At 73.4% G+C, this 55608-nt stretch carries 57 protein-coding genes (2 of these 57 running past the window's edge); 33 read left to right on the plus strand and 24 right to left on the minus strand.

What is annotated here, in order from left to right:
- Window positions 1-431, plus strand: partial view of a uroporphyrinogen decarboxylase gene (gene hemE / locus IE124_RS04100; protein WP_189504928.1) — the final stretch only. 646 nt of this gene lie to the left of the window's left edge; only the last 431 of its 1077 coding nucleotides appear in the window; its start codon lies beyond the left edge, outside the window; its stop codon occupies window positions 429-431.
- Window positions 432-511: 80 nt separating this feature from the next.
- Here the strand turns inward: hemE and IE124_RS04105 are convergent, their stop codons facing one another.
- From IE124_RS04105 to IE124_RS04115, 3 genes are all read right to left on the minus strand, one after another.
- A complete protein-coding gene (locus tag IE124_RS04105) occupies window positions 512-1000 on the minus strand; it encodes a hypothetical protein (protein ID WP_189504930.1) in 489 nt (162 codons plus the stop codon).
- A 66-nt stretch (window positions 1001-1066) separates the two neighbouring features.
- On the minus strand, window positions 1067-2440 hold the full coding sequence (locus IE124_RS04110; RefSeq protein WP_189504932.1) for an FAD-dependent oxidoreductase: 1374 nt from the start codon (window positions 2438-2440) through the stop codon (window positions 1067-1069).
- 9 nt (window positions 2441-2449) lie between these two features.
- Window positions 2450-3484, minus strand: coding sequence for a DUF4349 domain-containing protein (locus IE124_RS04115; protein WP_229832128.1), 1035 nt, complete (start codon window positions 3482-3484; stop codon window positions 2450-2452).
- Between the two features lie 142 nt (window positions 3485-3626).
- Here IE124_RS04115 and hemG point away from each other — a divergent pair, with 142 nt between their 5' ends.
- Together hemG and hemQ are read left to right on the plus strand one after the other, a co-directional pair.
- A complete protein-coding gene (gene hemG / locus IE124_RS04120; RefSeq protein WP_189504934.1) occupies window positions 3627-5090 on the plus strand; it encodes a protoporphyrinogen oxidase in 1464 nt (487 codons plus the stop codon).
- A gap of 17 nt (window positions 5091-5107) precedes the next feature.
- Window positions 5108-5821, plus strand: coding sequence for a hydrogen peroxide-dependent heme synthase (hemQ, locus tag IE124_RS04125; protein WP_189504936.1), 714 nt, complete (start codon window positions 5108-5110; stop codon window positions 5819-5821).
- A gap of 218 nt (window positions 5822-6039) precedes the next feature.
- Here hemQ and IE124_RS04130 read toward each other — a convergent pair whose 3' ends face one another.
- From IE124_RS04130 to IE124_RS04150, 5 genes are all read right to left on the minus strand, one after another.
- Window positions 6040-6789: a TIGR04222 domain-containing membrane protein gene (locus tag IE124_RS04130; RefSeq protein ID WP_189504938.1), complete on the minus strand. Its 750-nt coding sequence runs from the start codon at window positions 6787-6789 to the stop codon at window positions 6040-6042.
- 48 nt (window positions 6790-6837) lie between these two features.
- Window positions 6838-7869 (minus strand): TIGR04222 domain-containing membrane protein, encoded by a 1032-nt coding sequence (locus IE124_RS04135; RefSeq protein ID WP_189504939.1) that lies wholly within the window; start codon window positions 7867-7869, stop codon window positions 6838-6840.
- A gap of 2 nt (window positions 7870-7871) precedes the next feature.
- On the minus strand, window positions 7872-9458 hold the full coding sequence (locus IE124_RS04140) for an MbnB/TglH/ChrH family RiPP precursor modification enzyme (protein WP_189504940.1): 1587 nt from the start codon (window positions 9456-9458) through the stop codon (window positions 7872-7874).
- A 127-nt stretch (window positions 9459-9585) separates the two neighbouring features.
- The gene (locus IE124_RS04145) at window positions 9586-9783 is read right to left on the minus strand and encodes a hypothetical protein (protein ID WP_189504941.1); all 198 of its coding nucleotides are present in this window, start codon (window positions 9781-9783) and stop codon (window positions 9586-9588) included.
- Window positions 9784-9795: 12 nt separating this feature from the next.
- A complete protein-coding gene (locus IE124_RS04150; RefSeq protein WP_189504942.1) occupies window positions 9796-10509 on the minus strand; it encodes a peptidyl-tRNA hydrolase in 714 nt (237 codons plus the stop codon).
- 91 nt (window positions 10510-10600) lie between these two features.
- Between IE124_RS04150 and IE124_RS04155 the strand changes: the two genes are divergently transcribed.
- The 3 genes from IE124_RS04155 to IE124_RS04165 are packed head-to-tail and all read left to right on the plus strand — an operon-like array spanning window position 10601 to window position 12323.
- Window positions 10601-11455, plus strand: a complete 855-nt coding sequence (locus IE124_RS04155; protein ID WP_189504943.1) for an ATP-binding cassette domain-containing protein — start codon at window positions 10601-10603, stop codon at window positions 11453-11455.
- On the plus strand, window positions 11452-12102 hold the full coding sequence (locus IE124_RS04160) for an ABC transporter (protein WP_189504944.1): 651 nt from the start codon (window positions 11452-11454) through the stop codon (window positions 12100-12102). The genes IE124_RS04155 and IE124_RS04160 overlap by 4 nt, the downstream gene beginning before the upstream one ends.
- A gap of 29 nt (window positions 12103-12131) precedes the next feature.
- On the plus strand, window positions 12132-12323 hold the full coding sequence (locus IE124_RS04165; RefSeq protein WP_189504945.1) for a hypothetical protein: 192 nt from the start codon (window positions 12132-12134) through the stop codon (window positions 12321-12323).
- A gap of 13 nt (window positions 12324-12336) precedes the next feature.
- Here the strand turns inward: IE124_RS04165 and IE124_RS04170 are convergent, their stop codons facing one another.
- From IE124_RS04170 to zapE, 5 genes are all read right to left on the minus strand, one after another.
- Window positions 12337-13233: a polysaccharide deacetylase family protein gene (locus IE124_RS04170; RefSeq protein WP_189504947.1), complete on the minus strand. Its 897-nt coding sequence runs from the start codon at window positions 13231-13233 to the stop codon at window positions 12337-12339.
- Between the two features lie 163 nt (window positions 13234-13396).
- A complete protein-coding gene (locus tag IE124_RS04175; protein ID WP_189504949.1) occupies window positions 13397-14269 on the minus strand; it encodes a PPK2 family polyphosphate kinase in 873 nt (290 codons plus the stop codon).
- Between the two features lie 98 nt (window positions 14270-14367).
- Entirely contained in the window at window positions 14368-15747 is a 1380-nt protein-coding gene (locus IE124_RS04180; RefSeq protein ID WP_189504951.1) for an alkaline phosphatase PhoX, read from the minus strand.
- 269 nt (window positions 15748-16016) lie between these two features.
- Window positions 16017-16442 (minus strand): OsmC family protein, encoded by a 426-nt coding sequence (locus tag IE124_RS04185; protein WP_189504953.1) that lies wholly within the window; start codon window positions 16440-16442, stop codon window positions 16017-16019.
- Between the two features lie 33 nt (window positions 16443-16475).
- A complete protein-coding gene (gene zapE, locus IE124_RS04190) occupies window positions 16476-17561 on the minus strand; it encodes a cell division protein ZapE (RefSeq protein ID WP_189504955.1) in 1086 nt (361 codons plus the stop codon).
- A gap of 36 nt (window positions 17562-17597) precedes the next feature.
- Here zapE and IE124_RS04195 point away from each other — a divergent pair, with 36 nt between their 5' ends.
- The 9 genes from IE124_RS04195 (at window position 17598) to IE124_RS04235 (ending at window position 25205) form a co-directional block, all read left to right on the plus strand.
- Window positions 17598-18476: a pyrimidine reductase family protein gene (locus IE124_RS04195; RefSeq protein WP_229832130.1), complete on the plus strand. Its 879-nt coding sequence runs from the start codon at window positions 17598-17600 to the stop codon at window positions 18474-18476.
- A gap of 105 nt (window positions 18477-18581) precedes the next feature.
- Window positions 18582-19064: an indole-3-glycerol phosphate synthase gene (locus IE124_RS04200; RefSeq protein ID WP_189504957.1), complete on the plus strand. Its 483-nt coding sequence runs from the start codon at window positions 18582-18584 to the stop codon at window positions 19062-19064.
- Between the two features lie 195 nt (window positions 19065-19259).
- A complete protein-coding gene (gene murC, locus IE124_RS04205; protein ID WP_189504959.1) occupies window positions 19260-20651 on the plus strand; it encodes a UDP-N-acetylmuramate--L-alanine ligase in 1392 nt (463 codons plus the stop codon).
- Window positions 20652-20661: 10 nt separating this feature from the next.
- Window positions 20662-21072 carry a peptide-methionine (R)-S-oxide reductase MsrB gene (gene msrB, locus IE124_RS04210; protein WP_189504961.1) on the plus strand — a complete coding sequence of 137 codons (411 nt, stop codon included), beginning with the start codon at window positions 20662-20664 and terminating at the stop codon, window positions 21070-21072.
- Between the two features lie 80 nt (window positions 21073-21152).
- Window positions 21153-22946, plus strand: coding sequence for a YwqJ-related putative deaminase (locus IE124_RS35990; protein ID WP_465270626.1), 1794 nt, complete (start codon window positions 21153-21155; stop codon window positions 22944-22946).
- A 9-nt stretch (window positions 22947-22955) separates the two neighbouring features.
- Window positions 22956-23429, plus strand: a complete 474-nt coding sequence (locus IE124_RS04220) for an SUKH-3 domain-containing protein (RefSeq protein WP_189504965.1) — start codon at window positions 22956-22958, stop codon at window positions 23427-23429.
- Complete coding sequence (locus tag IE124_RS04225; RefSeq protein ID WP_189504967.1) at window positions 23422-23817, plus strand: YwqJ-related putative deaminase; 396 nt, start codon at window positions 23422-23424, stop codon at window positions 23815-23817. The genes IE124_RS04220 and IE124_RS04225 overlap by 8 nt, the downstream gene beginning before the upstream one ends.
- On the plus strand, window positions 23814-24719 hold the full coding sequence (locus IE124_RS04230) for an SUKH-3 domain-containing protein (RefSeq protein ID WP_189504969.1): 906 nt from the start codon (window positions 23814-23816) through the stop codon (window positions 24717-24719). The genes IE124_RS04225 and IE124_RS04230 overlap by 4 nt, the downstream gene beginning before the upstream one ends.
- A 21-nt stretch (window positions 24720-24740) precedes the next feature.
- Window positions 24741-25205 (plus strand): SUKH-3 domain-containing protein, encoded by a 465-nt coding sequence (locus IE124_RS04235; protein WP_229832183.1) that lies wholly within the window; start codon window positions 24741-24743, stop codon window positions 25203-25205.
- Between the two features lie 56 nt (window positions 25206-25261).
- Here IE124_RS04235 and IE124_RS04240 read toward each other — a convergent pair whose 3' ends face one another.
- Window positions 25262-26047 (minus strand): SDR family NAD(P)-dependent oxidoreductase, encoded by a 786-nt coding sequence (locus tag IE124_RS04240; RefSeq protein WP_189504973.1) that lies wholly within the window; start codon window positions 26045-26047, stop codon window positions 25262-25264.
- A gap of 158 nt (window positions 26048-26205) precedes the next feature.
- On the opposite strand from IE124_RS04240, the gene IE124_RS04245 reads away from it, so the two are divergent.
- A complete protein-coding gene (locus tag IE124_RS04245) occupies window positions 26206-26718 on the plus strand; it encodes a DUF3592 domain-containing protein (RefSeq protein WP_370468730.1) in 513 nt (170 codons plus the stop codon).
- Between the two features lie 48 nt (window positions 26719-26766).
- Here the strand turns inward: IE124_RS04245 and fusA are convergent, their stop codons facing one another.
- On the minus strand, window positions 26767-28785 hold the full coding sequence (fusA, locus tag IE124_RS04250; RefSeq protein WP_189504975.1) for an elongation factor G: 2019 nt from the start codon (window positions 28783-28785) through the stop codon (window positions 26767-26769).
- A gap of 67 nt (window positions 28786-28852) precedes the next feature.
- The gene (locus IE124_RS35285; RefSeq protein ID WP_268246702.1) at window positions 28853-28978 is read right to left on the minus strand and encodes a hypothetical protein; all 126 of its coding nucleotides are present in this window, start codon (window positions 28976-28978) and stop codon (window positions 28853-28855) included.
- A gap of 158 nt (window positions 28979-29136) precedes the next feature.
- Between IE124_RS35285 and IE124_RS04255 the strand changes: the two genes are divergently transcribed.
- Window positions 29137-29985, plus strand: coding sequence for an aldo/keto reductase (locus tag IE124_RS04255; protein ID WP_189504977.1), 849 nt, complete (start codon window positions 29137-29139; stop codon window positions 29983-29985).
- Between the two features lie 18 nt (window positions 29986-30003).
- On the opposite strand, the gene IE124_RS04260 is transcribed toward IE124_RS04255, so the two are convergent.
- Window positions 30004-30426, minus strand: coding sequence for a VOC family protein (locus tag IE124_RS04260; protein ID WP_189504979.1), 423 nt, complete (start codon window positions 30424-30426; stop codon window positions 30004-30006).
- A 160-nt stretch (window positions 30427-30586) separates the two neighbouring features.
- Between IE124_RS04260 and IE124_RS04265 the strand changes: the two genes are divergently transcribed.
- Window positions 30587-31234 carry a nucleoside/nucleotide kinase family protein gene (locus IE124_RS04265; RefSeq protein WP_370468731.1) on the plus strand — a complete coding sequence of 216 codons (648 nt, stop codon included), beginning with the start codon at window positions 30587-30589 and terminating at the stop codon, window positions 31232-31234.
- 22 nt (window positions 31235-31256) lie between these two features.
- Window positions 31257-31790: a YcxB family protein gene (locus IE124_RS04270; RefSeq protein ID WP_189504983.1), complete on the plus strand. Its 534-nt coding sequence runs from the start codon at window positions 31257-31259 to the stop codon at window positions 31788-31790.
- Between the two features lie 18 nt (window positions 31791-31808).
- Here the strand turns inward: IE124_RS04270 and IE124_RS04275 are convergent, their stop codons facing one another.
- Window positions 31809-32546, minus strand: a complete 738-nt coding sequence (locus IE124_RS04275) for a CTP synthase C-terminal region-related (seleno)protein (protein WP_189504985.1) — start codon at window positions 32544-32546, stop codon at window positions 31809-31811.
- 96 nt (window positions 32547-32642) lie between these two features.
- Here IE124_RS04275 and IE124_RS04280 point away from each other — a divergent pair, with 96 nt between their 5' ends.
- From IE124_RS04280 to IE124_RS04295, 4 genes are all read left to right on the plus strand, one after another.
- Window positions 32643-33179, plus strand: a complete 537-nt coding sequence (locus tag IE124_RS04280) for a tetratricopeptide repeat protein (protein WP_189504987.1) — start codon at window positions 32643-32645, stop codon at window positions 33177-33179.
- 8 nt (window positions 33180-33187) lie between these two features.
- Complete coding sequence (locus tag IE124_RS04285; protein WP_189504989.1) at window positions 33188-34087, plus strand: LysR family transcriptional regulator; 900 nt, start codon at window positions 33188-33190, stop codon at window positions 34085-34087.
- A gap of 49 nt (window positions 34088-34136) precedes the next feature.
- Window positions 34137-35096 carry a DUF1444 domain-containing protein gene (locus IE124_RS04290; protein WP_189504990.1) on the plus strand — a complete coding sequence of 320 codons (960 nt, stop codon included), beginning with the start codon at window positions 34137-34139 and terminating at the stop codon, window positions 35094-35096.
- Window positions 35097-35174: 78 nt separating this feature from the next.
- The gene (locus tag IE124_RS04295) at window positions 35175-36323 is read left to right on the plus strand and encodes an aminopeptidase P family protein (RefSeq protein WP_189504992.1); all 1149 of its coding nucleotides are present in this window, start codon (window positions 35175-35177) and stop codon (window positions 36321-36323) included.
- A gap of 39 nt (window positions 36324-36362) precedes the next feature.
- Here IE124_RS04295 and treZ read toward each other — a convergent pair whose 3' ends face one another.
- Window positions 36363-38114, minus strand: a complete 1752-nt coding sequence (gene treZ / locus IE124_RS04300; RefSeq protein WP_189505529.1) for a malto-oligosyltrehalose trehalohydrolase — start codon at window positions 38112-38114, stop codon at window positions 36363-36365.
- Between the two features lie 61 nt (window positions 38115-38175).
- Window positions 38176-39126 carry a GNAT family N-acetyltransferase gene (locus IE124_RS04305; RefSeq protein ID WP_189505531.1) on the minus strand — a complete coding sequence of 317 codons (951 nt, stop codon included), beginning with the start codon at window positions 39124-39126 and terminating at the stop codon, window positions 38176-38178.
- A gap of 229 nt (window positions 39127-39355) precedes the next feature.
- On the opposite strand from IE124_RS04305, the gene IE124_RS04310 reads away from it, so the two are divergent.
- From IE124_RS04310 to IE124_RS04320, 3 genes are all read left to right on the plus strand, one after another.
- Window positions 39356-39904, plus strand: coding sequence for an FHA domain-containing protein (locus tag IE124_RS04310; RefSeq protein WP_189504994.1), 549 nt, complete (start codon window positions 39356-39358; stop codon window positions 39902-39904).
- Between the two features lie 304 nt (window positions 39905-40208).
- Window positions 40209-41384: a cytochrome P450 gene (locus IE124_RS04315; RefSeq protein ID WP_189504996.1), complete on the plus strand. Its 1176-nt coding sequence runs from the start codon at window positions 40209-40211 to the stop codon at window positions 41382-41384.
- A gap of 96 nt (window positions 41385-41480) precedes the next feature.
- The gene (locus tag IE124_RS04320; protein ID WP_189504998.1) at window positions 41481-41972 is read left to right on the plus strand and encodes a hypothetical protein; all 492 of its coding nucleotides are present in this window, start codon (window positions 41481-41483) and stop codon (window positions 41970-41972) included.
- Between the two features lie 46 nt (window positions 41973-42018).
- Here the strand turns inward: IE124_RS04320 and treY are convergent, their stop codons facing one another.
- On the minus strand, window positions 42019-44364 hold the full coding sequence (treY, locus tag IE124_RS04325; protein ID WP_189505000.1) for a malto-oligosyltrehalose synthase: 2346 nt from the start codon (window positions 44362-44364) through the stop codon (window positions 42019-42021).
- A gap of 90 nt (window positions 44365-44454) precedes the next feature.
- Between treY and IE124_RS04330 the strand changes: the two genes are divergently transcribed.
- Window positions 44455-45693, plus strand: coding sequence for an MFS transporter (locus tag IE124_RS04330; protein WP_189505533.1), 1239 nt, complete (start codon window positions 44455-44457; stop codon window positions 45691-45693).
- Here the strand turns inward: IE124_RS04330 and glgX are convergent.
- Window positions 45662-47782 (minus strand): glycogen debranching protein GlgX, encoded by a 2121-nt coding sequence (gene glgX / locus IE124_RS04335; RefSeq protein WP_189505002.1) that lies wholly within the window; start codon window positions 47780-47782, stop codon window positions 45662-45664. The genes IE124_RS04330 and glgX overlap by 32 nt on opposite strands.
- Before the next feature lie 138 nt (window positions 47783-47920).
- Here glgX and IE124_RS04340 point away from each other — a divergent pair, with 138 nt between their 5' ends.
- The 4 genes from IE124_RS04340 (at window position 47921) to IE124_RS04355 (ending at window position 52529) form a co-directional block, all read left to right on the plus strand.
- On the plus strand, window positions 47921-48817 hold the full coding sequence (locus IE124_RS04340) for a Tat pathway signal sequence domain protein (protein WP_306432379.1): 897 nt from the start codon (window positions 47921-47923) through the stop codon (window positions 48815-48817).
- Window positions 48818-48876: 59 nt separating this feature from the next.
- Window positions 48877-50208 (plus strand): copper amine oxidase, encoded by a 1332-nt coding sequence (locus IE124_RS04345; protein ID WP_189505004.1) that lies wholly within the window; start codon window positions 48877-48879, stop codon window positions 50206-50208.
- A gap of 113 nt (window positions 50209-50321) precedes the next feature.
- Complete coding sequence (locus tag IE124_RS04350; RefSeq protein ID WP_189505006.1) at window positions 50322-51626, plus strand: DUF5919 domain-containing protein; 1305 nt, start codon at window positions 50322-50324, stop codon at window positions 51624-51626.
- A 177-nt stretch (window positions 51627-51803) separates the two neighbouring features.
- Window positions 51804-52529: a 3'-5' exonuclease gene (locus IE124_RS04355; protein WP_189505008.1), complete on the plus strand. Its 726-nt coding sequence runs from the start codon at window positions 51804-51806 to the stop codon at window positions 52527-52529.
- Here the strand turns inward: IE124_RS04355 and IE124_RS04360 are convergent.
- Window positions 52526-53356 carry an alpha/beta fold hydrolase gene (locus IE124_RS04360; RefSeq protein ID WP_189505010.1) on the minus strand — a complete coding sequence of 277 codons (831 nt, stop codon included), beginning with the start codon at window positions 53354-53356 and terminating at the stop codon, window positions 52526-52528. The genes IE124_RS04355 and IE124_RS04360 overlap by 4 nt on opposite strands.
- Before the next feature lie 57 nt (window positions 53357-53413).
- Window positions 53414-54271 carry a phosphotransferase enzyme family protein gene (locus IE124_RS04365; RefSeq protein WP_189505012.1) on the minus strand — a complete coding sequence of 286 codons (858 nt, stop codon included), beginning with the start codon at window positions 54269-54271 and terminating at the stop codon, window positions 53414-53416.
- Between the two features lie 170 nt (window positions 54272-54441).
- Here IE124_RS04365 and IE124_RS04370 point away from each other — a divergent pair, with 170 nt between their 5' ends.
- Together IE124_RS04370 and IE124_RS04375 are read left to right on the plus strand one after the other, a co-directional pair.
- Window positions 54442-55386 (plus strand): carbohydrate ABC transporter permease, encoded by a 945-nt coding sequence (locus IE124_RS04370; protein ID WP_189505015.1) that lies wholly within the window; start codon window positions 54442-54444, stop codon window positions 55384-55386.
- Window positions 55383-55608, plus strand: the 5' portion of a protein-coding gene (locus tag IE124_RS04375; protein WP_189505017.1) for a carbohydrate ABC transporter permease. 617 nt of this gene lie beyond the right edge of the window; only the first 226 of its 843 coding nucleotides appear in the window; its start codon is at window positions 55383-55385; its stop codon lies off the right edge, out of view. Before IE124_RS04370 ends, IE124_RS04375 begins: the two co-directional genes overlap by 4 nt.

Raw genomic sequence — 55608 nt, forward strand, 5'->3', positions numbered from 1 at the left:
AGCTCTTCGACTCCTGGGTGGGTGCCCTCGCCCCGGCCGACTACCGCCGCTCGGTGATGCCGGCCTCCGTGAAGGTCTTCGACGCGGTCGCCGAGTACGGCGTCCCGCGTATCCACTTCGGCGTGGGTACGGGTGAGCTGCTCGGCCTCATGGGCGAGGCGGGCGCGGACGTCGTCGGCGTCGACTGGCGCGTCCCGCTCGACGAGGCCGCGCGCCGCGTCGGCCCCGGAAAGGCGCTCCAGGGCAACCTGGACCCGGCCGTGCTCTTCGCCTCGACCGAGGTCGTCGAGGCGAAGGCGGACGAGGTCCTCGCCGCCGCGAAGGGCCTGGAGGGGCACGTCTTCAACCTGGGCCACGGCGTCATGCCGTCGATGGACCCGGACGCGCTGACGCGTCTCGTCGAGCACGTCCACACGCGGACCGCCGTCTGACACGCCTTGGGGCATACGTACGCGCGGGCGGCCGTCCGGGACGGCCGCCCGCGGTGCGGGACCGGTGTGGAGGCGCGGGCTCAGCCCTCGCAGTTGATCGGCGCGTTGCCGACGCCCACCCGGCAGAAGTCCACGCCCAGGCTGCCGTCGACGACGCCCGCGTTGGCGGAGACCCGGAGGAGGTCGCTCCCGGCCCCGCCCGTCACGGCGCCGGTCGGGGAGACGGTCCCGGCCGTGAGGTAGTCGGACGAGTCGCCTCCGGACACCGTGCCGGAGATCGTGCCGGGCGTGCTGACGTAGTCGGCGCCGGGACCGCCGGACACCAGACCGGCGACCGACCCGGTGACGACGATCGTGTCGTTGCCGCCGAGGCCGTTCACCTGGTCGCCGCCGGCGACGGACGCGCAGCGGATGAAGTCGCTGCCGGCGGTGCCGGACACGACCGTGCCGGTCACGGGGAGTCCGTTGACCGTGCAGGTCGTTATCGCGTGCGCCGGGGCGGCGGCGAGGGCGAGCGGGGCGATGACGAGCGAGGCGGCGCAGAGCGCGCGCAGGGTGTGTCTGATCATGTGACCACTTACCCACGGTGAGGGAATAGCCGCAAACGGTCACATCGCGTCACTCCGCCGCTCGGGTCATCCTGCCGCCCGAACAGCCGCCGTCGCCTTCCGGGCCGCGATCAGCACCGGGTCCCACACCGGCGAGAACGGCGGCGCGTACCCCAGGTCCAGGGCCGTCATCGCCTCCACGGTCATCCCCGCCGTCAGCGCGACCGCCGCGACGTCCACCCGCTTCGCCGCGCCCTCACGCCCCACGATCTGCACCCCGAGCAGCCGGCCAGTACGCCGCTCCGCCAGCATCTTCACCGTCATCGGCGCGGCCCCCGGGTAGTAGCCCGCCCGGCTCGTCGACTCCACCGTCACGGTCACGAACCGCAGCCCCACCTCCCGGGCGTCCTTCTCCCGCAGACCCGTCCGGGCGATCTCCAGGTCGCACACCTTCGACACCGCCGTGCCCACCACACCGGGGAAGACGGCGTAGTCGCCGCCGACGTTCGCCCCGATGACCTGGCCGTGCTTGTTCGCGTGCGTCCCCAGCGGTACGTGCCGTTCCCGGCCCGAGACCAGGTCCAGGACCTCCACGCAGTCACCGCCCGCCCAGATGTTCTCGTGACCGCGCACCCGCATCGCCAGATCGGTGAGGAGCCCGCCGTACGTGCCCAGCGGCAGCCCCGCCGCCCGCGCGAGCGAGGTCTCGGGCACCACACCCGTCCCCAGCACGACCACGTCCGCCGGATACTCGGCGGCGGCCGTCGCCACCGCCCGCACACGGCCGTCCGCGCCCGTCAGGATCTTCGTCGCCTCCGCCGAGACGACCGTCGTGATCCCCAGGCCGTCCATCGCCCGGTGCACCAGCCGGCCCATGTCCGGATCGAGCGTCGCCATCGGCTGCTCGCCCCGGGTCAGCACCGTCACGTCGTACCCCCGGGCGAGCAGCGCCTCCGCCATCTCCACGCCGATGTAGCCCGCGCCGACCACGACCGCCCGCCGGCCCGGCGTCCGCTCCAGCGAGTCCAGCAGCGCCTGGCCGTCGTCGAGGGTCTGCACGCCGTGCACGCCGGGCGCGTCGATCCCCGGCACCGGCGGCCGCAGCGGCCGGGCCCCGGTCGCGATCACCAGCTTGTCGAAGCCCGTCCACGCCTCCGTACCCGCGTCGAGGTCCCGGGAGAGGACCCGCTGCCCGGACACGTCGATCGCGGTCACCTCGGTCCGCATCCGCAGATCGATGTCCCGGGCCCGGTGCTCCTCCGGGGACCGGGCGATCAACTCGCCCCGCGCGGCGACGTCCCCGCCGACCCAGTACGGGATGCCGCAGGCCGAGTACGAGGAGAAGTGACCGCGCTCGAAGGCGACGATCTCCAGCTCCCCGGCGGACCTGAGCCTGCGCGCCTGCGACGCGGCGGACATGCCCGCCGCGTCGCCCCCGATGACCACCAGTCGTTCGCTCATGAGAAGAAACTACTTCTCGGGAGACTCCGGGGTCTCGGGAGCGCCGGAGATCCCGGGGACAGTGCGGGCCGCGGGGACGCCCGCGGCGTTCGCCTCCGGCGCGGCCGGGGTCTCCGGAGCCGGGGCCGCGGCCGGGGCAGGGCGCGCCGACAGACGCGGGCGGACCACCCGGCGCCACACCACGAAGGCGATCAGCGTCACCGCGAGCCACGGCGCCAGCGCGGCCAGCACGACCACGACCCAGGCGGCCGCGCCCACCAGCGCGTTCCACCCGCCGCCCAGCGCGTCACCGACGCCCGGGCGGCCCCCGTCCTCCTCCTTGTCGGCGCCCGGCTTCTCCTTCTCGGTCAGTTCGAGGGTGATCGTCGCCAGCGACGTCCGGTCCTTCAGGGAGGACTGCTGGGCGAGCAGGGACTCCAGGTCCGCCTGGCGGCGGCTCAGCTCGCCCTCCAGGGTGACCACGTCGGCCAGCTTCTCCGCCCGCTGCATCAGCGCCCGGACGCGCGCCACACTCGCCCGCTGGGTGGCGATCCGGCTCTCCACGTCCACCACCTGCTCGGTGACGTCCTTGGCGTCGGCCTTGCGGGCGAGGAGCCTGCCGGTGCCCGCCAGCTCGACGAGGACCGCGTCGTACTGCTCCTGCGGCACGCGCAGCACCACATGCGAGGTGACGTAAGAGTCGTCGAGCCGCTCCGTCGACTCGTTCTCCACCCGTCCGCCCGCGCCCGCAGCCACCCTGCGGGCCGTGACCAGGGCCTTCGTGGCGTCCTCCACCTCCACGGTCAGCGAGGCGGTACGGATGACGTGCTGCTGCCGGACCGCAGGACCGGGCTTCGCCGAAGCCTGCTCACCGCCCGGGGCCGCGTCGGCCGCACCCCCCTTCTCGGCCTGGGCGCCCCTCTCCTCCGCGCTCACGCCGCTCTTGGCGTCGCCGGCCGTCTTCCCCGCGTCGGCGGCGCCGCAGCCGGTCAGGACGAGCGAAGCCGTCAGCAGCGCGGCGGCGGCCGCCGTCCGAGCCCGTGACGACGTGCGTGTTCTGTTCATGAGATCCCCCCAGGGATGGATGCCGAGTCGCGTGCCCCTTGGACGTGGCGGTCCTCGGTACGGGTTTCCCTCCGGCGGTAGCGATGCGGTCACGGTCCGGCCTCGGAACGGAAGCGCGTGGGCGATTTGAGAGAGTGGTCCCATGAACGCGGACACCACGGGACCCCACGTCGTCGTCGCCGGAGGCGGAATCGCCGGACTCGCGGCCGCCCACCGGCTCGCCACCGCCGGCCACCGGGTGACCCTCCTGGAAGCGGACGACCGCCTCGGCGGCAAACTCCTCGCCGGGGAGATCGCCGGCGCGCCCGTGGACCTCGGCGCCGAGTCGCTGCTCGCCCGCCGCCCCGAGGCCGTCGCCCTCACCCGGGCCGTCGGCCTCGGCGACCGGCTCCAGGCACCGGCCACGACCACCGCCTCCGTCTGGTCCCGCGGCATGCTCACCCCCATGCCCAAGGGCCATGTGATGGGCGTCCCCGGCGACGGCCGCGCGGTCGAAGGGCTCCTCTCCGAGGAGGGCGTCCGCCGGATCGGCCTCGACCGCGAGCTGCCCCCGACCGAGATCGGTGACGACATCGCCATCGGCGCGTACGTCTCCGAACGCATGGGCCACGAGGTCGTCGACCGGCTCGTCGAACCCCTCCTCGGTGGCGTCTACGCGGGCGACGCCTACCGGATCTCGATGAAGGCCGCCGTCCCCGCCCTCTTCGAGGCCGCCCGCCGCCACCCCACGCTCAACGCCGCCGTCCAGGCCGTCCAGCAGGCCGGAGCAGCCGTCCCGGCCGACGCGGCGGGCGCCGCCACCGGCCTCGGCGGCTCCGTCTTCCTCGGCGTCGAGGGCGGTGTCGGCACCCTGCCCGGCGCCGTCGCCGACGCGATCCGCGCCGCCGGCGGCGAGATCCTCACCCGCACTCCCGTCACCGCCCTCCGCCGCACCGGACCGGCCGGCTGGGAGGTCGTCGCCGGAGACAGGGTCCTGGCCGCCGACGCCGTCGTCCTCGCCACCCCCGCCGGGCCCGCCGCCGCGCTCCTCGCCGACCACGCGCCCGCGGCCGCCACCGAGCTCGCCGGCATCGAGTACGCCTCCATGGCCCTCGTCACGCTCGCCTTCCGCCGCACCGACCTCCCCGCCCTCCCCGGCTCCGGATTCCTCGTTCCCCCCGTGGACGGCCACACCATCAAGGCCTCCACCTTCTCCAGCCAGAAGTGGGGGTGGGTCGCCGACGGCGCCCCCGACCTCTTCGTGCTGCGCACCTCCGTCGGCCGCCACGGCGAGGAGGAGCAGCTCCACCGCGAGGACACCGACCTCGTCGCCGCCTCGCTCAAGGACCTCGCCGCCGCCACCGGGCTCGCCGCGCGCCCCGTGGCCACCACGGTCACCCGATGGACCGGCGGCCTGCCCCAGTACCCCGTAGGCCATCTCGCCCGGGTCGCCCGCCTCCGCGAGGCCGTCGCGGAACTGCCCGGACTGCGGGTCGCGGGCGCCGCGTACGACGGCGTCGGCATCCCCGCGTGCATCGCCTCGGCCCACCGCGCGGCCGACGAGATCGGGGAGGAGATCATCGCCACGTCGAAAAGGACCCACCCCGGTGCGGGGCACTCCTCGTGACGGGCGAGAATAGGCGTATGAGTGCGCCCGAAAAGATCCCGAACGCCGGTAAGAAGGCGAAGGACCTCAACGAGGTCATCCGCTACACCCTGTGGTCTGTGTTCAAGCTGCGCGACGTTCTGCCCGAGGACCGCGCCGGCTACGCCGACGAGGTCCAGGAGCTGTTCGACCAGCTCGCCGCCAAGGACATCACCGTCCGCGGCACGTACGACCTCTCGGGTCTGCGCGCCGACGCCGACGTGATGATCTGGTGGCACGCCGAGACGAGCGACGAGCTCCAGGAGGCGTACAGCCTCTTCCGCCGCACCAAGCTCGGCCGCGCCCTGGAGCCGGTCTGGTCCAACATGGCGCTGCACCGCCCCGCCGAGTTCAACAAGTCGCACATCCCGGCCTTCCTGGCCGACGAGAACCCGCGCGACTACATCTCGGTCTACCCCTTCGTGCGCTCCTACGACTGGTACCTGCTGCCGGACGAGGACCGTCGCCGCATGCTCGCCGACCACGGCAAGATGGCCCGCGGCTACCCCGACGTCCGCGCGAACACGGTCGCCTCCTTCTCGCTCGGCGACTACGAGTGGCTCCTCGCCTTCGAGGCCGACGAGCTGCACCGCATCGTCGACCTCATGCGCCACCTGCGCGCCTCCGAGGCCCGGATGCACGTCCGCGAGGAGGTCCCGTTCTACACCGGTCGTCGCAAGAGCGTCGCCGACCTGGTGGCGGGCCTGGCCTGACACGGCCGTACGAACCTGGTGGCGGCCCGGCTCCCGGCCGGGCGCGCCATCCCTTGACCCGGAAGATCAGAGCGCGGGCGTCTTCTCTGCCCTCCGCTCCAGCGACACCGGGTCCGGCTCCGGGTGCGGCGCGCACGACGCGCGCCGCACCGGCGTCATTTCCGGGGCCTTTTCCGGGTCTTCTGCGTGCCCGCCACGTCTCCGGGGAAGTGAAGGACCTACCGGAGGCGCACGGGAGCGTGTCCGCGGAGGGCCGCTCGGAGCTCGGGCTCCAGGACGGCGGGGCCGCGCGTGGCGAGCGCGGTGAGCGGATCCGTGGGGGAGAGACCGGAGAGCAGCCGCTGCCCGGCGGGGGACGCCCAGCGGGTGTGCGGGTGCACCTCGACCCTGCCGATCAGCAGGCACAGCCCCGACGCGACCAGCGGCAGCGAGAACGCGGCGACGACCAGGGTCCGCTCGGCGCCGGGTACGAGGAGCGCCGCCGCCGTCCCGAGTGCCAGGGAGAGCAGGAAGGCGGCCCGCACCGCCCGCACCCCCGCCGCGACCTCCCGGCGGCCGACCTCGGAGACGGCGAGTCCCCGGTCGACGAGCGCCTGGCCGAGGGACCGCACCGCGTCGGCGCCGGCCACCGCCGGACGGACCGCGGGGATCGGGCACTGACCGCCGGGCCCGATGGCGCCGAGCACGGCACGCTCCCACTCGTCCCGGGAGCCGGTGGCACCGTCCACGACGGTCGCCCAGCCGGTGTGGGCGAGGAGCAGCCGCCGCTCCCGGTGCATCGTGACGAGGGTGAGGTCGGTGACGCGGAGCGGACCGCCGGCGAGGTAGGCGGCTTCGAGGACGGTGAGCTCGTGCTCCGCGGCGGACGGGGCTGTGGGCCGGTCCGCCGCGAGGGAGGCCCGGCACAGCCGTGCGCAGCCGATGCCGGCCACGACGCACGCCACGAGGAGGAGCGGAACCCAGACCATGTCCGAGTTCTACGACAGGACGGGCGGGCCCGCCACTCGAATGGGTGATCAGCTGCTGGAGCTGGAGCACGAACTGCCGCTGGAACTGGAGCTGGAGCACGAACTGCCGCTGGAGCTCGAACAGGAACTGGCCCCTCCACCACCGCAGCCGGACCCCGACCCGCCGCCCGAGCACGACCCGGAGGAGCAGGAACCGGAGGAGCACGAACCGGAGTTCCCGCCGGAGGAACCGCCGCCGCAGAAGGTGTTCCCGGCGCACCACACGAGGGCCGCACCGGCGGCGGCGTGGTCCGTGGAGTGGTGACGCGGGGCCGCGGGACGGCGTCCGCGCCCGCGCGGCGGCGCGTACACCCTGGCGGCGGCGAGGAGTTGCTCCCGCAGCACCGGGTCGGGAAGCCCCCGCAGCCCGTACAGGGCCACGAGATGGCCGGTGTCCGCGAGGTGACCGTGGGCCCGTCCGTAGGCCGAGACGGCCTGCTGCCCGGCCGAGGTGATCCGCCGCCCGGCGACCGCCCCGCACGCGATGGCTGCCGCCCCCGCGGCCAGCAGGGCCGGCAGCACCTTCACGACGAACGGCACCGACATCTCCGGCGCGGTGGAGAGGTGGACCATCGTGATGCCGACCGAGACGGGGAAGAGGAAGAAGGCCGTGAGACCGACCCCGAGGCACCAGGCGGCGGTGGTGCGCCGCCTCGACGGCTCGACGATCAGTCCGCGTGCCGCGAGCCCGTCGCCGATCTCCTGCACGGCCGGGTGCCGCATCACGGCGAGCCGCAGGTGGTGCAGGGCCCCGTGCGGGGCCGCCGCGTGCTCCTGGAGCACGGCGCGCTCGACCGGATCGTGCGCGACGGACCGGACGACCGCGACGATGCCGGGGCCGCCGATCGCGATGCGTCCGTCGGACTGGAGGGCGGCGACGGCGGTGTCGACGACCCTGGCCGGCCCGCCGTTCAGGAAGGCGGCCTCGTACCGGTCGTGGACCGGCCCGCCCGGGCCGCCGCGCGAGCGGACGACCCGGGTGACGAGCAGCGCGATGCCGACGGCGGCGGCTACGTAGAAGACGACGACCAGAGTGTTCACGGTCACCTCCTGGCGAGGGCGTGGCGGGCGGCCCGGGCGAGCCGGACGGCGCGGCCGGGCGGACGGCTGCCGGAACGGTCCTGCCACCACTCCGTGAGCCGCCGGCGGGCCGCCGGGTCATCGGGGCGGTCGGCGAGCAGGAGGTGCTCGGCGAAGTCGAGGGCGTCACGTCGGTAGCCGCCGGTCATGGGGCGGGTCCTGGCGTACGCGAGGAACGCGGGCCGGAAGCCCTTGCCGAGGATCTCCGGCAGCTCGGGGGCGACCTTCGCGACGACCCCGGCCCGCTTGGCGGCGAGGGCCCGGCTCTGCACCCCGAGCCGCCGGCTGTCGAAGCCCTCGGGCGCGGGCGTCCCGGCGACGAGCGCCGAGAGCAGCGCGGCCTGCGCGAGCCCGACCCGCTGCCGGGCGCCGTCGCGCGCCGCGGACTCCTGCCCGGGTACGGACTCCTGCTCGGGTACGGACTTCTGCCCGGGTGCGGACTCCTGCCCGGGTGCGGGAGCCTGTGCGGATCCGGACTCCTGTGCGGAAGCGGGAGCCTGTGCGGATCCGGACTCCCGTGCGGATCCGGGCGACGCCTGCACGGGTACGGCTGTCGGCTCCTGCGTGAGGTCCTGCACGACGGGAGTGCCCGGCATCGGCCCGCCCGACACGCGGGCACCGGCGCCGATGAGCAGCGGCGTCCGCCGGGACGCGAGCACGGACGAACGGGCGCCGCGCGGGCGGACCGTGCCCCCCGGGGTCGCCGTTCCCCCGGCGGCCACCCTCCTCCCGGCGGCCACCGTCTCCCGGATCACCGTCAGCTCCGACGCCAGCTCCTCCGCCGGCGGGAAGTCGTCGTCCCGCTCCAGGAGGACCCCGGGGGGCGAGACCCGTGAGGCGAGGTCCGAGAGGACGTCGAGCACGGCCCTCGGCACCGGGTGGGCGTGCGTGTCGTGCCAGACCCCGTCCCGCTCGACCCCGCCCGCCACGTGCACGTACGCGATGGCCTCGACCGGCAGCTCGGACAGGGCCTTCGCGGGGTCCTCGCCGCGGTTGACGTGGTTGGTGTGCAGGTTGGCGACGTCGATGAGGAGCCGTACCCCCGTACGCTCCACCAGCTCCGCCAGGAACTGCCCCTCCGTCAGCTCCTCCCCGGGCCAGGCGATCAGCGCCGCGATGTTCTCCAGGGCGAGCGGCACGGGCAGCGCGTCCTGGGCGATGCGCACGTTCTCGCAGAGCACGTCGAGCGCGTCCCGGGTCCGGGGTACTGGCAGCAGGTGACCCGCTTCGAGGAGCGGCGAGGCGGTGAGCGGCCCCCCGGCCCGTACGAACGCGATGTGCTCCGTGACCAGCGGCGCCCCCAGCGCCACCGCCTTCTCGCCGAGCGCCGCGAGCCTGGCCGGGTCGGGCCGGTCCGCGCCGCCGAGTCCCAGCGACACCCCGTGCGGGACGACCGTCACGCCGCGCTCGCGCAGCCGGGTCAGCGAGTCGGGCAGGTGGTCGGCGCAGATGTTCTCCGCGACCACTTCGACCCAGTCGACGCCGGGCAGCGCCTCCACCGCCTCCGCGATCTCGGGACGCCAGCCGATGCCGATGCCGAGTTCCGTCATGTCCCCCTCCTTCGGTCCTCAGTCATCCACGTGATGACCCGGGGAGCGACGTTCGAACCCGGAGAGGGGGACGTTCAGAGCTACATTTGAGGTTCGGCCTCGAAACGGGGTCCCGTCGGAGCAGCCGCTACGTGCGGACGATCTCCTCGGCGCGCGCCCTCGGTTCACGCTCGGTGCGCTCGCGCTTCCGCCGGACCTCGGCCGACCTGGCGATCCTCCTGAGCTTCCGGCTGCGGGGCCGGCCGGCGCGGCCGAGCCCCGCCAGGAGGAAGAAGAGCAGCAGGCCCGCGATCCGGTCCGCTCGACGGACTGAAGGTGGGGTCATGCTGCGAGTCTCCTACGGCTGCCGCAGCCGCAGGTGAGAAGCGAAGAGGTGGCTTCCCTCGGAGACGACCGTCTTTCCGGGCGCGATCTCCGTGAATCCGGCGTCCCGCACGACGGGCAGCCCGCTGCCGCTCGCCGTGAGCGCGGTCCAGTGCTCGGGCGTCGCGGTGCGCACGGCGAGCGGGAAGCCCGCCTCCTTCCAGGCCTTCCGGTCGGCGTCCGCCATCGCCCACCACAGCAGCTGCGCGCCGTGCCCGGCCTGCGCCATCGTCTTGCCCGCCGACATGTCGAGCCCGGGATTGATCCAGAGCACCACGGCCCCGTCCGCCACGGGACCGGGCTCGGCCGGGTCGTCGAGGTCGGTGCCCGACACCTGGAGCTTGACCAGCTCCTTGGGCCAGCCGTCGAGCGGCACCGGCGGAAAGACCCGTACCTCCGCCTCCGCGCCGGTCACGGCGATCCCGGGGAGCGTCCCCGCCCGGCGCCACTCCGCGCCGCGCGCCCGGCGCACGACCTTGCGGATCCGGGCGTCCTGCCAGTCCGCCATGGCCTGCGCCCACTCGCCCTCACCGAGGGATCGGTCGTCGGTGAGGATCTCCAGGACGGCCCGCGCGGCGGTCTCCAGGGCGTCGGTACGGGTCGGGGGCGCGTCGCGCTCGATCCGCACCACCAGGGGGAGGACGAACTGCGGCTTCTCATCGCGGAGGTCGGTCTCTTCACTGCTCACCGGGCAAGTCTGCCACCGCGGCGCGCAGCGAATCTTGTGGGAATCATCGCTTCCGGGTCAGGATGCCCCGCATGACGAGCGATCTTCGCGGATGAGGCTGGAGCGGGTGGGGCGCCGGTACGGGCCGCGCGGACCATGGGTCCTGCGCGGGGCCGACCTCGACCTGCCCGGCTCCTCCCTCGTCCGGGTCGTCGGCACGAACGGCACCGGCAAGTCGACGCTGCTCCGGCTGGTCGCCGGGATCGACGCCCCGAGCGAGGGCCGGATCACCGGCCGCCCGCCCCGCACGGCGTACGTCCCCGAGCGCTTCCCGGCGGCCCTGCCCTTCACGGCCACCGACTACCTGGTCCACCTGGGCCGCGTCCAGGGCCTCGGCAGGGCGACGGCCAGGGCGCGGGCGGGCGAGTGGCTGGAGCGCTTCGGGGCCGGCGAGCACGCCCGGACGGAACTGGCGGAGCTCTCCAAGGGCACCAGCCAGAAGGTCGCCGTCGCCCAGGCGCTGCTCGCCGATCCCGGCCCCGGCCTCCTCGTCCTCGACGAGGCATGGACCGGCCTCGACGCCGCGGCACGCGGCGAGCTCGACCGCGCCGTCCGGGAACGGGTCGCGGCGGGCGCCACGGCCGTCTTCGTCGACCACGACCCGCGCCGCCTCGCGGGGGAGGCGGACGCGGTGTACGGCGTGGAGTCGGGGGCGGTACGGGCCGTGGCGGCCACGCCCCGGGACGTACCTCCGGAGCCCCGGGTCCGGATCAGCGCCTCCGGCGGCAAGCCGCTCCCGGAGGGCCTGCCGGGCGCCCCCACGACCGAGCCGCCGGACCCGGACGACCCCACGCGCCCCCTCGTCCTCACGGTGGACGCGGCGCACTCCGACGCCCTGCTCGGGGCGCTCCTCGCGGCCTCCTGGCACATCCACCACCTGGGCACGGAAGAGGGCGTACGGGTATGACGGCGCTCCTGCGCTACCAGTCGGGTCTGCTGCTCCGCTCGCAGCGCTGGCTCGCGCCCCTCCTCCTGTACGCGGCCGTCCTCGCCGTCGGCGTCCGCGCGGGCGAACCCGTGCTCGGCGCCCTCGGCTTCTCGGCGGCGGCCCTGGTGCCCGTGACGGCCTGGTGCGTACGGATCTGTGTCACCCAGGAACCGCCCGCCGCCCGTGACGTGGTCGCCGCGGCCGCCGGCCGGGGTCGGGCCCATCTCGCGGCGCTCGTCACCGGGGCCGCGCTGCCGGGGTTCCTCGGCGCGGTCGCCGTCCTCGGTCTCACGGCGATCGGCGACCGGCGCGGGGTGGGCGCGCCGGCCGCGACGGGCGCCGGGCTGCTCGCGACGGCGGCCTGCGTCCTGACGGGCGCCTCGGTCGGCGCGCTGGCCGCCCGCCCGTTCCTCAAGGCCACCGGCTGGTCGGTCACGGCGCTCGTCACCGGCGCGCTCCTCGCCCTCGTCACCACGGGCTCCCCGGCGAAGCACGCCCTGACCGCTCTGGTCACCGGCTCCCGTACGACGACCGCGCAGCTGCCCTGGCTCGCCTGCGCGGGTGCCGTGGTCCTCGCGGCGGCGACGGCGGCCCTCGCCTGCCGGGCCACGGCACGCCTGGAATGAGCGGACCAGGGAGGCGTACGCTCGAAGACATGACCGAGTCGACGTCGTACTGCGGCACCCCCGAGCCCGCCGGACCGAAGCCCGAACGGGCGGCGGAGGGCCCCTTCGCCTCGTGCGTGCTGTGCCAGGAGCCGACCGAGTACCCGGAGTCGACCAAGGGGATCACGCTGTGCCCGGTCTGCGAGTGGCAGGAGGCCGAGCGGATGGCCTGCTCGGGCTAGCTCTTCTACGCCATCAGCCCCGGGACATCAGCTCCGAGACCTTCACGAAGCGGTAGCCGCGCGCCCGCAGCTCCGGGACGATCCGGCGGATCGCCTCCTCGGTGACGGGGGCGGCGCTGCGCGTGCAGTGCATGACGACGAGCGAACCGGGCTTCACCCCGTCGATCACCTGCTCGGCGACGGCGTCCGCGTCCTTGGCGAAGGCGTCGCCGCTGACCACGTCCCACTGGACCGCCGTCACCCCGGCGGGGCCGAGCGCGCGCAGGGCGGCGTCGTCGTAGCAGCCGCCGGGGAAGCGGAAGTACGGGACGACGTTGACGGCCCCGGCGTCCCGGAAGGCGTCGAAGGCGCGCTGCACGTCGGCCGTCATGTCGGGTCCCGCGACGGTCGGGAGGCCGTAGCAGGGGGACGCGAAGGCGTAGTGGCTGTAGGAGTGGTTGGCGATCTCGAAGCGGGGGTCGCCGCCGATGGACCTGGCCTGGTCCGGGTACTCCTCCGCCCAGCGGCCCGTCATGAAGACGGTGGCGTCCACCTTGAGGCGGCGCAGGGTCGCGATGAGCTGTGGATTGTCGAAGCGTTCGCCGCTCGCGGCCCGGGGGCCCTGATCGGCCGTCATGTCGGCGTCGAAGGTGAGCGCGACGACCTTCTCGGCGCTCTTCGGGGACTTCGCGACCCGGCGCGAGTACACCGGGGTGAGCCCACCGGGCCCCGGGGCCATGGTCGGCACCGCGCCCTGCCCCGCTCCGCGCTCGGGGGCCGGCTTGGCACCGGCCGCCGCGTCGGCCCGCGGCGACGCGCTGCGGGAGGCGACCGGCCCCTTCGACTCCGTCGGCTCCTTCACCACGGGGGCCGGGGCGCCGCCCCCACCGCAACCGACGAGAGCGGCGCCCAGAAGAACGAACGCCGCCATGTTTCGTACAGGAATGTTCACGATCGGAAGTTATCCGATCAAAGTGTCTAACGCTCGCGACTCGACAGCAGCAGCACCCGAGTCCACGCACTGAGCTGACGCACCATCGCCCGGGCATGCGCGGCCCGCTCGCGACGGGCCGTCGCGGCGTGACCGGCGCCGCTCACGTCGCCAGTAGCCGCCGTCGGCACTCCGCCACGTCGAAGTCCCCCGGCGGGTACTTCGGGTCCAGGGCCTCCAGGTGTTCGAGCAGCAGCTTGCTGACCGCCCAGTTCCGGTACCACTTGCGGTCCGCCGGGACCAGGTACCAGGGCGCCTCGTCCGTCGTGCAGCGCTCCAGGGCGATCTCGTACGCCTCCTGGTACGCGGGCCACACCGACCGCTCCTCGATGTCGCCGGCGTTGAACTTCCAGTGCTTCTCGGGGTTGTCCAGGCGCTCCAGGAGGCGGTTGCGCTGCTCCTCGTACGAGATGTGGAGGAAGACCTTGACGACCGTCACGCCGTCGTCCGCGAGGGACTTCTCGAAGCGGTTGATCTGGCCGTAGCGGCTGGCGAGCTGCGAGCGCGGGGCCAGGTCGCGGACGCGCGCGATGAGGACGTCCTCGTAGTGGGAGCGGTCGAAGATGCCGATCTCGCCCGGCTTGGGGAGCGCCTGCATGATCCGCCAGAGGAACGGATGGTTCTGCTCCTCCGGGGTCGGGGCCTTGAAGGCACGGATGCGGCAGCCGGACGGGTTGAAGAGGCCGATGACGTGCTTGACCGTGCCGCCCTTGCCGCTGGTGTCCATGCCCTGGAGGACCAGGAGCAGCCTGCGCCGGTCGCCCGCCGTGCTCGCCGCGTACAGGCGTTCCTGGAGGTCCGCGAGGCGCGGTCCGAGCGCGGCGGTGGCGGCCAGGCCGGCTGCCTTGCCGGCGGGGCCGGCCGGGGTCGCCGAGGCGTCGTACGCCGCGAGGTCGAGCCGCTCGCCCTCGGGCACCCGCAGCACGTCACGCAGGGGCGTGTCCGGTGGCCTCCGCCAGTGCTTCTTCTTCTCCACCGCGTGACCCTTCCGCCGCGCCCCGTCCCGACCGTCCTCTTCCCCTCCCGATCCTGCGACGGAACCGGCCCGGCCGCGACCCCGGCCCTCCCGTCAGCTCAGCACCACGGGCCCGTCACCGCGAACGTCGTCCCCGGGGTGTAGCAGTTCACGTACATCGTGGAGCCGTCCGGGGAGAAGGTGACGCCGGCGAACTCGCCCCACTCCGGCGCGTCGGGGGTCCCGATGTTCTGCGCGCCCCGGGCGACCGCGTACACCTCGCCCTTCCTGCTCACCCCGTAGACGTGCTGCGCCCCGTCGCCGTCCTCGCTCACCATCAGGCCCCCGCTCGGCGTCAGACAGATGTTGTCCGGGGACTCGCCCGGGAGCTGGATGTCGGTGCTCGGGCCGAAGACGACGACGAGCGTGAGACGGCGCCGGTGCGGCTCGTACTTCCAGACCTGTCCGAAGTGGGTCGCACCGGAGCCGTCCTTCTGCCGGGCGAAGGAGGACACGAAGTACACGGCCCGCCCGCCCCAGTAACAGCCCTCCAGCTTCTGGGCGTGCGTGATGCCCTTCGGGCCGAAGTCCTGGAGCCTGATGGGGGTCTCGGCCGCCCGCGGATCCGGTACGGGGACCCACTCGACGCCCTCGAAGCGTGCGCCGGTCTCCTGGATCACGGAGAGGTCGGGGACGCCGGGCACCCGCATGGCCTCCAGGGCGCCGCCCGCGCGCAGCGAACCGGTGCCGCCGAGCGGCTTGCGGGGGAGGAAGCGGTAGAAGAGGCCGAAGGGCCGCTCGAAGGCGTCCTCCGTCTCGTAGACGATGCCGCTCGACGGGTCGACGGCGATCGCCTCGTGCTGGAAGCGGCCCATCGCGGTGAGGGGGACGGCGCCGGTGCGGTGCGGGTCGGCCCCGTCGACCTCGAAGATGAAGCCGTGGTCCTTGGTGTAGCCGTTCGTCCCGGCCTTGTCCTCGGTCTCCTCGCAGGTCAGCCAGGTGTTCCAAGGCGTGGGCCCGCCCGCGCAGTTGACTGCGGTCCCGGCGATGGCGACGCGCTCGCCGAGGACGTTGTTCCGGCCGTCGAGTTCGAGGGCCGTGCATCCGCCCTTCGCCGCCGGGTCGTACGTCAGGCCGGGGACGGTCGGGACGCCGATCTTCCCGGTGACCCGGTTCTCGTGGTTGCGGACGAGGTGCACGCGTCCGCGCCGGCCGGCGAAGGCGGCCATGCCGTCGTGGTTGCTGGGGACGGGCCCCTCGCCGGAGCGGAGCGGATCGCCCTGCCGGGAGAGGACCTTGTAGCGGAAGCCGGCCGGGAGGTCGAGGAGCCCAGCGGGGTCGGGGAGGAGGGGGCCGTAGCCACCCCGCGACCCGAGCCTCCCGAGGTCCCCGGCGGCGGCCGCGCTGCCCGCGAAGAGTTCGGAGAAGGCGCCGGTGAAGGCGATCCCGGCGACGGACGCGCCGGTGCGGGAGAGGATCTGACGTCGTGTTGCGGACATGAGGCAACCCACTTTTCCTGTTGGCGGACAGGTGTGTGTGATGTGACGTGTGACCCGCATGTGTGTATCACGCACTGTGGTGACACGTGAACCATGCGGGCCACAACTGCCTCGTGTGGCGCGCTTGCTGACGTGAGGTCAGGACACGTAGTAGCCCGGGGTGGTCTGGGTGGTCCCCGGGGTCGTCCCGGGGGCGTCCCCGGGTGGTACCCGGGTGGTCCCTGGGTGGTCCCAGGGTGGTCCCAGGGTGGCCGGGGTGGGCCCCGTCGTCAGGCCAGCTTGGCGGTGAGGGTGATCGTCGTGCCCGTGAGTGCCTGGCTGACCGGGCAGTTCTTCTTCGCGTCCTCCGCGAGCTCCTGGAAGCGGTCCGCCTCCAGGCCGGGGACCTCACCGGTCACGGTCAGGTGGATGCCCGTGATGCCCTCACCCGGCTGGAAGGTGACGTCGGCCTTGGTCTCCAGGCGCGTCGGCGCGTGGCCGGCCTTGGCCAGGCCGTTGGAGAAGGCCATCGAGAAGCAGGAGGAGTGCGCGGCGGCGATGAGCTCCTCGGGGCTCGTCTTGCCGTTCGGCTCCTCGGTGCGGGCGGGCCAGGAGACGTCGTACGAGCCGAGGCCGGACGAGTCGAGGGTGACGACGCCGGAGCCCTTGAGAAGGTCGCCCTGCCAGACGGTGTGGGCGTGACGCACGGTGGCCATGGTGGATCCCTTTCGATCGGGTATGGCCCCAACCTACTGCCCGACAAGCCCCTTTGCGTCGCGCGCGAGCGCGGTGAGCCGGGAGATGGCCCGGAAGTACTTCTTGCGGTATCCGCCGTTCAGCATCTCGTCGCTGAAGAGCTGGTCGAAGGGCAGTCCGGAGGCGAGGACGGGTATCTCGCGGTCGTAGAGGCGGTCGGCGAGGACGACGAGCCGGAGGGCCGTCGACTGGTCGGGGACCGGCCGGACATCGGTGAGGCAGACCGCCGCGAGGTCGTCGGTGAGCGCGCCGTACCGGCTCGGGTGCACCTTGGCCAGGTGGTCGAGCAGGTGCGGGAAGTCGTCGAGGGAGGCGCCCGGCGTCCGGTACGCGGTCTCCGTGACGACCTGGTCGGAGTAGGGGGCGGGGGCCTCGGGCAGGCCGCGGTGGCGGTAGTCCTCGCCGTCGATCCGCAGCGGCATGAAGTGTGCGGAGAGACCCTGGATCTCGCGGAGGAAGTCGGCGGCGGCGAAGCGGCCCTCGCCGAGCTTGCCCGGGAGCGTGTTGGAGGTGGCGGCGAGCGCCACGCCCGCCTCGACGAGCTTGCCGAGGAGGCTGGAGACGAGGACGGTGTCGCCCGGGTCGTCCAGCTCGAATTCGTCGATGCAGAGGAGACGGTGCCCGCTGAGGGTCTTCACCGTCTGCTGGAAGCCGAGCGCGCCGACCAGGTTGGTCAGCTCGACGAAGGTGCCGAAAGCTTTCAGCGCGGGTTCGGCGGGGGTCGCGTGCCAGAGGGAAGCCAGCAGGTGGGTCTTGCCGACGCCGTATCCGCCGTCCAGGTAGACCCCGCGCGGCCCGCTCGGGGCGGCCGGCTTCTTGGCGAACCAGCGGCGCTTCCCGGCGCCGGAGGCGTGCGCCCCGCCGAGACCCTCGGCGAAGCCGCTCAGCGCCTTGACGGCGTCCGTCTGGCTTGGCTGGTTCGGGTCCGGCAGGTACGTGTCGAAGCGCACGGAGTCGAAGCGCGGCGGCGGCACCATCTCCGCGACGAGACGGTCGGCGGGGACGTGGGGCTCTCGGGAGCAGAGCGAGAGCGGGGCCGCTTCGGTGGAAGCCGCTTCGGTGAGGGCGTGGGTCGACACAGTTCCCCACTGTAAGCGCCATGTCAGACTGCGAGGATGCGACGCCTGCTCCCTGTGACGGACATGACAGCCCACGAGACCGGCGCGGGGGAGGTCCACGGGACCGCCGCGGGGAAGGCCACGGCCGCCACGGAAGCCACAGCCACCAGGGCGGGGGAGGCCCAGGTGGCCGCCGTCGGCGAGGCCCCGGCCGCCGGCCGGGAGTGGACCCTGGACGAGCTGGCCGACGCCTACGCGTATCCGGAGGGTGACGCCGTGTGGCTGCGGGCCAACATGGTCTCGTCCCTCGACGGGGCCGGTCAGCACGAGGGCCGCTCCCAGCCGCTCTCGTCCGAGACCGACATGCGGATCTTCGGCACCCTGCGCGGCCTCGCCGACGTGATCGTCGTGGGCGCGGAAACGGTACGTCTGGAGGGGTACCGCCCTGCCCGGGCGCGGGAGGCCTTCGCCGCCCGCCGGGCCGCCGCCGGGCAGGGCCCCGCACCCGTGATCGCCGTGGTGACGGCCTCCCTCGATCTTGACTTCTCGCTGCCGCTCTTCACCGAGCCGCTCGTCCCGACCCTGATCCTGACGGGGGCCGCCGCGCCCGCCGAGCGCGTACGGGCCGCCCGAGAGGCGGGTGCCGAGGTGCTGGTCGCGGGCGACGGGGCCGGGGTGGACCCCGCCCGTGCGGTGGCGGTCCTCGCGGAGCGCGGGCTGCGGCGCCAGCTGACCGAGGGCGGACCCCGGCTGCTCGGCCAGTTCGTGGCGGCGGAGGTCCTCGACGAGCTGTGCCTGACGATCTCGCCGACGATGACCGCGGGGGGCGCCCAGCGGATCGCCGGAGGCCCTTCGGTGGTCGTCCCGACACGCTTCTCGGTGGCTTCCGTGCTGGAGCAGGACGGCTTCCTCTTCACCCGCTACCGTCGGATCTGACAATCAGCGGAATTTGTCGTTCCGCTTTCCGTCCGCTGGGCACACTTATGTCGCAGACCCCGTGCGGGCACGGGGAAGGATGGTTTCCGCAGAAGGGCTCCAGAGGTGTTCACAAGCGTTCTGATGATCGAGAAGCCCCTGACGTCCGTCGACGTGGAGTTCGTCACCACGCTGCACGGCGACGAGGGCGTGTCCTTCATCGTCCTTATGCAGCCGCGTGGTGACCAGGCCGATGTGCTCTTGCGTGCCATCGACGACGTCGCCATGGGCGAACTGAAGGAAGCCGCCCACGAGGGCGGGGAACCGGAGGGCAAGGCCGCCCGGGTCCCCGCCGAGCAGGCCCTGGAGCACTCGCTCCAGGCCCTGAGAGACGCCGGCTGCGAAGCGGTCGGCCAGGTCGTCGAGGACCACCCGCTCACCAGGATGAAGTCGGTGGTCGAGGAGTCGGAGGCGGACGAGGTGATCGTTCTCACCGCCCCGCACTACGTGGAGGAGTTCTTCCACCGGGACTGGGCCTCCCGGGCCCGGCACAAGGTCGGCGTCCCGGTGCTCAAGCTCTTCGCCCACAGCGAGCAGGACGCCTCCTAGGGGTATCCGGCCCCGGGTCGCGCCCCGTGCAGGGGGCGCGACCCTGGGGGGCGGCTTGCCGATCAGGCCACGCACCGCCCGACGTGCCTGGCCCCGGTCACGGAAGCCGGAGCCACTAGGCTGGGGACTTCCACCGCTGCGTGTTGCGTACGCAACACGTAGGAGATACGAGACTCACCCCGGGGAGAGATCCGCATGGCACCCGCCATCCCTGCCGCCATGGAACGGCCGCACTTCATCGGCATCGGCGGTGCCGGAATGTCGGGCATCGCGAAGATCCTCGCCCAGCGGGGCGCCAAGGTCGCCGGCAGCGACGCCAAGGAGTCCCCGACCGCCGAGGCGCTGCGCGCCCTCGGCGCCACCGTGCACATCGGCCACGCCGCCGAGCACCTCGCCGACGACGCCTCCGCCGTCGTCGTCTCCAGTGCCATCCGCGCCGACAACCCCGAGCTGGCCCGCGCCGCCGAGCTCGGCATCCCCGTCGTGCACCGTTCCGACGCGCTCGCCTCCCTCATGGACGACCTGCGCGCCATCGCGGTCGCCGGCACGCACGGCAAGACGACGACCACCTCGATGCTGGCCGTCGCCCTGACCGAGCTGGGTCTCGACCCCTCGTACGCCATCGGCGGCGACCTCGCGGGCCCCGGCACCAACGCCCGCCACGGCTCCGGGGACGTCTTCGTCGCCGAGGCCGACGAGAGCGACCGCAGCTTCCAGAAGTACGACCCCGAGGTCGCGATCGTCCTCAACGTCGAGCTGGACCACCACGCGAACTACGCCTCCATGGACGAGATCTACGAGTCCTTCGAGGCCTTCACCGCCAAGATCCGCCCGGGCGGCACCCTGGTCGTCGGCGAGCACGCCGGCGCCCGTGAGCTGGCCCGCCGGGTCGCGGACCGCGACGGTCTGGACATCGTCACGGTCGGCGAGTCCGAGGACTCCGACGCCCGGATCCTGAAGATCGCCCCGAACGGCATGAAGAGCGAGGTCGTCGTCCTCCTCGACGGCGTCGAGCACGCCTTCACCGTCTCCGTCCCGGGCCGCCACTACGCGCACAACGCCGCCGCGGCCCTCGCCGCCGGCGCCCGCGTCGGCATCGACCCGGCCGAGCTCGCCCAGGCCCTCACCGCCTACACCGGCGTCGGCCGCCGCCTCCAGCTCAAGGGCGAGGCCGCGGGGGTCCAGGTCATCGACTCGTACGCCCACCACCCCACCGAGATGACCGCCGACCTGGAGGCCATGCGCGGCGCCGCCGGAGCCGCCCGCCTGCTCGTCGTCTTCCAGCCGCACCTCTTCTCCCGCACGCAGGAGCTCGGCAAGGAGATGGGAGACGCGCTGGCCCTCGCCGACGCCTCCGTCGTCCTCGACATCTACCCGGCCCGCGAGGACCCGATCCCGGGCATCACCAGCGAGCTGATCATCGCCGCCGCGCAGCGGGCCGGCGCCGACGTCACGGCCGTCCACGACAAGGACACCGTCCCGGACGTCGTCGCGGGAATGGCGAAGCCCGGTGATCTCGTTCTGACGATGGGCGCGGGCGACGTCACGGACCTCGGACCGCGGATCCTGGACCACCTGGCGAACTGAGGAGCAGCTGATGTCGGCGTACGAGGTCGAGAAGCCGGACGAGCAGTGGCGGGCGGAGCTCACCCCGGCGGAGTACCAGGTGCTGCGCCAGGCGGGCACCGAGCCGGCCTTCCGGGGGGAGTACACGGACACGAAGACGAAGGGCGTGTACTCCTGCCGTGCCTGTGGCGCGGAGCTGTTCACGTCGAACGAGAAGTTCGAGTCGCACTGCGGCTGGCCCTCGTTCTTCGACCCCAAGGACTCCGGGGCGGTCGAGCTGATCGAGGACCGCTCGCACGGCATGCTCCGCACCGAGGTCCGCTGCTCGCGCTGCGGTTCGCACCTGGGTCACGTCTTCGAGGGTGAGGGCTACCCCACCCCGACGGACCAGCGGTACTGCATCAACTCGATCTCGCTCCGTCTGGAGCCGGAAGAGGGCTGACGCCCGGACGCCTCGTCACCCGCCCCCTGTGGTAGGACTATTGCGGATTGCAAACAGTCTTCACGGGGGGGCGGGGGAACGTGGCAGTCACGGTTCCGGATTGGGCGGACACTCTTCTCGACTTGATCGGCGTGGCCTGGCCGAACGTCGACGAGGACGCGTACCGCGAGATGGCGGACGCGCTCAGGGAGTTCGCGGAGGACCTGGAGGACGACGGCCAGCTCGCGAACAACCACTTCGAGCGGCTGCTGTCGTCCGGCGAGGGTGAGGCGCTCGACGCGCTCAACGAGCACTGGGCGAAGATCAAGACCAAGCACCTGAAGGACATCTCGGGTGCGGCGCGGACGGTCGCGGGCGGCCTGGACACGGCGGCCGGCGCGATCGAGGGCATGAAGCTCGCCGCACTCGTGCAGCTGGGCTATCTCGCGGCCGAGGCCGGTATCGCGATCTCCCTGATCCCGGTGACGGGCGGTCTTTCGGCGCTGATCGGCGCGGCGTCGATGCGGGCCACGCAGGAGGTCATCAAGCGGCTGATCAAGGAGTGCGTGGAGGAGGCCGTCGGCTACGTCGTGGCCGCGATGACCGAGCCGGCGGTGGCCGCCCTCGAAGGCATGGCCGCCGATCTCGTCGTCCAGCTCGGCGCGGTGGCGATCGGCCTGCAGGACGGGGTCGACCTCGACCAGACCAAGGACGCCGGGCAGCAGGGCTTCAAGGACGGGGTCCAGTCCGGCAAGGAGGCCATGAACCTGGCCTCGGCCGGCGGTGGCGGCGGTGGCTCGAAGGGCGGGGGGCTGAAGAACCTGCACATCGAGCACGCCGAGCACACCCACGCCTCCACCCAGCTCAACACCGTCAGCGCGGGCATCCACGGCAAGACCGCGGGCAAGCTCACGAAGGCGAAGACCGCGCACGGCCGGACGCGGGGCCGCGACTCGATCGCCGACGCGATCGACCCGATCGCCGACAAGGCGCTCGAAGCCCTCACCAAGGCCGCGAAGAACATGGGCGACCACGTCGGCCAGACGCTGCCCAAGGCCGTCAAGCAGATCTCCGTCGACCACAAGAACACCGACGACAACCTCCGCGACCGCTTCGCCCGCCAGCGCAAGGGCGACCACGACAACGACGGCAAGGGCGGGGGTGGAGGCGGCGGTGCGGGTGGCGGCGGCGGGAACGGCAATCCCCCCGGCGGCAACGGCAACAGCGGCTCCGGGAACAACCCCGGCGGCAACCGCATCACCCCGGCCCCGCCCTGGCACGGCAGCTCCGCGGGCGGTATGCGCCACCACCGTACGGACCCCCTCGACGTGCGTCACCTCACCCCCGAGCAGCAGCGTGACGCCCTGGTCCAGGAGGCCCGCGACCTGGCCGACCGGTCGCGGCGGGCCGACCCGGACAACCCGGACGACCCCAAGCACCAGATCGACCTGGCCAAGACCCGGTTCCCGGTCGGTGAGCACCTCCTCAAGGACAACGCGTGCTCCGGCTCCCTGCTCCACGACGGTGTCGTCACCAGCCACTCCAGCACGACCAAGTGGGAGGGCCAGGACAAGCCGAACCTGCATCCCGCCGCGCAGGACATCTACGACCAGGTGAAGGCCAGGGCGGACGCCGCGGGCGAGCGCACGGGCGCCGGCCACGGCAAGTGCGCGGAGGCCAACCTCCTCTCGGACCGGCTGCGCCAGCTCGACCCGGACGGAACGTCGATCCGTACGCTCGACCAGGTGCGCGAGGCGATGAACGGGGCGCAGATGTACTCCGTGCAGATCGGCAAGGACCCGAAGGGCCTCCTCGCGCACAACGACTACAAAGCACCGTGCCCTTCGTGCGCGGTCGCCCTCGACATGGCGGGCATCGCCGCCTACGCAGGTTAGGAGCCACTCATGCCCCATCTCAAAGTTCCGGCTGACGTCGATGCCTGGTTCACCGAGAACGGCTGGTTCCCCGGCAGGAACGCCGCCGAGCAGGCTTCGGCGTTCGTGGCCGAGGTCGTCGAGGAGAGCCGGAAGCGCGGGTTCCCTGTAGAGCCGTTGCCCACCGCGACCGCGTTCCTCGCCGAGCACGCCGGGCTCCGGGTGATGCACAACGTGGAGCGCGACTGGTACATCGCCTTCACGCCCGTTCCCGACTGGGTCAGTCTCTTCGAGGACATGGCCGAGCTGAGCCGCAGGCTGGGCGTGCGGCTCTTCCCGGTCGGCTGGGACTCCACGGACGCGGAGTTGTACGTCGTGGACGAGCGGGGCCGCTTCTTCTGCATGCACCACACGGGCGACTACTACATGGGCACCGGCAAGCACGAGGCGATGATCGGCCTCTACGCCAACCCCATGCAGGACGCGGAGGACTTCTATGTCTGACCTGATTCCCGGTACGGCGGCGTCGTTGCTCATCCACGGCACAATCACCAGCCACACCAACCTCACCGGCGACGGCGAGCCCCGGCTGCACCCCGCCGTCCAGGAGTTCTTCGACGGGCTCCCGCCGGCCCTGCGCGAGCCGTTCATCGGGTACTGCGCCGAGTCCGCGCTCGTCTCCGACGAGCTCTTCGGCTTCGACCGGCAGCGCGGCGACGGACGTGCCGCCAACCTCGACGAGGCCACCCCGCACTTCGCGGGAGCCGCGATCGTCGCCCGGAAGATCCGCCCGCACGGCGACCCCGAGCACGGCACTGAGGCCGAGGTGTGCCGCTCGTGCTCGGCCCTCCTCGACCGTCTGGGGATCACGATCATCCACGACGAAGCATGACCGGCGTGCTGATGCGGGCCGGATGGCGGCCGGACCGCGACACCGGGGACGCCGCCATGCTCGCGATCCTCACCTCGGCGGCCGTCGGCGCCGTGTCGTTCCCCGCCGCCGAACGGGCCCTGCGCGAGTTCCACGGCCTGCACGTCCTCCCCGCCGACACCGGCGGCCGTGAGGTCGCCGCCATCGGCAGCGTCGTCGACCCCCGCGAGGCCCGCTTCGACGTCCCGGCCCTGCACAGGCTCGCCGACTCCCTCGGAGCACGCCTCTTTCCTCTCGGCCGTACGGACACGGACGCGCCGCTCGCGGTCGACGAGCACGGCAGGCTGCTGATGCTCGGCCCCGGCGGGCCCTGGCTCCTGGGCGAGACGGTGTACGACGGCCTCTCGGCGCTCGCGGAGGGGATCGCGCCGGTACGGCTCCGCGCACCACGCCGGCGCTTCCCGCTGCCCGACGGGCCCGCCGATCTCGGCGCCGCCGTACGGGCCGCGCTCGTCGCCGTCTACGTCCTGCACAGCGCGGGCCTGTACAGCGGCCGCGCCCTGCACCTGCGGGCCACCACCCTTCGGGGGATCGGCGTCGTGGCCGTCGACGAGGATTTCCCGCTGGGCCCGGGCTCCCTGGACAGCAGCGCCGAACCGCTGCTCGCGGCGATGACCGGCCGCCTCGACGCCTCGGGCGCCCGCGCGGCCGGCTGCGAGCTGACCCTGACGATCCCCGTACCGCCCGGCACGGAAGGCCCGCCCGCCACCGTGGAGTGCACCGTGACGGTGGGCAACCCGTCCGAAGCCCCCGCACTGACCCTCTCGGCGGGCCTGTCCGCGTCCGCGGGCCCCACGGCGACGGTCCTGGACACCTGCGCCCGGTCCCTCGCCGCCTGGTCGGCGGCTCCGCTCCGCCCCTGAAGGGAGACGGCCGTGCCGCGCATGGAAACCCGGGAGGACGTCGACGCCTGGTTCGGGGAACACGGATGGTTCCCCGGCCGTGACGCGGCCGAGCGGGTCCCCGCGATCGTCGCGGAGATCACCGAGGAGTGCCGGCGTGCGGGGTACCCGCTGGAGCCGTTCGCTGCCGCCACCGACTTCCTCGCCGAACACGCCGGACTCCGGCTGACGCTCGACGCCCGGCGCGAGGAGTACCTCCACTTCACCCCGGCCCTCGTCTGGCACTCGACCCCCGGCGACATCGCCGAGCTGAGCCGCAACCTCGGCATACGGCTCTTCCCGGTCGGCTACGACTCGTCGGAGGGGTCGCCCCTGCTCGTCGACGCGCGGGGCAGGTTCTTCTACCAGCACCACACCGGCGACTACTACATGGGCGCCGACAAGTACGAGGCGATGATCGCCCTCGCTCACGCGCCCATGCCGGACGCCGAGGACCACTTCGTCTGATCGGACGCGTGCCGGCCGGACCTCCGGGAGGAGCTCCGGCCCGACGCCCCGGGGGCTCAGTGGACGGAGAAGCCGCCGTCCACGAAGAGGGACTGGCCGGTGACGTACGCGGAGGAGGCACTCGCCAGGAAGACCGCCGCGCCCGCGAAGTCCTCCGCCAGGCCGTTGCGGCCGACCATCGTGCGGGCGGCCAGGGCGGCCACCTTCTCGGGGTCGGAGGAGAGCCGCCGGTTGAGCGCGGTCATGACGAAGCCGGGGACCAGGGTGTTGGCCGTCACGCCGTACGGCGACCACGCCTCCGCCTGCGAGCGGGCCAGCGACTCCAGGGCGCCCTTGGAGACCCCGTACGCCCCGCTCTGGACAAACGCGCGGTGCGCCTGCTGCGACGTGATGTGGATGATCCGGCCGAAGCCCCGCTCGGCCATGCCGGGGCCGAAGCGCTGACCGAGGAGGAACGGCGCCTCCAGGTTCACGGTCATCGTCGTGTCCCACACCTCCTCGCCCAGCTCGCCGAAGGGCGGACGGAGGTTGATGCCCGCCGAGTTGACCAGGATGTCGGGCTCCCCGAAGACGGCCGCCGCCGCCTCCGCCCCGGCCTTGATCCCCTCGCGGGTGCTCAGGTCGGCGCTCACCCACGCGGCCCGGCAGCCGTCGGCCGTCAGCTCGTCCACCGTCGCGACGAGCTCCTCCTCCTTGCGCGCGAGGACCACGACCCGCGCCCCGGCCCGGGCCAGGGCCCCGGCGACGGCCCGGCCGATGCCCGAACTGCCGCCGGTGACGAGGGCGGTGCGCCCGTCGAGGGAGAAGAGGTCGGAGAGATACCCGCCGGGCGTCGTGCTCATCTGGTCTGCGCTCCTCGCGTCGTGCGTGTGCCGGCCGCCCCGGGTGCGGTGGAGGGCAGGTACACGCATCCTGTCAGACGCCGTCCGGACGCGGTCGGCCGATCGCGTCGTCGACGGACCGTGCGAGTACCTTGATCGGGAAGGAACAACCGAAGGGGGTGGGCGACTTGGACGCCGAGACACACGCGGGCCAGGGAGTCCTGGGGCCACGTACGGCGGTCGTGTTCGCGCTGGCGATGACCCTGCTGCTGGCGGCCCTGTCGGGTCTCGTGATGCTTCCGGCGGCCCAGCACCTGCGCTCCCTCCAGGACGGCCGACAGGCCGACGCGACGCTGGTGGCCGCCGGCTCGGGGTGCTTCCTGGGGGGATGCAGGGTCAGGTTCGAGGCCGAGGGGCGGACCGTGGTGGCGGACCTTCCGGTGGGGAGCGGCCACGGGGAGGACCAGGCCGGTGAACGACTCACCGTCCGGTACCGGGAGGGCGACCCGCAGGTGGCCGCCTCTCAGGACGATGTCGGTGGCGGTGGGGCGGCGGTGGGCACCGTGGCGTTCGGCGCCGGGGCCGTGCTCTTCCTGGCGGCGTCCGTGTGGTCCACGGTCCACCTGAGGCGGCAGCGCCGCGCGACGGACGTTCCCGGAGCCACCCGCCCAGCCGCCGGGACCGCAGGCTGAGCGGGCGTCCGGGCCGCGGGAACCACCGCGGCCCGGACACCCTCTCCCTCAGCCGACCTCACCTCGCGGCGCCGGGGCGTACCCCGCCGGGCGGGTGGTGAAGGTGCCGCGGCCCTGGGTGCGGCTGCGGAGGCGGGAGGCGTAGCCGAAGAGTTCGGCCAGCGGGACCGTCGCCGAGACCACCGCCGTACCGGAGCGGGTCGTCTGGTCCGTCACCCGGCCCCGGCGGGCCGCGAGGTCGCCGAGGACCGCGCCGACGGACTCCGCGGGGACGGTGACCGTCACCTCGGCCACCGGCTCCAGGAGCGTCATCGCGCTCGCGCGGAGCGCCTCGCGCAGCGCGAAGCGGCCGGCCGTGCGGAACGCCATCTCCGAGGAGTCCTTCGCATGCGTCGCGCCGTCCGTGAGCGTGACCCGGACACCCGTCACCGGATGGCCGCCGAGGGGGCCCTCGACGAGGGCGTCCCGGCAGCCGGCCTCGACCGCGCGGACGTACTCCTGCGGTACGCGGCCGCCCGTGACCGAGGAGGTGAAGGCGAAGTCCTGCTCCTCACCGGCCGGTTCGACGTCGATGACGACATGGGCGAACTGGCCCGCGCCACCGTCCTGTTTGACGTGTCGGTACAGCAGGCCGGTGACGCCCTTCGCCACCGTCTCCCGGTACGCGACCTGCGGACGGCCCACGGTCACCTCAAGGCCGCGGTCGCGCCGCAGCTTCTCCACCGCGACCTCCAGGTGCAGCTCGCCGAGACCCGACAGCACGGTCTGGCCCGTCTCCGGGTCGGACCGCACGGCCAGCGACGGGTCCTCCTCGGAGAGCCGGGCCAGGGCCGTCGCCAGCCGGCCCGTGTCCGTGCTCCGGCGGGCCTCCACGGCGACCGAGACCACCGGGTCGGCGGTCGTCGGCGGTTCGAGGAGGACCGGCGCGTCCGGGGCGCAGAGCGTCGCGCCCGGACGGGCCGTCTTCGGGCCGACGACGGCGACGATGTCCCCGGCGCGCGCCGCGTCCAGCTCCGTCGTCCGGTCGGCCTGGACGCGCAGGATGCGGGAGATCCGCTCGGTGCGGCCGGTGGTGCTGTCGAGCACGGTGTCCCCCTTCGTGATCGTGCCCGCGTAGACGCGGACGTAGGTCATGCGGCCGGTGGCCGTCGCGCTCACCTTGAACGCGAGCGCGGTGAACGGCTCCACCGGGTCCGCGGGCGTCTCGCCGCGGACCGGAGGCATGTCGGACGGTGCCGGGAGGTACGCGACGACCGCGTCGAGGAGCGGTTCGACGCCCCGGTTGCGGTACGCCGAGCCGCACAGGACGACCACGGCCTCGCCGGAGAGGGTCAGGTCGCGGAGCGCGCCCGTCAGCGTCCCCTCGGAGAGCGCGGACTCGGCACAGAACTCCTCGAGGGCGCCAGGGTGCAGCTCCGCCACCGTCTCCTCCAGGCGTCGCCTGCGGTGCCGCGCCTCGTCCGCCAGGTCGTCGGGGACCGGCTCGTCGGTGAACGTGTCGGCGCCGTCGGCCCACACGTACGCCCGCATCCTGACCAGGTCCACGACGCCCGTGAAGCCGTCCTCGCGCCCGATGGGCAGCTGGACGGGGAGCGGGACGGTGCCGAGGCGCGTACGGATCGACTCCACGGCGCCGTCGAGCTCCGCGCCCGCCCGGTCCAGCTTGTTGACGAACGCGATGCGCGGGACGCCGTGCCGGTCCGCCTGCCGCCACACGGTCTCGCTCTGCGGCTCGACGCCGGCGACGGCGTCGAAGACGGCGACGGCGCCGTCGAGGACGCGCAGCGAACGCTCGACCTCGTCGGAGAAGTCGACGTGCCCCGGGGTGTCGATCAGGTTGATCCGGTGGCCCGCCCAGTCGCAGCTGACGGCCGCGGCGAAGATCGTGATGCCCCGGTCCCGCTCCTGCGGGTCGAAGTCGGTGACGGTCGTGCCGTCGTGGACCTCACCGCGCTTGTGGGTGGCGCCGGTGAGGAAGAGGATCCGCTCGGTGACGGTGGTCTTGCCCGCGTCGACGTGGGCGAGGATGCCGAGGTTGCGGATGGCGGTGGTGAGGTGGGTACGCACGGTGTCGTGCCTTTCGCTGCTGCGTGAGAACAGGGCAGCGCGATTCCCGGAACGGATCGAGAAGGGATCAGGATCCGGACGTCACGGGTCGGCGATGGCGGGCGCGCAGCCGCCACCGGCCGGGAGGAGAGGCGAGGATCACGTCGTACCGGGCACGGGAGGGCGACACGGCGACGGCACGGTGGCTGCGCACGGTCTTCTCCCCTCGGGCGGACGGTTCCTGGCGCACCGATCGGCGCGCCGAGACGTGAGTGTAGGGAGAGCGACGGGCCGCGCGACAGCGAATTTCTCCCTCAGTCGCGATCAACCGCGTTGTTGGCCTTGCTCTTCGAGCTACGGGGGAGACGAGAGATGACAGCGACCACGTTCCGCATCGGCGGCGACCTGAGCGTGCGGAGGCTCGGATTCGGCGCCATGCGCCTGCCCGCCGGACCCGGCCCCGCCCGCGAGGCGTCCTTCCAGGTGGCCCGGCGAGCCGTCGAGCTCGGCGTCACCCTGATCGACACCGCCCACATGTACGGCTGGGGGGCCAACGAAGAGCTGCTCGCCGAAGCCCTGCATCCCTACCCCGACGGGCTGCTCATCGCCACCAAGGTCGGCATCGTGCGATCGGACTCGGCGGAGGGATGGAAGCACGACGCACGGCCGGAGGCTCTGCGCGAACAGGTCGAGCACGCTCTGCGTCGCCTCCGCGTCGAGCGGATCGAGCTGCTCCAACTGCACCGTATCGACCCGGGGACACCCCTCGCGGACCAGCTCGGGACCCTGCGGGACCTCCGGACGGAGGGCAAGGTCGGACGGATCGGGCTGTCCGAGGTCACCGTCGCCGAACTCGACCGGGCGCGGGAGATCGTCGACATCGCGAGCGTGCAGAACCGCTACAGCGTGGTCGACCGCGAACACGAGCCCGTGCTCGTGGCCTGTGAGGCGGCGGGCATCGCCTTCCTGCCGTGGCGGCCCGTCGGGGGAGGGGCGCCGGGCGCGTCGGCCGAGCTCGCCGCCGTCGCTGCCGAACTCGACGCCACTCCCACGCAGGTCTCCCTCGCGTGGCTCCTCGACCGCTCACCGGTCATCCTCCCGATCCCGGGCACCGGACGCGTGGAGCACCTGGAGGAGAACGTCGCGGCGGCGCGGCTCCGCCTGACGCCGGCCCGGCGCGAGCGGCTCGGCCGGCTCGCCCGGCTGCCCGGGCAGGCGTAGGCGGGGAGCCGCGCGCCGTTACGCGGAGGGGGCGCCGTCCGCCGGCTGGAGGAGGTCCCAGCGGTTGCCGTAGAGGTCCTCGAAGACGGCGACCGAGCCGTACGGCTCGTGGCGCGGCTCCTCCTTGAAGACGACGCCCGCCGCCGTCATCCGGGCGTGGTCGCGGGCGAAGTCCTCGGTGTGGAGGAAGAAGCCGACCCGGCCGCCCGTCTGGTTGCCGACGGAGGCCGCCTCGGTCTCGTTCTTGGCGCGGGCCAGGAGCAGGCCCGCGTTCCCGAGGCCGCCGACGCCCGCCGCGCCGGGCGGGCGGACGACGACCCAGCGACTGCCGTCGCCCCGGTCGGTGTCCTCGACGAGTTCGAAGCCGAGGGCGTCGGTGAAGAAGGCGATGGCTTCGTCGTATTCACGGACGACGAGGGTGACGAGTGCGATGGACGGCATTACCCCAACGTAATACGTGGAAGCGGTAGGAATCTACTCGCGTCAACCCGCGTCGTCGCAGGTACGACCCTCGTCGGAACGAGGGTGCGAACGAGGGGCCGGGGAGGGTCGGAGAGGGGTCGGGCGAGGGTCCGGGGGAGGGGTGGCGAGGGGTGCGACAATGCCCCGCATGGACGAGCGGAGCTTCGAACGGCTCGCGGCCCGGGCGCGGGCCCTCGCCGAGCCGGGTCCCGACCCGCGCCGACGTCGGATACTCGGGCTCGCGGGCGCGCCCGGGGCCGGGAAGTCCACGCTGGCCGCCCGGCTCGTCGCCCGCCTCGACGGACTCGCCGTCCTGGTCCCGATGGACGGCTTCCACCTCGCCCAGGCCGAGCTGGATCGCCTGGGCCGGGCCGGCCGGAAGGGCGCGCCCGACACCTTCGACGCCGCCGGGTACGCGGCGCTCCTCGCCCGGCTGCGCGCCCCCGAACCGGGCACCACCGTCTACGCCCCGGCCTTCGACCGCTCCCTGGAGGAGCCGATCGCCGGCGCCGTGGCCGTCCCGCCCGAGGTCCCGCTCGTCGTCACCGAGGGCAACTACCTCCTCCACGACGAGGGCGCCTGGGCCGCGGTCCTGCCCCTCCTCGACGAGGTCTGGTACCTGGACCTGGACGACCGCCGCCGCGTCACCCGGCTCGTCGAGAGGCACGTCCGCTTCGGCAAGGAGCGGGCCGCGGCCGAGCGCTGGGTCCACGACTCGGACGAAGCCAACGCCCGCCTGGTGGCGCGGAGTCGGGACCGCGCGCACCTGGTCGTACCGATGACGTAGCGGAACAGTACGATCCCGTTCCATGGTCATGAACGCGGGGCGCGACGACAGCCAGGGCGACATACGCGGCACGGTCGAGCTGGAGTACCGGCCGACCCGTGCCGACATCCTCACGGGGATCCTGGCGCGCGAGCGCCTGCGCCGCCTCCATGTCGTGCGGTGGGGCTTCACGGTGCTCCTCGGAGGCGCCGCCCTGCTGACGATCGCCGCCCAGGGGACCGTCACCGTGCTGACCGCGCTCGTCGCCCTCTGCGCCGCGCTGGGCTGGGCGACGCCGCACATCCAGGCCGGCCAGGTGCTGCGTGCGGTCGCGGGGCAGGGCGACCACCGGACCTCCGTGAGCGAGAGCGGGAGCGCGACCGAGACCGCGCACGCCTCGCTCCTGCAGCGCTGGTCGGTCTTCCGCGGCTACCGCGAGACCCGCGACCACGTGGTGCTGTTCGGCCGGGACCGGAGCGTCCGGCTCGTGGAGGTGCTGCCCAAGCGCGGGATGCGCTCCCGCGAGGACGTGGAGCGGCTCCTCGACCTCGTCGGCCGTCACCTGCCCCGCGTCTGAGCCCCTCTCAGGGGGTGCTCAGGGCGTGTCGCTCCCCGCGTGCCGCACCGCCGCCGTCGCCAGCGCGCGGATCAGGGGGTGCGGGCGGGTGCCGTCGCCCGCGAGCTCGGGCTGGAAGAGGGTCGCCAGGAAGAAGGGGTGCCCGGGGAGTTCCGCCACGCGGACCCCGCCCTCCTCGTCGGCGCCCGTGAACCGCAGGCCGCGGGCGCGCAGGGCGTCGAGGTGCCGGCTGTCCGGGCCGTAGTTGCAGTGGTACCGCTCGGTGGTCCGCTCCGCGCCGAGGGCCCGCTCGGCGAGCGAGCCGGGGGTGACCCGGACGACGCCCTCGTGGCCGACGAGCGAGCAGGCGAGCGGCGCGATCAGCAGGTCGCCGGAGTCGGCCGCCGGGTCGTTCTCGGCGTGCGCGGCGCGGGACAGGCCGCAGACGTTCCGCGCGTACTCCAGCAGGGCGTGCTGGAAGCCGCCGCAGGTGCCGAGGAAGGGGATGCCGTCCTCACGGGCCGTACGGATCGCGGCCAGCGCCCCCGCCTCGCTCGCGTACGGGCTGCCCGGCAGCACCCACACCGCGTCGAAGCCCTCGACGGCGCCGGGCGCCTCCGCGTCGCCCGTCGGGATCCAGTACGCGTCGAGCGCGAGCCCGTCCCTTTCGGCGAGGGCGTCGAGGAGGACGGGGATACGGACGTGGGACCTGACGTGCGGGGACCGGTCGCCGACCAGGGCGATGCGGGGGACGGGGCGGGAGGTGTTCGTGTTCATGGCGACCATGCTGGTCGGCGCCCCTCGTTCACGTCCAACGATGATTCGTGCATTCTCCATCGCGAATGCTTATGTCGCCGTCGGTAGGGTGGCTGTATGACCAGTCATCACTCGGTGGAGCAGGAGTGGGAGCGACGGGTCGCCGCGCTCTGGGAGCGCCTCGACGACCACGAGCCCGCCGACTTCCGCGCCGCCGTCGCCGCCCTCGCCGCCGAGCGGGCCGACGACGACCCCGCAGCCCTCTTCGAACTGGGCGCCGCCCACGACTCCACCGGCCTGCCCGCGGAGGCCGTCCGCCTCTACGAGCGCGCCCTCGGCCACGGCCTCGCCGGGCTGCGCCGCCGCCGGGCCGTCGTCCAGCTCGCCAGCAGCCTTCGCAACCTGGGCCGGCCCGACCGCAGCGTCGAACTCCTCACCGCCGAGCGGGACATCCCCGCCGACCGGCTCGACGCCGACGAACTCGCGCTCTCCGGCGCCGTCGACGCCTTCCTGGCCCTCGCCCTCGCCGACACCGGCCGCGACCGCGAGGCCGCCGCCCTCGCCCTCGGCGCCCTCGCACCCCTGCTGCCCCGCTACAACCGTTCCCTCGCCCACTACGCCCGCGCCCTCCTCACCGCCCCCGACGGCTCCTGAGCGGCGCCGTGGACCCGCACCTCCTCCGTACGTACGTCACCGTCGCCCGGCTCGCCTCCTTCTCCGAGGCCGCCCGCGAGCTGGGCTACACCCAGTCGGCCGTCTCCCAGCACATCGCCGCCCTGGAGACCGACCTCGGGCTGCCGCTCCTCAGTCGACGGCCCGTCGCCCCCACCCCCGCCGGGCGGCGGCTCCTCGAACACGCCGGTGCGCTCCTGCTGCGCCTCGACGCGGCCCGTGCCGACCTCGGCCGGTTCGCCGGCGCGCCCCGCGCGACGCTGAGCGTCGCCGCCTCCCCGCTCGCCCTGCACCCCCGTACCCTCGCCGCCCTGCCCGCCACCGGGGTCACCCTGCGCGGCCTGTCCCGCGAGCGGGTGCCCGAGGCCGTCGCCACCGGCGAGGCCGACGCCGGGCTCGTCGACGGGATCGCCGCGCCCAGCGACCCGCTGCGGCTGCCCGACGTCGCGCCGCTCACCGCGACCGGCGTCGCCGAGGAGCCGCTCGCCGTCGTCCTGCCCGCCGGCCATCCGCTCGCCGGGCGCACCGGGCTGCGGCTCGACGACCTCGTGGACGCCCGCTGGCTCGACGCGCCCGCCGCCGGCGTCCCCCTCGGGCAGCTCCGGGCCGTCCACGCCGGACCGGCCGGCCGGGGCTTCCGTACGGCCCTGCGCTACGAGGGCACCGACACCCGCACCCTCGCCGGGCTCGCCGCCGCCGGGCACGGCCTCGCGCTCCTGCCGCTCCCTGTGGCCGCCGGAGTCCCCGGCGCCACCGCCGTCCCGCTGGTCGCGCCCCGTCTCGTCCACCGCGTCGAGCTCCTCCTCCCGGGTTCCGGCGGGGGCGAAGCCGGTGAACGCGGTGAACCCGCCGGACCTGCGGACGAGTTCGCGAGACGGCTCAAGAGCTGACACCCGCACTCGCTACCCTGTGCGCAACGGCGACGGAAGGCGGGCTGACGTGGGCTGGCTGCGGCGAGGACCCAAGCGGGACGGCGAGGACGCGCCGAGGGATCCCGAGTTCGCGTACTTCTCCGAGCGGGAGGCCGCGCTCTTCCGCGGCCGGGTCCGCTCCACCTTCGCCGAGCTCGGCCTGGAGGTCTCCGTCTACGCGGACCACGTCGTCGACGACAGGAAGCGGCGTTTCGGCCTCGGCAACCTCGCCGCCGTCTGTCACCAGGACCGCCGCGGCACACGCGTCTGGCCCGAATTGATTCATCGTCATGTCGACCTGGTGGTAAGGGCGATGGAGGGGCCGTCCGCCCTGGAGACGCTCCCACCCGAGCAGATCCGGGCTCAGCTCTACCCCCGGGTCGTCAGCGGCGACGGCATCGACGCCGGGGCCTTCGGCTACGCCAGGACCGTCGCCCCCGGGCTGTACGAGGTCCTCGCGCTCGACCTGCCGGAGAGCGTCATGATGCTCACCGACGAGGCCCTGGACCGGCTCGGCGACCACGCGCAGCTCCGCGACCGGGCGCTGCGCAATCTGCGCGGGCTGCCCGTGGAGGAGCACGAGACCGTCCGTGACGCCGACGGCATGTGCTTCGAGATCATCCTCGGCGACTCCTTCTACACGGCGAGCCGCGTCCTCGACCTGGACGGCGTGGCCCGGCGGGTCACCGGACTGCCGCTCGGCGAGCACGGCGCGCTCGTCGCCCTGCCCTTCCGCCACCAGCTCGCCTTCCACCCCATCCGGGACACCTCGATCGTCCCCGCGCTCGGCGCGATGGCCTCCTTCGCCGCCTCCGCGTACGAGGACACGCCGGGGGCCATCAGCCCGTACGTCTTCTGGTGGCGCGGCGGCACGCTCACCCAGCTCAGCGAGCACGACGAGGAGCGCGGCGATCTGCGGATCGTCGTCGGCGACGACTTCCAGGAGCTCCTGGAGCGGCTCATCGCGCAGGGCCCGGGCCACCTCTGAGCGGTCGCGGCGGGCCCTGCCCGGGGGCAGGATGCTGTACGTCGACGCCGCCGCTGCCGCCGCGAAGGAGCCCCCCCCATGCCGAGTACTCCCACCGCATCCGCCGAAGAGGTCACACCCTTCACCGCGGACGACTACCGGGCCCGGATGACCCGCGCGGCCGAGTCCGCGGCGGACGCCGGGCTCGCGGGCGTACTCGTCGCGCCCGGCCCCGACCTCGTCTACCTCACCGGCTACCAGCCGACCGCGATCACCGAGCGCCTCACCGTCCTCGTCCTCGCCGTCGGCCAGGAGCCGGTCCTCGTCGTCCCCACCCTGGAGGCACCCGACGCGGAGAAGGCGGCGGGCGCGGCGGCGCTCACGCTGCGCGACTGGACGGACGGCAAGGACCCGTACGCGGTCACCGCGCCCCTCCTGGACGTCGCGGGCAGCTTCGGCGTCAGCGACAACGCCTGGGCCATGCACCTCCTCGGTCTCCAGCAGGCCCTGCCCGGCACCTCGTACGTCTCCCTCACCGAGGCCCTGCCCATGCTCCGCGGCGTCAAGGACGCGCACGAGCTCGCGCGGATCGCGGCGGCCGGGGCCGCGGCCGACCAGGCGTACGGCGAGATCCTCAAGGTCCGTTTCGCCGGCCGCAAGGAGACCGAGGTCGCCGCCGACCTCGCCGCGCTCCTCATGCGCTTCGGCCACTCCCAGGTCGACTTCACCGTCGTCGGCTCGGGACCCAACGGCGCCAACCCGCACCACGAGGCGGGCGACCGGACCATCGAGCGCGGCGACATGGTCGTCCTCGACTTCGGCGGCCTCAAGCACGGCTACGGCTCCGACACCACCCGCACCGTCCACGTCGGCGAACCGACCGACGAGGAGCGGCGCGTCCACGACCTCGTCCGCGAGGCCCAGCAGGCCGGCTTCGAGGCGGTCCGCCCCGGGGCCGCCTGCCAGGAGGTCGACCGCGCGGCCCGCAAGGTCATCACGGACGCCGGCTACGGCGAGTACTTCATCCACCGCACGGGCCACGGCATCGGCGTCACGACGCACGAACCGCCTTACATGATCGAGGGCGAGGAGCTCCCGATCGTCCCCGGCATGTGCTTCTCGATCGAACCGGGCGTCTACCTCCCGGGCCGCTTCGGGGTCCGCATCGAGGACATCGTGACGGCGACGGAGGACGGTGCGGGGCGCCGCTTCAACAACACCCCGCACGAGATGGCGATCGTCGAGTAACCGGGCCGGCTCCCTCCCCGGCTCCCTCCCCGGCTCCCGTCAGCCGTCCGTCAGGACGACCGCCGACTCTCCCGGGAGGCGCAGGACCCCGTCCGCGTCCGGGGCGTCGACCGGGTCCCAGGCCGCGAGGACCCGGTCGCGGCCGTTCGAACCGAGCGGGATGGCCACCGGCTCCTTGCCCAGGTTGACCGCGACCCGCAGGTCGCCCCGGCGGAAGACCAGCCAGCGGGACTCCTCGTCGAAGGCGACCTTCACGCCCCCCAGGTCCGGATCCGTCAGGTCCGGCAGGGTGCGGCGCAGGGCGATGAGCTGACGGTGCCACGCCAGCAGGCGCTTGTGGGGGTCCCGCTCCCGCTCGGTGCGGTCGAGGACCGAGCGGTCACGGGTGGCCGGGTCCTGCGGGTCGGGGACCTCGTTCTCGGACCAGCCGTGCTCCGCGAACTCCCGCCGCCTGCCCCGCCGTACGGCCTCCGCGAGCTCCGGGTCGGTGTGGTCGGTGAAGTACTGCCAGGGCGTCGTCGCCCCCCACTCCTCGCCCATGAAGAGCATCGGCACGGACGGTCCGGTCAGGACGAGCGTCGCCGCGCAGGCGAGCAGGCCGGGGGAGAGGGAGGCCGAAAGACGGTCGCCCAGGGCGCGGTTGCCGATCTGGTCGTGGGTCTGGGCGTACCCCAGGAAGCGGTGGGCGGGGGTACGCTCCCGGTCCACCGGACGGCCGTGCCGACGGCCCCGGAAGGCCGAGTGCGTGCCGTCGTGGAAGAAGACGTGCGTGAGGGTCTTGGCGAGCGCGGCCATCGGGGCGCGCGCGAAGTCGCCGTAATAGCCCTGCGATTCACCGGTCAGGGCCGTGTGCAGCGAGTGATGGAAGTCGTCGTTCCACTGGGCGTGGACGCCGAGGCCGCCGAGCGTGCGGGGGGTCGTCGTGCGCGGGTCGGCGAGGTCCGACTCGGCGATCAGGAAGTGCTGGCGGGCCTGCTCCTTCGCCAACTCGTCCACGGCCGAGGAGAGTTCTTCGAGGAAGGTCAGCGCCCGGGTGTCGGCGAGCGCGTGGACGGCGTCGAGCCGCAGCCCGTCGATCCGGTAGTCCCGCAGCCACGCGAGCGCGCTCCCCAGGAAGTACGCCCGGACCTCGTCCGAGCCGGGCGCGTCCAGGTTCACCGCCGCGCCCCACGGCGTGTGGTGCGTGTCCGTGAAGTACGGTCCGAAGAAGGGAAGATGGTTTCCGGACGGGCCCAGGTGGTTGTGCACCACGTCGAGGACCACGCCCATGCCGAGACCGTGCGCCGCGTCCACGAACCGCTTGAGGGCCTCCGGGCCCCCGTACGGCTCGTGGACCGCCCAGGGCGCCACGCCGTCGTACCCCCAGCCGCGCACCCCGGGGAACGGGCACAGTGGCATCAGCTCCACATGGGTGACGCCGAGGCCCGCGAGCTCCCCGAGGCGCGCCGTCGCCGCGTCGAGCGTCCCCTCGCGGGTGAAGGTGCCGACGTGCAGCTCGTACAGGACCGCGCTGCGCAGCCGCAGCCGCGGGGACTCGTGCCGCCAGGCGTACGAGGAGTGGTCGACGACCGCGCTCAGGCCGTCGGGCCCGTCGGGCAGCCGGCGCGAGCGCGGGTCCGGCAGGACGTGCCCGCCGTCGAGGGTGAAGCCGTAGCGGTCGCCGTCCTCCGCGGGGACGACCCCGGTCCACCAGCCGGCCCGCTCGGCGTCCCTCTCCAGGGCGTGGCCCGTGCCGTTCAGCTCCAGTGCGACCTGGTCCCGGGCGCTCGGCGCCCACACCTCGAAGAGCACGCGCATCCCCTCGTCGACGGTTCCACCACTCAACGACTGACTACCGCGTCCATCCTGGCAGTCAGGACTCCGACGCGCCCGGCGCGTCCCACACGTAGTTGATCGCCCGCTCGAAGGTGACGTAACCCGTCCGGCCGAAGGATGCCGCCATCGGCACGTTCCCCAGGTCCGTCGCCGCCCTGATCCGCGGCACGTCCGTGGCCGCCAGGATCCGGGTGCCCTCCGCCAGGATGTCGTCGATGTAGCCGTGACCGCGGTGGGCGGGCAGCACGCCGATGTAGGCGATGGTGTGGTGGTAGTTGTTCCGGGCGGGAACGACGAAGCCGACCGGCTCGTCCGTCCCCGGCAGCTGTGCGACCTGCCACCATTCGCGGGGCGAGGTGTAGTGCTCGAACTCCTCGTCGTAGTGCAGCTCCGCCGCCTCACGGGCCGAGAGGCCGGACGCCATGTCGGCCTGCCCGTGTGCGTCGAGGGTGCCCTCCATCACGGGCGTCATCAGGGCGACGAGGTCCTCGCGGTCCCGGACGGGGCGGAACTCCAGACGGCCCGTGGGCTCCGGCACGGGAGTGCCGGGGCGCCACTCCAGGCGGAGCCGCTCGACCAGCGGGCGGGCGCCCGAGCGCTCCAGGACGTCGAAGAGCGACTCCAGGACGGACCGGGTCTCCGGGACCTCGCGCCAGTCCGCCGGCATGAACCGGCCGAACTCCGGGCGCCGGCTCCCCGCCGGCACGACCGAGGCGGCCGCGGTCTCCAGGAGCCGCAGACCGATGTCGGCGCGCTCCTCCTCCGTCAGCTCCGGGGCGATGTCGAAGAAGTCGAGCGCCAGCGGCTCGGCGCCCGCCTTGTTCGTCCACCAGGCGATCCGGCCGAGGAGGCGGTCGCCGTCGAGCGCCACCCACATCCACTCGGGCACGCGTCGGCCGGTGGCGAGGTCGTCCGCCAGCTCGTGGTCGAGCGAGTACGTGAGGCGGAGGAACAGGTCGAGTTCCTCGGGGCCGGCGAGCGGACGTATGACGAGGTCCGGAGTGGCGGCGGTCGGCGTGGAGGCAGGAGCGGTACGAGAAGAAGTGGAGGCAGGAGCGGTACGAGAAGAAGACGCGGTCACGTCGTGGTTCCCCCTGGGAATGGTCTCTGGTGTGGAGACCGCAGACCGTAGCAGTGATCTTGTCGGGCGGGTACGGAGTTCCCAGGTCGGGGGCCCTTCTGGACACTTCGGGCCCGACGGGCCGACAATCACGTGTGTGACGACCCCCTTCGAGCTCCCGGCGAACACCCCTCGGCTGACAGACGCCGAGCGGGACCGCGCGCTCGGGCTGCTCCGAGAGGGCGCGGCCCAGGGACGCCTCTCGCACGACACCTTCCTCTACCGGATGGAGCGCGCGCTCCAGGCCCGCCGGCCGGACGAGCTCGACGTGCTCGTCGCCGACCTGCGCACCGAGGGGACCTGGACCAAGCGGGTCGTCGGCGCGGTCGAGCGGATGTCCGCGTTCACGGCGCGGATCGGCCGCGCCTGGCACGCGGAGCGACTGCCGAAGCTACTGCTGCCGCTCCCGGGCCCGCATCCGCTGAGAATCGGCCGCGACCCGGTCAACGGGCTGCGGCTCAGCCACGAGACCGCGTCCCGGCTGCACGCCGAGCTCTCGATCCAGAGCGGGATGTGGGTGCTGCGCGACCTCGGCTCGACGAACGGGACGACGGTCAACGGCCGACGGGTCACCGGGGCGGTGGTCGTACGGCCCGGGGACGTCGTCGGCTTCGGACAGATGTCGTTCCGTCTCTCCCACGGCTGACACCGCACACCGCACCGCACACCGCACCGCACACCGCAGCGCACACAGCACCGCACCCAGCGCACCGCACATCGCGTCGGCACCGCTCCCCACGGCTCCCCACGTCTTTGTAGGGCTCCGCACGTCTTCGCACCGCTTCCCACGTCCTCGTACGGCTCCTCGCGTCTGCGCACGTCACCGGCAGTCGCCCGTCACCCGTTCGGCGGTACGTGACGCGCCGCGCCGGCCGCCCGGTGATGGGGTGAGGAGACGCGCGCCACGCTTCTCCGGCCGCGGCACCCAACGCCGATCGACAGGGGGCGCGATGAGCGACGAGCCGAACCGCGGAGCACCGGACCGAGCCATAGGCAACGCCCGGCCGGAGGAGTCCGGGGACCCCTGGACGCGGCTTCCGTCCATGGTCCCGGGCGCGGCCTCCGCCGCGATCCCGACCCTGACCTCCGGCGCGGCCCCCGCGCGGGGCACCACCGCGGGCCGCGTGCGGACCGTCACCGAGCCGACGGCCGGGGGTCCCGTGGGCCCGGCCGGATCCGCGGGCCCGGCCGACGGGCCCTCCGTGCCCACCGGGCGGACCGTCGCACCGAGCCCCCTCGACCCCGGCGCCACCCTCGACCCGCACGCGATCCACCGGACGCTGCGCGAGAAGTTCCCGCTCACGTACGACCCGTTGCTGCGCGCCTGGGTCCTCAGCCGGTACGCGGACGTCGCCACCGCCCTCACCGACGCTCGCTTCACCCATGGGCACCGGCCGGGCGACCCTCCCTGTTCCCGGGCCCATATCGACGTCGACATGGCCGAGTTGAGATCTGTCACCGAACGCACGGCGTACGTCTTGGCCCGCCGCATCGCCGAGCGCCCGCAGGCCGACCTCGTCGCCGACTTCTGCCACTGGCTGCCCGCCGGGACCGTCGCCGCGGCCGTCGGCGTGCCCTACCGCGACATGATGCGGCTTGTGCGCGGCCGGGCCGCCGGGGCGCTCGCCGGCGAGTGCGGCGGCCAGATCGCCGTACGGGAGAAGGCGCTCGCCTCCTTCCTCGGCAACGTCCTCGCCGACCCCGACCAGGTCGCCGCCCTCCGCGACGCCCCCACCGGGCTCGTCGCCCGCGCCTGGACCGAGTCGCTGCGCCGCGACCCGCCCGTGCAGATCGCCGTGCGCCGCACCCGCTCCGAGGTGCCGGTGAGCGGTGGCATCATCCCGGCGGGCGCGTCCGTCGCCCTGCTCGTCGGCTCCGCCGGCCGGGACCCGGAACGCTTCCACGACCCCGACCGCTTCGACCCGTTCCGTGGCGACCCGGGCCAGCTCACGTACGGCAGCGGCTTCTGCCCCGCCGTCCTGCTCGCCGGCCTGGAGGCCGAGTACGCCCTGCGCGCGCTCTTCTCGGCGATGCCCCGGCTGCGGCTCGCCGACGGCTTCCGGCCCGACTCCACCGGCCTGATCACCCGGGCGCCGCGCAGCCTGATCGTCCGCCCGGGCGGCTGATCCGGGGTGGGACGAGCGGTCCGGCACCGCTGCTAGGGTGACGTGCGCTCGTCAAACGAGCCCTTCTTCTATGCCACTTTCCACGGGGATTGAAACATGAATAAGCGTCATGTCCGCGCCATCGCTGTCGCCGCCGTCGCAGTCGTCGCCCTGACGGGTGCCCGCGGCTCGAACGGCGCCAGCTGCGGCGGCAGCAGCAGCGGCAGCTCCGGCAGCTCCAGCGGCGGCAACCACAGCGACAACGACGGCGGCAGCACCTCCGGTGGCTCCCTGCCCGGCGGCTCCGGCAGCGCGGACAAGGCGATCCGCGACGTGACCATCGACGAGTGCAAGTACGACCAGGCGACCAAGAACCTCGTCGCCCGGATCACCGTGAAGAACGACGGCTCGATGGACTACGACTACAGCGTCAGCATGAAGTTCAAGGGCGTCGCGGGCGGCGACGCCATCCCGCGGACCGCGTTCGAGGCCGGTATCGCGGTTGCGGCCGGCGCCTCCAAGAGCGTCGAGGTGAAGACTCCGTACATCGGCACCGGCGACGGCTCCGAGTACACCGAGTGCGAGGTCTCGCGCGTCTCCCGCTTCTGATCTCCTCCGCTGATCGACCGAGCGCTTCCGGCCCCCCCGGGAGCGCTCAGTCGTCCAACCGGGCGAGAAGCGCCACGGGCCGGTCCGCGAAGAGCTCGGCGAGCTTGAGCTCCGTCGCCGGACCGCCCGTGAACTCCCTTACGCCGTCGAGGACATCGGCCCAGCGGCCCTCCGGCAGGACCAGCTCTGTGTCCTGCCAGCCGCCCGCCTCCGCGAGCCGCAGGGAGAGCCGGGTCACGGCCGTCACCACCGCGCCGGAGCGGGCGAAGGCCAGACAGTGTGCGGCGGCGGGGCCGCTCGCCGCCAGCGGGGCGTAGGCGCCGTCCGGGCCGAAGGCCTCCGGGCGCTCCCGGCGCAGCCCGAGGGCCGCCCGGACCAGGACCGTCCGGTCGTCGTCCGGGCCCGTCGCGAACGGGGCCCGGTTGTCCGGGTCGACGAGCGCCCGGTACTCCCGCTCCGTGTTCTGGTACAGCTCCGGCACCCCCGGCATCGTCAGCTGCACGAGCGCCGCGCCGAGTGCGTGAGCCCGGATGTGCGGCTCCAGGGCGAAGGCCGCCTCCGAGGCCGACCGCAGCGGGATCCGGCCGGGCCCGGCCGCCGTGAACTCGGCCACCGCCCGCTCGTACGCCGCGTCCGGCTCGGTCCAGCTCGTCCGGAGCCCCGCCTCCCGCACGGACTTGAGGACCACGGGACCGAGCCGCTCCGCGTCGGGAGAGCCGAAGCCGAAAGCCGTCTGCCAGGCCGTCCACGCCAGGTGCGGATCGGGCGCAGGCACCCCCGCGACCTGCGTCAGGAGCGCCGCCCACACCTCCGGGCACTGGGCGAGCACCGCGATCGCGGCCCGCACGTCCGCGCTGCGCTTGGTGTCGTGCGTGGACAGCACCGTCCCGGTGGCCGGCCAGTCCCGGGCGATCCGCAGGCAGTACGCGTGGAACTCGTCGGGCGACACCGCCGGACGCCCCGCGTCCCCGCCCACCTCGTTCGCCGAGAGCAGCGGCGTGTACCGGTAGAAGGCCGTGTCCTCCACGGACTTGGCCCGCAGCGCCGAGGACGTCTGCGCGAACCGCGCGCGGAACGCCCGGTGTTCGGGCCCGTCTCCCAGCGAGCCGAGCGCCAGGTCCCGTACGAGGTCGACGGCCGAGGCCTCCTCCGGTACGGCGAACGCGGCCTTCGCGCCCCGCGCCGCCGCCGGGGTCAGCACCTCCTCGCCGCCCGTCCGGTAGCCGCGGTAGACCGGCACCCTGACGAGCAGCTCCCGCACGGCCGTCCGCACGGCCCAGGGCGCGTGGTCCCGCAGTGCCGGGTCGGCGGAGCAGATCCGCTCCGCGAGCCGGGTCAGCGCGGCCGTCTCGGCGGCCAGGTCGTGCGTCACCACCTCATACGCGGCGCGCCGCGCGGTCGCCTCCCACCTGCCGCCCCTGTCCCCGGCCGCGCCCGTGAACTCCCGGTACACATCCGCCAGTTCATCGGCGCCGACCGGATCGGTGAGGACTCCCTCGACCTGCCGCAGCGCGTCGTAACCGGTGGTGCCCGCGACGGGCCAGTCGGCCGGCAGGTGCTCCGTCCCCGTGAGGATCTTCTCCACCACCGTCCAGCAGCGCCCACCGGTCGCCGCCGCCAGGTCCTCCAGGTAGCCCCGCGGGTCCGCGAGCCCGTCAGGGTGGTCGATGCGCAGCCCCTCGACCACCCCGTCCGCCACCAGCTCCACGATCTTCGCGTGGGTCGCCGCGAACACCTCGGGGTCCTCGACCCGCACCCCGATGAGCTCCGAAATGGTGAAGAACCGGCGGTAGTTGAGATCCGTGCGGGCCAGCCGCCACCAGGCCAGGCGGTACCACTGGGCGTCGAGGAGCTCGTCGAGCGGCAGCCCCTCCGTGCCGTCCCGCAGCGGGAAGTCCTGCCCGTCGAGGCGCAGCGCCCCGTCCGCGACCCGCAGTCGGTCCCGCACCTCGGGGAGCCGGGCGGGCAGCACGGGCAACAGCAGCCGGCCGTCGCCCGCCGCCCAGTCGACGTCGAACCAGCGGGCGTACGGCGAGTCCGGGCCCTCGCGGAGCACCGACCGCAGCGCGTGGTTGTGCCGGGGGGAGGCCGCCATGTGGTTGGGGACCAGGTCCACGACCAGGCCGAGGCCGTGGGCCCGCGCGGTCGCCGCCAGAGCCCGCAGCCCCTCCTCGCCGCCCAGCTCGGCCCGTACGGACCGGTGGTCGGTGACGTCGTAGCCGTGGGTCGAGCCGGGCACCGACTCCAGGACGGGGGAGAGGTGGAGGTGCGAGACCCCGAGCCCGGCGAGGTGCGGCACGGCCCGCTCGGCGGCGGCGAAGGGGAACTCCGGCTGGAGCTGGAGCCGGTAGGTGGCGGTGGGGAGCGCGGAACGGGCCGAGGAGGAGGTCATGCGAACGTACGTACCCCGCGAAAGGGCTTCTGTGTCATCGCCCTATGCACTCGTTCGTGTGCATCGCGTTACGGTCGCGTGATGCTTCGGATGTATCGCGACACGCTTTCCCTGCTCGGACCGGCCCTGCCGGTGATCTCCTTCCTCGGCCGGCTGCCCACCGCCATGTGTCAGCTCGGCAGCCTCCTCCTCGTCGCCGAGACCAGCGGCTCGCTCGCCACGGCCGGGCTCGCCGGCGGCGCGCTCGCCGCCGGACAGACCGTCGCCGGACCGGTCATCGGCCGACTCGCCGACCGGCACGGCCAGCGGGGGGTCGTCCTCGCCGCCTCCCTCGCCAACGCGGTCGCCGTCGCCGTCCTGGTCCTCGCCGCGCTCGCCCACGCGGGCACCGGCTGGCTCATGCTGGCCGGCGCTCTCGCCGGCGCCACCGTCCCCCAGATCGGGCCGCTCGCCCGGACCCGCGCGGTGGCCCTCGCCCGCCGCTCCGGGGCCCGCGACGAACGGACCGTCGGCGCGATCCTCTCCTTCGAGGGCACCCTCGACGAGGTGTCCTTCGTCCTCGGCCCGGCCCTCGTCGGACTCGCCGCCGCCCTCGCCCACCCCGCCGCCGCGCTCCTCACGGCCGCGCTCCTGCTCGCCGTCTGCGGCTCCGCCTTCGCCCTGCACCCCACCGCGGAGGTCACCGCGCCGGACCCGGGCCGGGCCACCCGTACGGACGCGGCCGAGCGGGCGCGGCTGCCCCGCTCCGCGTACGCGCTGCGCGGCACGATGGTCCTCCAGGGCGCGATGTTCGGCGCCTCCCAGGCGGGGATCACCGCCCTCACCGAGGAGCTCGGCGCGCCCGCACAGGCGGGGCTCGTCTACGCGGCGATGGGCGTGATGAGCGCGGCCGTCGGCCTCTCCCTCGCCGCGCTGCCCGCCCGCATCGGGCTCACGACCCGCTGGCGCGCGGCCACCGTCGCCCTCGTCGTCCTGTCCGTGCCGCTGCTCTTCGTCGGCTCGCTCGGCGCGCTGTACGCGGTCGTCATCGTCCTCGGCGCGGCCTACGCCCCGCACCTGATCACGGTCTTCGGGCTCACCGAGCAGACCGTGCCGGCCGCCCGGCTCGGCGAGTCCATGGCCTTCCTCACCAGCGGGATCGTCGCGGGCCAGGCCCTCGCCCTCGCCCTCTCCGGCCGGCTCGCCGAGAACCAAGGCGCCCCCGCCGCCTTCGCGGTGGCGGTGGGGGCGGCCGCGGCCTGCGCGGCGCTGTCCTGGTCGGTGCGGGTGACGGCCCCCGTCCATCCGGTACGGGAGCTCAGGCCGGCCGGCGCAGAACGGTCAGGCTGAGCGGCGCCAGCGTCACCCGCTCGCCGCCCGCGAGCTCCGGCCCCTCCTGCGGTGGCATGCCCTCCGGGTCGGAGGTGTCGACCACCATCCGCCAGTAGCGGCCGTGACTGTCCGGCACCACGAACTCCAACTCCTTCGCGGAGGCGTTGAACATCAGCAGGAAGGAGTCGTCGGCGATCCGCTCGCCCTGCGTCCCCGGCTCCGAGATGGCGTTGCCGTTGAGGAAGACCGTCAGCGCCTGGGCGTGGGCCGCCTGCCAGTCCCTCGACGTCATCTCCTCACCCTCGGGCGTGAACCAGGCGATGTCGGTCAGCTCGTCGTGGGTGCCCTCCACCGGCCGCCCGTGGAAGAAGCGGCGCCGCCGGAAGACCGGGTGTTCCCGGCGCAGGCGCACCATCGACCGGGTGAAGCGGAGCAGCGTGGCCTCGGCCTCGCTGTCCGCCTTCGGCCAGCGCACCCAGGACACCTCGTTGTCCTGGCAGTACGCGTTGTTGTTGCCGCCCTGCGTCCGCCCGAACTCGTCGCCGTGGCTCAGCATCGGCACGCCCTGCGAAAGCATCAGCGTGGCGAGGAAGTTGCGCATCTGGCGGGCGCGCAGCTCGGCGATCCCGACGTCCTCGGTCTCGCCCTCCTCGCCGCAGTTCCACGAGCGGTTGTAGCTCTCGCCGTCCCGATTGCCCTCACCGTTCGCCTCGTTGCGCTTCTCGTTGTACGAGACGAGGTCGCGCAGCGTGAAACCGTCGTGGCAGGTCACGAAGTTGACCGAGGCGAGCGGGCGGCGGCCGTCGTCCTGGTAGAGGTCCGACGAGCCCGTGAGCCGGGACGCGAACTCGGCGAGCGTGCGGGGCTCGCCCCGCCACAAGTCCCTGACACAGTCGCGGTACTTGCCGTTCCACTCGGTCCACAGCGGAGGGAAGTTGCCCACCTGGTAGCCGCCCTCGCCCACGTCCCAGGGCTCGGCGATCAGCTTCACCTGGCTCACCACCGGATCCTGCTGCACGAGGTCGAAGAACGAGGACAACCGGTCCACCTCGTGGAACTGCCGGGCCAGGGTGGCCGCCAGGTCGAAGCGGAAACCGTCCACGTGCATCTCGGTCACCCAGTACCGCAGGCTGTCCATGATGAGCTGGAGCACGTGCGGGGAGCGCATGAGCAGCGAGTTCCCCGTGCCCGTCGTGTCCATGTAGTAGCGGGGGTCGTCCGCGAGCCGGTAGTACGAGGGGTTGTCCAGGCCCCGCATGGAGAGCGTCGGGCCCAGGTGGTTGCCCTCGGCGGTGTGGTTGTAGACCACGTCGAGGATGACCTCGATGCCCGCCTTGTGCAGCGCCCGGACCGCCGACTTGAACTCCAGGACCTGCTGGCCCCGGTCGCCCCAGGACGCGTAGGCGTTGTGCGGGGCGAAGAAGCCGATCGTGTTGTAGCCCCAGTAGTTCGACAGCCCCGCGTCCACGAGCCGGTGATCGTTCACGAACTGGTGAACGGGCATCAGTTCCAGTGCCGTGACGCCGAGTTTCTTCAGATGGCCGATGACCGAGGGGTGCGCGAGCCCCGCGTAGGTCCCGCGCAGCTCCTCCGGGAGGTCCGGATGGAGCATCGTCAGGCCCTTCACATGGGCCTCGTAGATCACCGTGTGGTGGTACTCGGTGCGCGGGCGCCGGTCGTCGCCCCAGTCGAAGTACGGATTGACCACGACCGAGGTCATCGTGTCGGGGGCGGAGTCGAGGTCGTTGCGCGCGTCCGGCCGCCCGAAGGGATAGCCGTACACCGCCTCGCCCCAGCGGATCCGCCCCGAGACCGCCCGCGCGTAGGGGTCGATCAGCAGCTTCGCCGCGTTGCAGCGCAGCCCGCGCTCGGGGGCGTACGGGCCGTGGACCCTGAACCCGTACCGCTGACCCGGCATCACACCCGGCAGATAGGCGTGCCGGACGAAGGCGTCCGTCTCGCGCAGCTCCACCGCCGTCTCCGAGCCGTCGTCGTGAAGCAGACACAGCTCGATCCTGTGGGCGGCCTCCGAGAAGACCGCGAAGTTGGTTCCCGCTCCGTCATAGGTGGCGCCCAAGGGGTACGCCTGTCCCGGCCAGACCTGCATGGATACGACTCTTCCTCTTCTGTCCGGGTTTAGTGGGTGTTCTTCGGCCAGATCCTGCCCGAAAGAGGCGCAACCTCCTAGGACTTCGCCCCGTCCTACCGGGTGACCGCACATCAAGAGGGGGATAGAGGGGGAAGTGTGTACGAAATAGCGCGCCGCCACCTGGGGAAGGTGGTGGCCGGAGCGGCCATGGCGGTGACGGGAACCGCCGTCGCGGTCGCGATCAGCCTGCCGGGCAGCGCGGGAGCGAACGGCGCCGCGGGAACCGCCGGTACGGCGGGGGTCGCCGGCACCGCCGGCAGCGCCGGATCCGGCGGTACGTCGGCAGGGGGCGGATCGGCCGGCGCGACCGGCCAGGGCCAGGCCGGGACCGCGGCCGACGGCGCGGCCGAGGCCGGCGCCCAGGCGGCCGGCTCGCCGCCGCCCGCGACCGTGGCACCGGCCGCGGCCGAGGGGGACAAGGGCATCGGGAGCGACCCGCTCACCGACGACGAGCTCACCAGGGCCGAGGAGCTGGCGCTCACCCCGCCGGCCGCCGCAGCCCAGGAGAACGTCGAGGGAGGCCGGGGCCCGCAGCACCTGGGCACCGTCCTCGCCGACCCGCAGTCGGGCGACGACTCGCGCCGCGCCGAGGTCCGGTTCTACGACTACGCGAAGGACGAGCTCGTCACCCGTACCGTCAACCTCGGCACGGGCAAGGTCGAGAGGTCCGCGGCGCAGCGCGGGGTCCAGCCCTCCGCCCACCCCGAGGAGCTCCGCGAGGCCCTGGAGCTGATCCTCGCGAGCCCGCTCGGCAAGGGCGTCAAGGAGGACTACAAGGACGCCACGGGCAAGGAGCTCACCTCCACCGGGCAGCTGTGGTTCAACGGCGACGTCTACCGCCCCTACCGCGAGGCGAAGGTGCCCGCGCAGCTCAAGGAATGCGGCAAGCACCGCTGCGTCCGCCTCGTCACCAAGGTCCTCAACGGGGCCTGGATCGACAGCCGGAACCTGATCGTCGACCTCTCCGCGAGGACCGTCACGCGCGTCGGCTGACCAGCGCCGCCCACGGTCCTCCCGATCCACGACATCTCCGTACGAGGGAGTTCGTTCCCATGTCCACCCAGCGAACCACGCGAACCCGCCGGAAGGGCGCGGTCGTCACCGCGGCCGTCCTGCTCGGCACCGCCACGGCCGCCGCGGGACCCGCGACCGCCGCCCCGCCCCGCCCGTCGGCCCCGCCGCTGCCCACCGCCGCGCCGCGCCCGCCCGCCCAGCCCGCCTGCTCGGCCGCCTACCGCATCACGCAGAAGCTCGAGGGCGGCGCGGTCTGGAACATGTGCTGGCGCTACAACACCGACGCCGGGCTCACCCTCGACCGCGTCACCTACCAGGCCCCCGGTGCGGCGCCCGTCAAGGTCCTCACCAGCGCCCGGCTCGCCCAGATCCACGTGCCGTACGACGACGGCGTCGCCGAGTACGACGACCTCACCGGCGCCGGCTTCGGCTGGGGCCTGCAGAACCTCAAGCCCGCCGAGTGCCCCGGCGGCACCATCTCCACCGTCAAGGTGCCCGAGGTCGGTCAGGTCAAGGGCCTGTGCACCACGACCCGTGCGCGCGGCCACGCCTACCGCATGGCGGCCGACGGCGGCGACAAGGTCTACCAGGTGCAGGGCAAGGACCTGCTCGTCTACACGGTGAACAAGGTCGGCTGGTACGAGTACATCTCCGAGTGGCGCTTCTCCGCCGACGGCACCATCGGCGCCAACGTCGGTGCCACCGGCAGCCTTTCGCCCGTCGACTACAACGCGACCGACGGCCGCGGCTGGCCCATCGGCAAGGGCGCCCGCGCCTACGCCACCAGCCACGCCCACAACGTCTTCTGGAAGCTCGACTTCGGCCTCGACGGCTCCACCAAGGACCGGATCGAGCAGTTCGACTCCACCGTCACCGCGCCGCCCGCGACCGGCGGCGGACCGACCGTGAAGACGAAGCGCACCGTCGTCACCAAGGAACTCGCCGGCGACGCGAAGAACATGCGCTGGTGGCGGGTGGTCAGCGGCACCGGCAAGAACGCCGACGGCCACGCCCGTTCGTACGAGATCGTGCCCGGCCACACCGACACCCACGCCGGCCGCGGCTTCACCAAGCACGACGTGTACTTCACCCAGTCGCGGGCCTGCGAGCAGTTCGCGAGCAACAACATCGGCAACTGCGGGACCAACGCCGGTGACAGCGTGGACAAGTGGGTCAACGGCGAGACGCTGACCAAGCCCTCGGTGTGGGTCAACATCGGGTTCCACCACATCGCCCGGGACGAGGACCAGCAGCCGATGCCGGTCCACTGGCAGGGCTTCCAGCTCGCGCCCAGGGACCTTACCGCTATGAATCCGCTCACTCCGGCCGATCTCGCCTCCGAGAACGGGCAGCCCGATGCGGGTAGTTGAGCAAGGAGCCTGACGATCCTGCTGCACCGCCTCCCGCTCGCGGAGTACCCTTCCTTGATCGTTGTCGGAATGGTCGAAGAAGCGGGCTTCCAGGAGCAGAAGGCGGTGCGCGGGTGAGCTCGGGAGGTCTGGAGCTGCCCCCAGGTGACGCGGGTCACGAGGGGGGTCCGGCCGACCCCGCCGAGGCGCCGCCCGGCGCGGTCGTCCCGCCCGGCGCGGCGATCCCGCCGGGGACGGTCGTGCCGCCCGGGACGGTCTCCGTCGCCCGGCCGGTGGAGATCGGGGCGGAGCTCGACTGGGGCGTCGAGGCCTGGGGCGAGGTGCGCACCCGCGCCCAGCGCGCGGGGCGCGCCTACATCTGGCTCAACCTGGTCGAGCAGCGGCTGCGGGCCGTGGTCGCGGCCGTCCTGCGACCCGTGTACGAACCCGTGCACGGCGAGGAGTGGGTCGTGGCGGCGGCCGGTCCCGCCGGCCAGGAATGGGTGCAGCGGGCGGTCGCCGTCCGCGAGGTCTCCCGGCGCAAGGGCTACCTGCTCGACCCGGCCGACGACAACGTCCTGAGCTTCCTCACGCTGCCGCAGCTGCGCGAGCTGATGGTGCAGCACTGGCCCTGCTTCGAGCCCTACTTCGACGACCGGCGCGAGGTCGAGCTCGCCCTGGACGAGCTGGAGGTCACGCGCAACGTGGTCTCCCGCAACCGGGCGCTGTCGCTGACCGTGCTCGCCCAGTCCGAGCGGGCCTCGGCCCGGCTCCTGGAGATCCTCGGCAGCGGGGCCGGGGTACCGTCCGCCGACCGGCTGCCGGTGGACGCGGTCGAGGACCTCGTCGGCGACCGATACGCGGATGTGGTCTCCGTCCACCCCGACCGGGTGCGGCTCCAGCGGCAGCTGCCGGCCGAGGACCTCTTCGGCGGAGCCCGGCGCCTCGACGCAACCGGCATAGGCCTGAACCTCCTCGTGCAGAACTTCTCCGGCCGCCGCATGGTCCGGCTGGCGGAGTCCGGCTGCCGGACGCGGCTGCTCTTCCTCAACCCGGCGAGCAGCGCGGTCAAGCGGCGCGAGCGGGAACTCGGCCTCAAGAAGGGCGAGCTCAGCCGCTCCGTCGAGATGAACATCCTGCACATGCGGCGGGTGCGCTCGAAGCTGCGCGACCCGGGCGCCTTCCAGATCCACGTCTTCGACGAGACCCCGCGCTTCACCGCGTACCTGGTGGACGGCGACGGCCCGGACGGGGTGGGCGTCGTGCAGTCCTACCTGCGCAAGGCCCGCGGCATGGAGGCCCCGGTCCTCGTCCTGCGGGGCGGCGGGCGGAGCGTGGTGCGGCACGGCCAGCCGGGCGGCGACGGTGAACACGGACTTTTCGCGACATACCGGGAGGAGTTCGAGTCGGTGTGGCTCGACTCCCGGCCGGTCTCCTGAGCGGTCTCCGGACCGGATTCCGACCGCCTCTGACCGGTCGTCCGGCCGGTGTCCGGCCAGTCCGGCCGGTCCGTCCGGCCGGTCTCCGGACCTGTTCTGGACCGCCGCCGGAGGCGTTGTCAGTGGTGCGTGCGAGGGTGGTCACCACCACGGGGGAGATCACGTAAGGAGGACCCGATGGCCTGGCACGGCGACACGCTGGTCGGCTTCGACCTGGAGACGACCGGCACCGATCCGCTGGAGGCCCGTATCGTCACGGCCTCGATCATCGAGGTCGACGGCGGGGGAGACGTCGTCCGACGACGGGACTGGCTCGCCGATCCCGGCATCCGCATCCCGGAGCAGGCCTCCGCGATCCACGGCATCAGCACCGAGCGCGCCGCGGCCGAGGGCCGGCCGGTGCGGGAGGTCGCCGACGAGATCGCGAGGACCCTCGCCGCGTACTGGGAGGACGGCGTGCCGATCGTGGCGTACAACGCCTCCTTCGACCTCACCCTCCTCTCCGCCGAACTGCGCCGCCACGGGCTGCCCTCGCTGAGCGAGCGGCTCGGCGGCGTCGGGATCGGCCCGGTCGTCGACCCGTACACGATCGACCGGGCCGTCGACCGCTACCGGCGCGGCAAGCGGACCCTGGAAGCGGTCTGCGGGGAGTACGGCGTGGTCCTCGAAGCCGCCCACCAGGCCGCGGCCGACGCGCTCGCCGCCGTCCGGGTCGCCGTGGCGATAGCCGAGCGGCACCGCCAGGTGGCGGAGCTGGACCCGGCCGAGCTGCACGAGCGGCAGATCGCCTGGTACCGCGTCTGGGCCGAGGACTTCCAGGCCTTCCTGCGCCGCAAGGGAGACCCGGAAGCGGTCGTCGAATCCACCTGGCCCCTGCGCCCGGCGGTCCTGGCCGTCGGTTAGGAGTTCTCCTTGAAGAAGGAGAGCAGCAGCTCGTTGACCCTCTCCGGCTGGTCCAGCTGGAGCCAGTGGCCCGCCTCCTCGACGCGCTCGTAGCGCCAGGAGCCGGCGACGTACTCGCCCGTGCCCGACATCGAGCGCTCCGTGAGGAAGCGGTCGCCCGTCGACCAGAGGCCCATCACCGGGACCGACTCCGGCACCGGTGACAGCACCGGGTCAGGGCCGAACTGCACCTCCGGCGGGAGGCCGGCGCGGTAGATGTCCAGCGCCGCCGTCAGCGCGCCCGGCGCGCGCAGCGGTTCGAGGACGGACTCCGCGTCCGGGTGCTCGGCCAGCATCTCGCGGAAGTTGGCCCAGTCGTCCCGCAGGAGCCAATCCTCGGCCACCCCGGCCAGCTGGAACAGCACCATGTACCAGGACAGCTGCCGCTGCTTCCAGCCCGCCGCCCGGATCGCACCCAGGTGCCCCACCGACAGCAGGCTCAGGCTCCGCACCCGGTCCGGCGCGAACTGCGCGAGCCCCTGGGTGATGCCCGAGCCCCAGTCGTGGCCGACCAGATGGACCCGGTCGAGCTCCAGCCGGGCCAGCAGTTCGAGAAGGTCACGGACGTGCTTGCCCGGGTGGTACGCCTCCGGCCCGCCCTCGGGCCGGTCCGAGGCACCGAAGCCCCGCAGGGTGGGCGCGACACAGGAGAAGCCGGCCGCGGTCAGCGCCGGGATCTGACGGCGCCAGAGCTCGTGGCTGTCAGGGAAACCGTGCACCAGGAGGACGGCAGGCCCATCGCCGTCGACCCGGACGTCGAGCGTCACTTCGGAAAGCTCCACACGCATCACAACACCCCGTCCGACAGAGGGAATCCGGGCCGGTCGCCCGGCCCGGACATGATGTCAGAACGGGTACCAGCGAACCTCCGGGTCGCCGTCCCGCAGCGAGCGCACCCGCCTCTCGAACTCGGCCAGCGCCTTCGGGTTCGCCGGCGCGTGCTGGGCCACCCACGCACAGCTCGCGGTCTCCCGCGCGCCCCGCAGCACCGCGCACCCCTCCCACTCCCGGACGTCCCAGCCGTACGCCTCCGTGAAGGCGTCGTAGGCGGCCGGGTCGAGGCCGTAGCGGTCCCGGGAGAGCGCGAGCACCACGAGGTCGTGCTCGCGCAGGTCGGAGGAGAAGGTCTCCAGGTCCATCAGGACCGGACCGTCGGGTCCGACGAGCACGTTCCGGGGGAGGGCGTCGCCGTGGACAGGTCCCGGCGTCAGGTGCGGGGTGAGCGCGGCGGCCGCCGGGGCGAAGGCGTCGCGCCGCTCGCGGAGGAAGGCCGCGTCCGCCGGGTCGATCGCGTCGCCCGCGAGCCGCAGCCACCGCTCGACCCCGCCCAGCAGCTCGCGCCGGGGGAGCGTGAACCCCACCGGCTCGGGCAGGGCGTGCACCGCCCGCAGCAGCGGCGCGAGATCGCGGGGCTCCGCCGGGCGGACCGCGTCGGGCAGCCGGTGCCAGAAGGTGACCGGATGTCCGTCGACCAGCCGCGGCTTCTCCTCGGCGGCCCGCGGAGCCGGGACCCCCGCCGCCGCGAGCCAGCCGGCCAGCGCCATCTCCCGCTCGGCCCGCTCGAACACCTCGGCGTCCCTGCCGACCTTCACCACCAGGTCGTCCACGGCGAAGACCGCGTTCTCCCCCAGCGCCAGCAACCGCGCCTCCGAGACCGGCAGCCCCGCCGCCGCCAGGATCTCCCGCGCCCGCGCCTCGTCCATCGACCTCTCCCTACCTGTGCGTTTGAGCCAAAGTCTCGCACCCGCCCAGGTCGCCGCGCCGGTCGCCTTGACGGCCCCCCAACCCGTCAGGACCATGACGGGGTTCCTCACCGGCGGCGTGGTGGTCCCTCCGGACGCAGTCCGGGGGATGGCGGACGGGGGTCGGATCGATGAGCTCGGCGACCGCGACGAAGCGGCCGGGCGGGACGCGGACACCGCGGACCGTCCGCTCGTCACGCCCCCGGGGGCCCGACTTCGGCGCCTGGTTCCTGGTGCTCCCCGCACTCCTGCCGATCCTCGTCCTCAGCGTCGGCCCGCTGCTCTACGGCATCGCGCTCGCCTTCACCGACGCCCAGTCCGGCCGCACCCAGGCCACCCGCTGGATCGGCACCCTCAACTTCCAGGACCTGCTGCACGACACCCTCTTCTGGGACTCCTTCCGCATCGGCCTGCTCTGGGCCGTCGGGGTCACCGTCCCGCAGTTCCTGCTGGCCCTCGGCCTCGCCCTCCTCCTCAACGAGAAGCTCCGCTTCCGCTGGCTGGCGAGGGCCCTCGCGATCGTCCCCTGGGCGATGCCCGAGGTCGTCGTCGGCATCATGTGGCGGCTCGTCTACAACCCCGACGCCGGCATCCTCAACGAGACCCTCCGCGACCTCGGCCTCGGCCAGGGCCACGACTGGCTCTCCGGCCTCGCCACCGCCCTCCCCGCCGTCGTCCTCGTCGGCATCTGGGCCGGCATGCCGCAGACCACCGTCGCCCTGCTCGCCGGACTCCAGAACACCCCGCGCGAACTCCACGAGGCGGCCGCCCTCGACGGCGCCGGCGCCTGGCGCCGCTTCCGCACCGTCACCTGGCCCGCGCTGAGACCCGTGGCCCTCGCGATCACCGCGCTCAACCTCATCTGGAACTTCAACTCCTTCGCCCTGGTCTACGTCCTGACCAGCGGCGGACCGGGTGGCCGGACCCGGCTCCCGATGCTCTTCGCCTACGAAGAGGCCTTCCGGTACGGGCAGTTCGGCTACGCCGCCGCGATGGGCTGCGTGATGGTCGCCGCCGTGTCGGTGCTCATCGCGCTCTCCCTCGTACGCCGGCTGAAAGGGGACCAGGACCGGTGAGCGCCCTCCGGACGAGCAGACCCGCGCGGATCGGCCAGTACCTCGCCCTCCTCGCCTATCTGGTCTTCCTCGCCTTCCCCTTCCTCTGGCTGGTCTCCACCGCCTTCAAGCCCGCCCCCGAGCTGGCCTCGCTCCACCCCACCTGGATCCCCGAGGAACCGACCCTCGCCAACTTCCGACAGGCCTTCGACGAGCAGCCGCTGCTCAGGGCGGCCGGGAACA

This window comes from Streptomyces narbonensis, assembly GCF_014649015.1.
In the GTDB taxonomy this organism is placed as follows: Bacteria; Actinomycetota; Actinomycetes; order Streptomycetales; family Streptomycetaceae; genus Streptomyces; species Streptomyces narbonensis.

Bases quoted from the DNA above. Each gene is read 5' to 3' on its own strand.
- IE124_RS04105 (WP_189504930.1), bottom strand. From the start codon at position 1,000: ATGATCAGACACACCCTGCGCGCGCTCTGCGCCGCCTCGCTCGTCATC.
- IE124_RS04110 (WP_189504932.1), bottom strand. From the start codon at position 2,440: ATGAGCGAACGACTGGTGGTCATCGGGGGCGACGCGGCGGGCATGTCC.
- IE124_RS04115 (WP_229832128.1), bottom strand. From the start codon at position 3,484: ATGAACAGAACACGCACGTCGTCACGGGCTCGGACGGCGGCCGCCGCC.
- hemG (WP_189504934.1), top strand. From the start codon at position 3,627: ATGAACGCGGACACCACGGGACCCCACGTCGTCGTCGCCGGAGGCGGA.
- hemQ (WP_189504936.1), top strand. From the start codon at position 5,108: ATGAGTGCGCCCGAAAAGATCCCGAACGCCGGTAAGAAGGCGAAGGAC.
- IE124_RS04130 (WP_189504938.1), bottom strand. From the start codon at position 6,789: ATGGTCTGGGTTCCGCTCCTCCTCGTGGCGTGCGTCGTGGCCGGCATC.
- IE124_RS04140 (WP_189504940.1), bottom strand. From the start codon at position 9,458: ATGACGGAACTCGGCATCGGCATCGGCTGGCGTCCCGAGATCGCGGAG.
- IE124_RS04145 (WP_189504941.1), bottom strand. From the start codon at position 9,783: ATGACCCCACCTTCAGTCCGTCGAGCGGACCGGATCGCGGGCCTGCTG.
- IE124_RS04155 (WP_189504943.1), top strand. From the start codon at position 10,601: ATGAGGCTGGAGCGGGTGGGGCGCCGGTACGGGCCGCGCGGACCATGG.
- IE124_RS04160 (WP_189504944.1), top strand. From the start codon at position 11,452: ATGACGGCGCTCCTGCGCTACCAGTCGGGTCTGCTGCTCCGCTCGCAG.
- IE124_RS04165 (WP_189504945.1), top strand. From the start codon at position 12,132: ATGACCGAGTCGACGTCGTACTGCGGCACCCCCGAGCCCGCCGGACCG.
- IE124_RS04170 (WP_189504947.1), bottom strand. From the start codon at position 13,233: ATGGCGGCGTTCGTTCTTCTGGGCGCCGCTCTCGTCGGTTGCGGTGGG.
- IE124_RS04180 (WP_189504951.1), bottom strand. From the start codon at position 15,747: ATGTCCGCAACACGACGTCAGATCCTCTCCCGCACCGGCGCGTCCGTC.
- IE124_RS04185 (WP_189504953.1), bottom strand. From the start codon at position 16,442: ATGGCCACCGTGCGTCACGCCCACACCGTCTGGCAGGGCGACCTTCTC.
- IE124_RS04195 (WP_229832130.1), top strand. From the start codon at position 17,598: ATGCGACGCCTGCTCCCTGTGACGGACATGACAGCCCACGAGACCGGC.
- murC (WP_189504959.1), top strand. From the start codon at position 19,260: ATGGCACCCGCCATCCCTGCCGCCATGGAACGGCCGCACTTCATCGGC.
- msrB (WP_189504961.1), top strand. From the start codon at position 20,662: ATGTCGGCGTACGAGGTCGAGAAGCCGGACGAGCAGTGGCGGGCGGAG.
- IE124_RS04220 (WP_189504965.1), top strand. From the start codon at position 22,956: ATGCCCCATCTCAAAGTTCCGGCTGACGTCGATGCCTGGTTCACCGAG.
- IE124_RS04225 (WP_189504967.1), top strand. From the start codon at position 23,422: ATGTCTGACCTGATTCCCGGTACGGCGGCGTCGTTGCTCATCCACGGC.
- IE124_RS04230 (WP_189504969.1), top strand. From the start codon at position 23,814: ATGACCGGCGTGCTGATGCGGGCCGGATGGCGGCCGGACCGCGACACC.
- IE124_RS04235 (WP_229832183.1), top strand. From the start codon at position 24,741: ATGGAAACCCGGGAGGACGTCGACGCCTGGTTCGGGGAACACGGATGG.
- IE124_RS04240 (WP_189504973.1), bottom strand. From the start codon at position 26,047: ATGAGCACGACGCCCGGCGGGTATCTCTCCGACCTCTTCTCCCTCGAC.
- IE124_RS04255 (WP_189504977.1), top strand. From the start codon at position 29,137: ATGACAGCGACCACGTTCCGCATCGGCGGCGACCTGAGCGTGCGGAGG.
- IE124_RS04260 (WP_189504979.1), bottom strand. From the start codon at position 30,426: ATGCCGTCCATCGCACTCGTCACCCTCGTCGTCCGTGAATACGACGAA.
- IE124_RS04265 (WP_370468731.1), top strand. From the start codon at position 30,587: ATGCCCCGCATGGACGAGCGGAGCTTCGAACGGCTCGCGGCCCGGGCG.
- IE124_RS04270 (WP_189504983.1), top strand. From the start codon at position 31,257: ATGGTCATGAACGCGGGGCGCGACGACAGCCAGGGCGACATACGCGGC.
- IE124_RS04275 (WP_189504985.1), bottom strand. From the start codon at position 32,546: ATGAACACGAACACCTCCCGCCCCGTCCCCCGCATCGCCCTGGTCGGC.
- IE124_RS04280 (WP_189504987.1), top strand. From the start codon at position 32,643: ATGACCAGTCATCACTCGGTGGAGCAGGAGTGGGAGCGACGGGTCGCC.
- IE124_RS04295 (WP_189504992.1), top strand. From the start codon at position 35,175: ATGCCGAGTACTCCCACCGCATCCGCCGAAGAGGTCACACCCTTCACC.
- IE124_RS04315 (WP_189504996.1), top strand. From the start codon at position 40,209: ATGAGCGACGAGCCGAACCGCGGAGCACCGGACCGAGCCATAGGCAAC.
- IE124_RS04320 (WP_189504998.1), top strand. From the start codon at position 41,481: ATGAATAAGCGTCATGTCCGCGCCATCGCTGTCGCCGCCGTCGCAGTC.
- treY (WP_189505000.1), bottom strand. From the start codon at position 44,364: ATGACCTCCTCCTCGGCCCGTTCCGCGCTCCCCACCGCCACCTACCGG.
- IE124_RS04330 (WP_189505533.1), top strand. From the start codon at position 44,455: ATGTATCGCGACACGCTTTCCCTGCTCGGACCGGCCCTGCCGGTGATC.
- glgX (WP_189505002.1), bottom strand. From the start codon at position 47,782: ATGCAGGTCTGGCCGGGACAGGCGTACCCCTTGGGCGCCACCTATGAC.
- IE124_RS04345 (WP_189505004.1), top strand. From the start codon at position 48,877: ATGTCCACCCAGCGAACCACGCGAACCCGCCGGAAGGGCGCGGTCGTC.
- IE124_RS04355 (WP_189505008.1), top strand. From the start codon at position 51,804: ATGGCCTGGCACGGCGACACGCTGGTCGGCTTCGACCTGGAGACGACC.
- IE124_RS04360 (WP_189505010.1), bottom strand. From the start codon at position 53,356: ATGCGTGTGGAGCTTTCCGAAGTGACGCTCGACGTCCGGGTCGACGGC.
- IE124_RS04365 (WP_189505012.1), bottom strand. From the start codon at position 54,271: ATGGACGAGGCGCGGGCGCGGGAGATCCTGGCGGCGGCGGGGCTGCCG.
- IE124_RS04370 (WP_189505015.1), top strand. From the start codon at position 54,442: ATGAGCTCGGCGACCGCGACGAAGCGGCCGGGCGGGACGCGGACACCG.